The sequence below is a fragment of the Streptomyces sp. BA2 genome (assembly GCF_009769735.1).
GTDB lineage: Bacteria > Actinomycetota > Actinomycetes > Streptomycetales > Streptomycetaceae > Streptomyces.
The window spans coordinates 6,975,687-7,033,357 of record NZ_WSRO01000002.1 but is presented as its reverse complement, the minus strand read 5'-3'; the positions used below and the strand labels follow the sequence as shown (position 1 = coordinate 7,033,357).

The following is a 57,671-nucleotide window of genomic DNA, read 5'->3' as shown; positions in this document are numbered from 1 at the left end:
TCGTCTCCGCACCCGGCAGCGGCGACGACCGCATCGTGGAACTGGCCGCCGAGGCCACGGACCGCCCGTGCGTCGTCGTCACGGCCGACCGCGAACTGCGCCGCAGGGTCGGCGAGTCGGGAGCGGAGTCCGTGGGCCCCCGAACGGTACGAAACGACGCCTGACCCCTTCGCGGCGCGGGGGGGCGCGACCGGGCGGCACGAGATCCCCGCCGGGACACCCGCCCTCGCGGACGCGCGGCGAGAGCGGGCCAGGACACCTGTCACGCCGCTCGGCGCGGCGGCGGACGTCGCGCGCGTGGCACGAAACCCGGGACGGGCGTCGCGCACGTGACGGCGGGTTTCGCGCGCGTGGCGCGAAACGCGAGACGGGCCTCGCGCACGTGCCGACGGCGCCGCGACGGACATCGCGCGCGTGGCACGCAGTTCAAGGCGGGGCATCGCCCGCCGTGGCGCGCAGTGCAAGGTCGGCATTGCGCGCGAGGCCGGTGTCGCGGGCCTTGGAGCTGGGCGGAAGGCCCGCGCTCGCCTCATCGCTGGACTCTTGCGTACACCACCGCTCCCCCCACCCGCGCCACCGGCTCGTACCCGACCGTGAGGAGCCGTCGCAGGGTCGGTAGCCGGTTCGGGGTGAATAGTTTGCCTCGGGAGTCGTCCACGACGATCGTCGGCGGGTGTTCCCTCAGTTCCCGGCGGAAGACCCTCCAGGAGCCCTCTACCGCGTATCTCTCGCCCACCTGCGGGCCGTTCCTGCCTCCGCTGTAGTTGGTCAGGAGTCCTGCCGTGAGGTAGCGGCTCGCGGGGGTTCGGTCGGACAGCCAGTACGTCTCCGGGTGTATCCCCCAGAACAGCACCTTGTCCTGGGGTGCCGTCAGCACGCGAGCGGTCTCCGCGAGGCGCGTGGCGTGCGCCAGTTCGGGGCGCGGTGCCAGCATTCCCCAGGTCAGGAACAGCGCGCAGGTCCCGGCCGATACCGACACCGCCGTCCATGTGCGGACCCTGGGCAGGATCTGGAGTGCCGCTGTGCCCAACAGGGCCAGGGGCGGGGTCAGTTGGAGGAAGTAGTGGCCGAAGAAGTGGAAGCCGACCAGGACCGCTGCCGCCGATGAGGCGAGCCAGAGCCACAGCTCGGCCGAGCCGGTGCGGGCGATGCGCAGGACCCGTACGACAGGCGGGATGATCCCCACGCAGGCCGCCGCGAGGACGGCCGTGTTCGTCAGGCCCCGGAAGAGCACGTGGAGTTCGGAGCCGGTGAAGGAGGCGTACGCCCCCGAGCCCGTGACCGTCCAGAACAGGAACCCCGCGGGATGCGTGAGCGCCGCCGCCGCGAGGACCGGGGCGGACAGGCCAACTCCCAGGCGCAGTACGCCCCTTCGGGCGCCGCCCGACTGCCACAGCAGCCACGCCACCGGCACCAGAACCGCTCCCCCGGTCTGCTTGACCAGGAACGCGCAGGCCACCGCGGCTCCTGCCGCCCCCCAGCGGCGCCGGTCGGCGCACCAGAGGGCGGCCGCCGTGCACGGCAGCATGAAGACCTCGAAGGTGGCCGCCTGGGCGTCCTCGGGGTTCAGGCCGACCGAGATGAGGAGGTAGAGCACGCCCGCCGTGCGGCCCGCGCCGTCGCCCCAGCGGCGCCTGGCGACGCAGACGAGGAGGACGGCCGTCAGGAGCTGGGCCGCCACCGCGAGCACCTTCAGCGGCAGCAGCGTCGCGTCGCCGAAGAGCGCGAACGTCCCCTCGTACAGCCAGGGGACAAGCGGCGGCTTGCGGTCGACGACCGTTTCGTAGAGCTCTCCCCCGTCGGCCAGCATCCTTGCCTGGACGGCGAGATATCCCTCGTCCGGGCTCCAGAGCGGCCACCGGAAGGACGGGATCCGGGTGACGCAGGCCAGGGCGGCGAGCAGGGGGAGCAGGCGCGGCCAGTACGGCGCGGACGTTCGCTCCGTACGCGGGCGCGGCGGCCGGAGCCCGCGTACGGAGCGTAGTGAGGCGGGGGGCTCGGCGAGCATGGTGAGCACGCTATCCGGCCCCGCAGTCCCCATCAGGGTGGGACATACGGGGCCGGTCGATTGACGGCAGGAGACAGCGGCGGCTACAGACTGCCGTCGGCCTTGAGTTCGCCCCCGCGCTTGCCCAACCGGCTGTGCGAGCGCCCGTACACGAAGTAGACGATGAAGCCGAGCACCATCCAGATGCCGAACCGCAGCCACGTCTCGCCCGGCAGATTCAGCATCAGCCACACCGAGGCGGCCACCGAGAGGATGGGCACGAGCGGCACCAGCGGGGTGCGGAAGGCGCGATGCAGTTCGGGGCGGGTCCGGCGCATGACAAGCACGCCGATGGCCACGACGACGAATGCGAAGAGGGTGCCGATGTTCACCAGGGTCGCGAGCTCGTTGATGCTGGTGAAGCCCGCGATGACGGCGATGAGGACGCCAAGGAGGATGGTCGGGCGGTAGGGGGTCTTGAAGCGCGGGTGCGTGATGGAGAAGAAGCGTGGCAGCAGCCCGTCGCGGCTCATCGCGAAGAACACACGCGTCTGCCCGAGCAGCAGGATCAGACACACGGTGGTCAGGCCGACGGCGGCACCGAAGCTGATGGCGCCGGCGTACCAGGGGTGACCGGTGGACTTGAAGGCGTCGGCGAGGGGCGCGCTGACGGACAGTTTGGTGTAGTGCTGCATGCCGGTGACCACGAGCGAGACGGCCACGTACAGGACCGTGCAGATGAGGAGCGAGCCGAGGATGCCGCGCGGCATGTCGCGCTGCGGGTTCTTGGTCTCCTCGGCGGCGGTGGCCACCACGTCGAAGCCGATGAAGGCGAAGAAGACGACGGAGGCCGCGGTGAAGATGCCCATGACACCGAAGTTGGTGGGTTCGTAGCCGAAGAGCAGCTGAGCCATGGGGGCGTCTTCCCAGCCCACCCCGACCTCCGGGGTCACCGCGTCGGGGATGAACGGCGAGTAGTTGTCACCCACGATGAAGAAGAGACCCGCGACGATCACGATCATGACCACCGTCACCTTGATGGCCACGACGACCGCGGTGATGTTGGCGGACAGCTTCATGCCGACCACCAGGATCGCGGTCAGCACCAGGACCAGCACGAAGGCCAGGATGTCGAACGTGCCGCCCGGCACGTCGGGGCCTTCCAGCACACTCGGGAGATGCCAGTTCGCGTTGTCCATCAGGGAGCGCACATATCCCGACCAGCCGACCGCGACGACGGCCGTACCCAGGGCGAATTCGAGGACGAGGTCCCAGCCGATGATCCAGGCGGGCAGCTCACCGATGGAGGCGTAGGCGAAGGTGTACGCCGACCCGGCCACCGGGACGGTCGAGGCGAACTCGGCGTAGCACAGGGCCGCAAGGGCGCAGACGATGCCGGCGGCGACGAACGCCAGCGCGGTCGAAGGTCCCGCGTTCTCCTTGGCCACCTTGCCGGTCAGGACGAAGATGCCGGTGCCGATGATGACGCCGACGCCGAAGACCGTGAGGTCGAGGGCGGAGAGCGACTTCTTGAGCGCATGCTCGGGCTCTTCGGTGTCCTGGATGGACTGCTCGACGGTCTTCGTTCTGAAAAGGGTGCTTGTCACGGGCGTACCTCCACGCTTGTCATCCTGGACATGATCGAGACAGGCGGTACTTCGCAAGCCCAGGCACGGGTGGATTCACGCGAATGGGCCGGTCCCACCACCCGTACAGGGTGCTGGGACCGGCCCACAAGACCGCGTGGTTGACGCCGGTGGTGTGTCAGTCGCGCGCGGGCTCCCCCGCCTCGACGGAGTCCACGGCCGCCGTGCGCTCGAACCGGCCGTCCAGCTTGGCGACGAGGCCGGTCACCTGGCGTGCGATGTCCGGGGCGGTCAGGCCGATCTCGGCCATGATCTCCTTGCGCGACGCGTGGTCCAGGAAGCGCGGCGGGATGCCGAAGTCGCGCAGCGGCACGTCGACGCCCGCGTCGCGCAGGGCCTGGGAGATGGCCGAACCGACGCCGCCCGCGCGGGAGTTGTCCTCGACGGTGACGACGACGCGGTGCTTCTCGGCGAGCGGGGCGAGCGCCTCGTCGACGGGCTTGACCCAGCGGGGGTCGACGACCGTCGTGGTGATGCCCTGCTTGTTCAGGAGGTCCGCGATCTCCAGGCACATGGGAGCGAGGGCGCCCACGGAGACCAGGAGGACGTCGGGGTGGCTGGTGCCCGCCTTGCGCAGGACGTCCATGCCGCCGACCTTGCCGACGGCCTTGACCGCGGGGCCGACCGCGCCCTTCGAGTAGCGCACGACGGTCGGGGCGTCGTCCACCTCGACGGCCTCGCGCAGCTGGAGGCGGACCTGGTCGGCGTCGCGCGGGGCGGCGATCCGCAGGGTCGGCACGCACTGCAGGATCGACATGTCCCACATGCCGTTGTGCGAGGCGCCGTCCGTGCCGGTGACGCCCGCCCGGTCCAGGACGAAGGTGACGCCGCACTTGTGCAGGGCCACGTCCATCAGGAGCTGGTCGAAGGCGCGGTTGAGGAACGTCGCGTACACGGCGAAGACGGGGTGCAGGCCGCCGGTGGCAAGGCCCGCCGCCGAGACGGCCGCGTGCTGCTCGGCGATGCCCACGTCGTACACCCGGTCGGGGAACGCCTTGGCGAACTTCTGCAGGCCGACCGGCTGGAGCATGGCGGCGGTGATCGCGACGATGTCCTCGCGCTCGTGGCCGAGCTTGACCATCTCCTCGCCGAAGACGGACGTCCAGTCCATGCCGCCCGCGGCGATCGGCAGGCCCGTGTCGGGGTGGATCGGGCCGATGCCGTGGAAGTGGTCGGCCTCGTCCTCCTCGGCGGGCTTGTAGCCGCGGCCCTTCTCGGTGATGCAGTGCACGATGACCGGGCCGCCGAAGCGCTTGGCGCGCACCAGGGCGGACTCCAGGGCCTCGATGTCGTGGCCGTCGATCGGGCCGACGTACTTCAGGCCGAGGTCCTCGAACATGCCCTGCGGGGCGATGAAGTCCTTGAGGCCCTTCTTCGCGCCGTGCAGCGTCTCGTAGAGGGGCTTGCCGACGACCGGGGTGCGCTCCAGGAGGTCCTTGCCGCGGGCCAGGAAGCGCTCGTAGCCGTCCGTGGTGCGCAGGGTCGCCAGGTGGTTCGCGAGGCCGCCGATGGTGGGGGCGTACGAACGCTCGTTGTCGTTGACGACGATCACCAGGGGGCGGTCCTTGGCGGCGGCGATGTTGTTCAGCGCCTCCCAGGCCATGCCGCCTGTGAGGGCGCCGTCACCGATGACGGCGACGACGTGGTCGTCCTTGCCCCGCACCTCGTTGGCCTTGGCGAGGCCGTCCGCCCAGCCGAGGACCGTCGAGGCGTGCGAGTTCTCGATCACGTCGTGGTCGGACTCGGCGCGCGAGGGGTAGCCGGAGATGCCGCCCTTGGTGCGCAGCTTGGCGAAGTCCTGGCGGCCGGTGAGCAGCTTGTGCACGTAGCTCTGGTGGCCGGTGTCGAAGAGCACCTTGTCCTGCGGCGAGTCGAAGACGCGGTGCATGGCGATCGTGAGCTCGACCACGCCGAGGTTGGGGCCGAGGTGGCCGCCTGTCTTGGACACTGCGTCGACGAGGAAGGCGCGGATCTCGCCGGCCAGCTGGTTCAGCTCCTCCGGGCTGAGCCGGTCCAGATCGCGCGGTCCCCTGATGCGGGTCAGCAGCGGCACCCGTGCCTCCTTGCAGTAGAGCTGTTCGAGCGTTGACCGGAATGTTGCCGGGCCTGTTGAGTCTAATGTTCCGCCGTTGACGACGGCGTCCGGGCCGTGAGTTCCGCGTCACGCGATCGGCGGTACACAGGCCGTCGACAGGCGCCGGACAGAGAGCTGCCCGGCACCGCGCCATTGCGGTGCCGGGCAGCCCTGCTCGGGGTTCTGGCAGGTCAGGCGCGGCCTGCCGTCTTCTGCGTCTTGCGCGTCACGGAGTCGATGACGACCGTGGCGAGCAGTACGCCACCGGTGATCATGTACTGGACCGGCGTGGCGATGCCTTCGAGCGCCAGGCCGTACTGGATCGACGTGATGACCATGACACCCAGGAGGGCGTTCCAGGTGCGGCCCCGGCCGCCGAAGAGGCTGGTGCCGCCGATGACGGCCGCCGCGATGGCGTTCATCAGGAGGTCACCGGTGCCGGCGCCCTGGTTGGCGGCGGCGATCTTGGAGGCCATGAAGAGGCCGCCCGCCGCCGCGAACGTACCGGCGATCGCGTAGACCGACGTACGGATCAGGGTGACGTTGATGCCGGCTCGGCGGGACGCCTCGACGCTGCCGCCGAGGGCGAAGACCTTGCGGCCGTAGCCGGTGCGGCGAAGGACGAAGTCGGTGCCGACCAGGACCACCAGGAAGATCACCAGGGCCAGGGGCAGGCCCTTGTACTGGTTGAACATGATCGCGGCGGCGAAGGCCACCACGGCGAGGACCGCGGTGCGCACGATGATCTCGCTCAGCGGCCTTGACGGGACACCGGCGGCCTCGCGGCGGCGGCTGTCCAGGAAGGAGGAGAGGAAGAAGGCCGCGACCGCCACGATCGCCAGGCCGTAGGCCGCGGCGACGTCCGTGAAGTAGTACGAGGTCAGCTTGGCGATCAGGCCCTCGGAGTCGAGGTTGATGGTGCCGTTGTCGCCCAGGATCTGGAGCATGAAGCCCTGCCAGAACAGCAGGCCTGCCAGGGTGACGGCGAACGCCGGTGCGCCGATGCGCGCGAAGAAGAAGCCGTGGATGGTGCCGATCACCGTGCCGGAGAGGACGGCGACGATCAGGGCGATCCACTCGGGCGCGCCGTGCGTGACGGCGAGCACGGCGGCGACCGCGCCCGCGACACCGCTGACCGAGCCGACCGACAGGTCGATCTCGCCGAGCAGCAGCACGAAGACGATGCCGACGGCGATCATGCCGGTGCCGACCATGGCGACGGAGATGTTGCTGAGGTTCTCCGCGGTCATGAAGCGCGAGTTCATCGAGGCGAAGATCGCCCAGATGATGATGAGGCCCGCGACGACCGGGATGGAGCCGAGGTCACCGGCGCGCATCTTCCGCTTGAACTCGGTGATGTAGCCCGCGAAGCCCTGCTCGCGCACGAGCAGGCGCGGGTCGACCGCGGTGACGGCGTCGGCGGCGGCCGCGGGGGCGTCGACGGGCGCGTCGCCGGGCGTGGAGGTCTTGTCGATGCTGCTCACTTCTGGGCCTCCACGTTGCGCGCCGCGCGACGGGTCACGGCGTTGTCCGTGGCGCCCGTGATGGCGGAGATGATCTCTTCCTGCGAGGTGGCCTTCACGTCGAAGACTCCGTTGTTCCGGCCGAGCCGGAGCACCGCCACCTTGTCCGCGACGGCCTTGACGTCCGCCATGTTGTGGCTGATGAGAATGACCGCGTGGCCACGCTCGCGCAGCCGCTCCACCAGGTCGAGGACCTGGGCGGTCTGCTCGACGCCGAGTGCGGCGGTGGGCTCGTCGAGGATGACGAGCTTGGGCTCGCCGAGCATCGAGCGGGCGATCGCCACGGTCTGGCGCTGACCGCCGGAGAGCGAGGCGATCGGGATGCGGACGCTGGGTATGCGGATCGACAGCGTGGTGAGGAGCTCGCGGGCGCGGCGCTCCATCTCGACCTCGTTGAGCACGCCGCGCCTGCGCAGCTCACGACCGAGGTAGAGATTGCCTACGACGTCGATGTTGTCGCACAGCGCGAGGTCCTGGTAGACGGTCGCGATGCCCAGGTTCTGGGCGTCGTGCGGCTTGTTGATCGATACGGTCTTGCCGTCCCACTCGATGACGCCGTCATCGATGGGATGCACGCCGGCGATCGTTTTGACCAGCGTGGACTTTCCTGCGCCGTTGTCGCCGACCAGGGCGACCACCTCACCGGCGTGGACCTCAAGCTCGACGTCGGTGAGCGCCTGGACGGCACCGAATCGCTTGGAGACCCCGCGCAACGCCAACACGGGCGTAGCGGACACGTGAACCATCTCCTTCGCCGCCTGACCGGCGGGAGGTTGAACAGAAGAGAACGAGAAGAACCAGAAGCCAGAAGAACGAGAGCTCGCCGCGGAGCGACCGGAGCGCGTTTCTGTCCGGCGCCTCGCCTAGAGCTGCGGGGCTGTTGGAACGGGGCGCCGGACAGGGCTCAATGGTGGTGAAGTCCCGTAGAGAAAGGGGGACTTACTTCAGGCCGACCTTGCCGCAGTCGGCCTTGTACTTGGCCGTGCAGATCTCGTCGACCGTGTAGATGCCGTCCTTGATGACGGTCTCCTTGATGTTCTTGTCGGTCAGCGAGACGACCGGCACGAGCACGGTGGGAACGTCCTTGGCGGTGGGGCTGTCGACGGTCGTCTTGGCGATCGAGTCGAGCTTCTCGCCCTTGCCGAGCGCGACGGCCATCTGCGCGGCGATCTCGGCTTCCTGCGGGTAGGACTTGTAGACGCTCATGAACTGCTCGCCCGCGACGATGCGCTGCACACCGGCGAGTTCGGCGTCCTGTCCGGTGACCGGGGGAAGCTTGCTGACGCCCGCGGCCTTGAGGGCGGTGATGATGCCGCCCGCCATGCCGTCGTTCGCGGAGTAGACGCCGTCGATCTTGTCCTTGCCGAGCGCCGAGATCGCGCCCTCCATGTTGGCGTTGGCGTTCTCCGGCTTCCACTCCTTGGTGTCGTACGACTTGCCGATCTTGACCTTGCCCTTGAGCTCGCCCTCGGCGCCCTTCTTGAAGAGCTTGGCGTTCGGGTCGGTGATCGCGCCGTTCATCATCACGATCGTGCCGCCCTTGGCCTTGTCGCCGAGGGCCTCGAGGAGGGCCTTGCCCTGGACGCGGCCGACCTCTTCGTTGTCGAAGGAGGTGTACGCGTCGATGGGGCCCTCGGCAAGGCGGTCGTACGCCACGACAGGGATACCCGCGTCCTTGGCCTTCTTGACCGAACCGGCGATGGCCTTGGAGTCCACCGCGTCCACGATCAGCACGTCCACCTTGTTGGTGATCATGGTGTCGGCCTGCTGGTTCTGGGTGTTCGCGTCCTGCTTGGCGTTGGCGTAGGTGACCTTGGCCTTGCCGTCGGTCAGCTCCTTGACGTGCTTCTCGATGAGCGGCTTGTCGAACTTCTCGTAACGCGCGGTCTGGTTCTCCGGCAGGAGCAGACCTATGTTCAGCGCGTTGCCCTTCTTCGAGCCCGAGCCCGCTTCATCCTTGTCACCGCCGGACTCCTTGGCACTGCCACATGCGGCAAGGGTGACGGCCATGGTGGTGGCGGCAACGGCAACGGCGGCACGACGCATACGCGTGTTCATTTGGGAACCTCCCTGACGTGGCCGCGTCGTTGCGGCCGAGGTGGCTCGAAGTCAACTCGGCCGCCACACCAGCGTCAAGGAGTAAATCCTTAACGAGATGACAACGGTGCCATGCGTTATCTAAGTGAAGGCAGGTGCGGACGCAGGGAGCGAGCCGTCCAAAAGGGTCGAATCGCCCATTTCGCTGAGTGCGAGAGCCAGGGCGCCGAGGACCTCGGCACGGCCGCCCAGCGCCCCGGGAAGGACCGACAGCTGACGCGCCGCGCTGGGGATCGCATAGCGCCCCACGGACTCCCTGATGGGCCCGAGGACCAGCTCACCGGCCTCCGCGAGGTCACCGCCGAGGACGACCCGGCTGGGGTTCAGGAGGTTGCAGAGGTTGGCCACACCGCTGCCGATGTGCCGGCCGACGTCGGCGATCACGCGGCGGCAGCCGGGGTCCCCGTCGCGCGCGAGGGCGACCACGCGCTCCATGGTCAGCTCGGTGCCGTGGCTCGACTGGAGCAGGGGCAGTACGTAGCGGGCCGCCGTGAAGGTCTCCAGGCAGCCGCGGTTGCCGCAGCGGCAGACCGGGCCCGACTCGTCCAGGGTGATGTGCCCGATCTCGCCCGCGGTGCCGCCGGGCCCGCGGTAGATCCGCCCGTCGATCACGAGCCCGGCGCCGACACCGCTCGCGACCTTGATGTACGCGAGGTCCTTGACCCCGCGGCCGCTCCCCCAGACCAGCTCGCCGAGCGCGCCGAGGTTGGCGTCGTTGTCGACGTGCACGGGGACGCCGAGGCGGCCCCCCAGCTCCTCGGCGGGCTTGGTGCCGGTCCAGCCCGGCAGGATCGAGGTCGAGCCGAGCGTCCCGGACTCCACGTCGATGGGCCCGGGCACGCCGAGGCCGACGCCCGCGATCTTCGCGCGGTCCACGCCGGTCGCCGCGATCAGCCTGCTGACCAGCTGCTCGGCCCGGTCGAAGCCCTGCGCGGCCGACGCGTCCACGTCCAGCGGCTCGGACTCCTCGGCGAGCACCTGGTGGGCGAGGTTGCCCACCGCCACGCGCAGGTGCGTATGGCCGAAGTCCACGCCGATGACGATGCCCGCGTCGCCGCTGAGCGAGACGCTGCGGGCCCTGCGCCCGCCTGCCGAGGTGGGCGTGACCTCGACCGTTCCGCCGTCCTTGAGCTCCCGGACGATGTTGGAGACCGTGGCCGCGGACAGACCCGTCGTCCTGGCGATCTCCGCCTGAGTGAGCGATCCGGCGAGCCGTACGGCACGTACGACCCGCTCGAGATTGGCCCGGTGCAGCGACGACTGCGACCCCGGAGTCTCCATTGACTCAGCCACCCTTTTTTCGTATGACGTAAATGAACAAGCAGCGACTTCGCCGCCCGTACAAGTTGTGAACTCCAAGCTCTGCTGAACGGGTTGGCGCAGTCAAGTCCTTGACGGAAATCCACGCTCCCGAACAGCGGGACAGGCCGGGTCCAAGCGGCGAGGATGCACCCCAAACCACCCAGACCCGGCCTGTGAGGGCCGATCCGTTACTTGACCGATCCCGCGGTGAGACCCGAGACCACGTGCCGCTCGATGAAGGCGAAGAGCACGATGACCGGCACGATCGCCACCACGGAGGCCGCGAAGAGGTAGTTCCACTCCACGGTGTAGGCGCCGATGAAGTTGTTGATGCCGACGGTCAGCGGCTGCTTGTCGGGCTCGGTGGTGAGCGTGAGGCCCATCACGAACTCGTTCCACGAGGTGATGAAGGTGAAGATCACCGCGGTGACCACGCCCGGCAGCGCAAGGGGCAGGGTCACCTTCACCATGGCGCCGAAGCGGCTGGTGCCGTCCACCATGGCGGCCTCCTCCAGCTCCGGCGGGATGGAGCTGATGTAGGCCGTCAGGATCCACACGGCGAACGCGAGGTTGAACGCCGCGTTCGTGATGATCAGCGTCCAGACCGAGTTGAGCATGTCCAGCTGGTGGAACTCGCGGTAGAGGCCGACGAGCAGTGCGGTGGGCTGGAACATCTGGGTGACCAGGACGAGGAGCAGGAAGATCTTGCGTCCGCGGTAGCGCATGCGCGCCGTGTAGTACGCGGCGGGCAGCGAGACCAGGAGCACCAGGAGCGTCGCCCCGCCCGCGACGAGGAGGGTCACCTGCAAGTTCTGGCCGAGCTCCGACTCCCTCCACACCTCGATGAAGTTCGACCACTCCAGGTTCTGCGGCAGATACGTCCGGTCCCGCAGCTCGTCCTTGGGACGCAGCGCGGTGATCACCATCTCCAGGTACGGAGCCAGGAAGATCGCCGCGAGCGCCCAGGCGACCACCGTGATGACCAGCGTGCGCGGCCGGAACGTGCGCTTGGGCTTGCGCTGGGGCGCGGGCCCCTTCGGGGACCCCGTGCGGGGCGCCGTCGCGGTGGCCATCAGTCCTCCTCGTTCCACCGGCTGACCTTCAGGAAGATCAGCACGAGCACGACGACCATCGCGAAGTTGACCACGGACATGGCGGCGGATTCGCCGATGTCGGTCTCCTTCAGCTTGTACATGAACACCATGGTCGTGGAGGTGTCATAGCCGGGACCGCCCTGCGTCATGGCCCAGATGATCGGGAAGGAGTTGAAGACGTTGATGAGGTTGATGACGACGCCGACGAGGAACGCGGGCCGCAGCATCGGCAGCGTGATGTGCCGGTACGTCTGCCAGGGACTCGCCCCGTCGATGCGCGACGCCTCGTAGACCTCGCCGGGGATGGTCTGCAGACCGGCGAGCAGCGTGTACGTGGTGAAGGGCAGCGACACGAAGATCGCGACGGCCATCATCCAGGGCCAGGCCGTCTCCGGTTTGCCCAGCCAGTCCTTGGAGTTGTCGATCAGGCCGAGGTCCAGCATCACGGTGTTGAGCACGCCCGCGGTCTGGTTGAGCATCCACTTGAAGCCGATGGCGGTCATCAGGACGGACGCCGCCCAGGGCGCGATGAGCGCCCAGCGGGTGACGGTGCGGCCGGGGAACTTCTGGTTGAAGAGCTGGGCGAGGGCCAGCGAGAGCAGCATCGTCACGGACACGACGACGACGGTCCACACGACCGTCCAGAGCAGGACCGCCCCGAAGTCGGTCTCCTCGAAGAGCTTCTTGTACTTGTCGGTCCCCGCGCTGCCGCGCACGATGCCGGCGATGGAGATGTTGAGGAACGAGGTGCGGATCAGCTCGACGACCGGCCAGATGACCACGGCGAGGATCAGCAGGATGACGGGCGCTATCCAGGGCAGCGGGCCGAGCCGGGCGATGCCGCTGCGGCGGCTCACCGGCCTGGGTGCGCGCCCGCTCCGTCCCCGGCCGGTGTCGGCCGGGGGCGGAGGGGCCTTCAGTGACACAAGGACTCCTTGCGTACGGGCGTACGGGGCGTACGGGGGCGAACTGGCGAGGGCTGCCCGCTACTTGGCCTCGGCTGCCGCCGCTTCCGCCTTCTTCTGCAGGTCACCGAGGACCGTCTTCGGGTCGTCGCTGACGGCCTTGCCACCGGTCTTCTTCATCTCGGCGGAGATGACGTCCCAGGCGGTGTCGCCAAGGGGGTAGAACTTGGCGTTCGGCAGGACCTCGAAGAACGGCTCCAGGTCCTTGTGCTTGCCGTTGGTCTGCATCTCCTTGAGCGCGTCCTGGGTGACGGGCATCAGGTTGTACATCTCGTCGAACTCCAGCATCTTCTTGGAGTACGTGAAGTCCAGGAACTTCTTGACGCCTTCCTTCTCGGCGCCGCCGTCCTTGAACGCCATCATCCAGTCGGCCACGCCGAGGGTGGACTCCAGCGGGCCGTCCTTGCCGGGGATCGGCGCGACGCCGTAGTCGACCTTGCCGTCCTTGGCCATCTGGATGAGGCTCGGGTGGCCGTTGAGCATGCCGACCTTGCCGGCCGCGAAGTCCGCGAAGGCCGTCTTGCGGTCGGTGGAGGCCGGGTTGGAGTACGTGAGGCCGGGCTTGACGAGGTTCTTCTGCAGCCAGTCGAACGTCTCGACGTTCTGGGCGCTGTCGAGCGTGTACTTGCCGCTCGTTTCGGTGTAGCCACCGCCGTTGCCGAGCTCCCACATCATCGTCTCGCCCTGGGTCTCCTCGGGGCCGAGCGGCAGGGCGTACGGGGTCTCGGCGGCCTTGGAGGACTTGATCTTCTTGGCGGCCGCGGCGATGTCGTCCCAGGTCTTGGGCGGCGTCTTCACGCCCGCCTTCTTCAGGACGTCCTTGTTGTAGAACATGACGCGGCTCGATGAGACCCACGGGATGCCGTACTGGGTGCCCTTGACCTCGCCGGCCTTGGCGAAGGTCGGTATGAGGTTCTCCTGCGTCTTGGGCGAGAGGACCTCGTCGGCCTTGTAGAGCAGGTCGTCGGCGACCTTGTCGGCGTAGCCGCCGGTCTGCAGGAGGTCGGGCTGGTTGCCCGCCTGGATCATGTTCTTGACGGACTTGTCGATCTCGTTCCAGTTGATGACCTGGACCTCGACCTTGTAGCCCTTGTTCTCCTTCTCGAACTCCTTCTTCACGCCGTCCCAGTACTTCTTGGAGGCGTTGGAGGCCTTGTCGCCGTAGTCGGCGGCGACGAGCTTGATGGTCTTGCCGTCGCCGCTGTCGCTGTCACCGCCGCACGCGGTGAGCCCCATGGCCATCGCGAGCGTTGCCGCACCGGTGGCGATTACTCGGTTCCTCATGCTGTTCAACCCTTCGACATCGGTGTCGACTTGAACGCGGGCAAAGGTTCCCCCCGCGGCGCCGTGGGGCCGACATTACTCACGGCCGGAATTGGCACAACAGGCCTAGACCACTTTCGTGGCCAAGCTGAAATCACCGGCGGACAGGGTCACTTGAGAGCTCCCGCGGTGAGACCGGCCTGCACCTGACGCTGGAAGACCGCGTACACGACGAGCACCGGAAGCATCGCGATCGTCAGGCCCGCGAAGAGCGCTCCCCAGTCGCCCCGGTAGCCCTGCGAGACCGCGAGCGACGCGAGTCCCTGCGGCAGCACGTACCGGCTCTCCTCCTCGTTGTTGAGCAGCAGCGGAAGCAGGTACTGGTTCCACTGCCCGAGGAAGTTGAAGATGCCGATGCTCACCAGGCCCGGCTTGGCCATCGGCATCATGATCTGGAAGAACGTGCGGGTGTGCGAGGCCCCGTCGACCATCGCCGCCTCCTGGACGCCGGTGGGCAGCGTACGGAAGAAGGAGGTGAGGAAGAAGACGGTGAAGGGCAGCGAGTACGCGATGTAGGCGATCATCAGGCCTGGACGGGTGTCCAGGAGACCGAAGTTCTCCATGACCGCGAAGAGCGGGACGAGGGCGAGGATGACGGGGAACATCATTCCGCCCGCGAAGAGCATGAAGATCAGCCGGTTGCCCGGGAAGGTGAAGCGGGCGATCACGTACGCCGCCATCGAACCGAGCAGCATCGTGCCGGTCAGCGAACCCGCCAGGATGATCAGCGAGTTGAGGGCGTACTGCCCGATGTTGGCCGTCGTCCACGCGTTGGTGAAGTTCTCCCAGTGGAAGGAGGCCGGCCAGCCCATCGGATCGCTGAGGATCTCGGTCGAGGGACGGAACGCGGTGAGCGCGACCCAGACGAGGGGCCCCGCCGCGAGGATCACCCACAGGACGAGGAAGGCGTGCGAGAAGACGTTCAGGGTCGCTCCGCCCACCGATTCGGACTCACGGCGGGGTGCGTCGGCGGCATCGGTGCGGGGCGCGGTGGTCGTGGTCATGATGCAGTGGCTCCCGCGGTCTCAGTATTCGATCCGGTCGCGATTCCCGATCCTCATGACGATCAGCGAGAACGCCATGCTGAGGACGAGGAGGACGACGCCGATGGAGGTGGCATAGCCGTATTGACCGTCACGGAATCGTTCGTAGAGGAAGACCGGAGTGACCTTCAGGACGTGCTCGGGCACCATGACGAGCACGATCGCGAACGAGTCGAGCGCCTGGATGCCCATGTAGATCCAGCCGGTCCGTACGGTGTCCCAGATCAGCGGGAGCGTCACGCTGAAGAAGGTCCGCCCCCGGCCCGCGCCGTCGAGCAGCGCGGCCTCGTAGATGTCCCTGGGGATCGCGCCCATCGCGGCGGAGAACAGCACCACGTAGAAGCCGACGAAGCTCCAGGAGAGCACGGCCATCACCGCGATGAGGGCGAGACCGCGGTCGCCGCCCAGCCAGGCGGGGCCGTCGATGCCCACCTTGTCGAGCCCGCCGTTGATCAGGCCGCTGTTGGTGTTGAAGACGCGGCCCCAGACGACGGCGATGATCGCGACGGACAGGACCTGGGGGAAGAAGTAGACGACCTTGTAGAACGACGAGCCCGCGACACCGGCGATGGCCTGGCCCTTACGGTGCCGGCCGCCCGAGGTGATCATGTACGCGAAGAACATGCCGAGCACGAGCGTGATCAGTGGGGCGACGACCGCGAGGACGACGCTCACTTCCAGGGACTCCCAGAAGCGCTCGTCGTTCCACATCTTCGTGAAGTTGCCGAAGCCGATGAAGTTCGCCACCGGCCCGCCGGACCAGTCGGTGAACGAGTAGTAGATCGCCTGGACGAAGGGTGAGATGACGAACAGGGCGTAGAACGCGAGCGGCAGCGCCAGGAACCCCGCGATGAAGCGGTACTTGTCGAGGGTCCGGTAGCGCCGGTCGTAGCGCACGCTCTGCGGGGTGAAGCGGGGCGGCAGCAGCACCGCCAGGAGGAACAACAGCCGGTTCGGCGCCTTGCGTGGGCCTGGCCGGTCCGGTGCCTTCTTCGAAGGTGGGGAATCGTCCACCCGGGTGTCACTCTTCACGCCACTCCGCCCCGCCTCGCTCACGTGCCCGCGTTCTCGGTTCCGGTGCTGATTCCGGTGGTACTCAAGACTTCTTGATCTTGCTGATGTCGGGGTCCTTCAGAATGCGGTCGGACGCCTTCTGCATCGTGTCCATCGCCTGCTTGGTGCCGATCTGGCCCAGCATGAACTTGGCGATCATGTTGTTGAAGTCCTCGCGGAACAGCTCGTTGTACCAGTCGAAGAACTTCGGGATGACGACGTTCTCGCCGGCCGCCTCGATGGCCGCCTGTGCGCTCGCCGTGCCGGACGGCAGCTTCTGGCCGTCGATGGCGCCCTTGACCACGGGCATCGAGCCGACCTCCTTGAACAGGTTCAGGGCGGCCTCCTTGCTGTACATCATCCGCAGCCACTCCATGCCGCCCTGCACGTTCTGCGCCTTGGCGGGGACGATGAACGGCTCACCTGCCGGGGCGTAGAGCGTGCCGAACGGCATCTTGTCGCTGGAGTCCAGGGAGGGGGTCGCGCCGACCGTCATCTGGAAGTCCTTGGGCGTGGTGTCCTTGGCCTCGTTCTCCACCCAGGAGCCGTTGGGCACGAAGAGGCACTTGCCGCCCTTGGTCCAGGCGGTCTGCATCTCCGTGTGGGCCTCGGTGCCGTCGAAGCCGGTGAGGACGTACTTCTTGGCGACGAGCTCTTCCCAGGCCTCGAAGACGTCCTTGACCGCCTCGTGCTTCCAGGCGTCCGGCTCCAGGTAGTCCATGGCGGTGATGACGTCGCGCCCGCCGCGCTGGGCGAACATCGCGTACATGCTGAAGAACATGTAGCGGGGGTGGCCGCCCGGGTAGCTCCAGCCGTGGATGCCCTTGTCCTTGGCCTTCTTGCAGACCGCGAGCATCTCGTCCCACGTCTTCGGGTACTCGGAGTCGAGGCCCTCTTCGAGCAGCTTCTTGGAGTACCAGTTGCCGTACACCGTCAGCGCGATGTTGAGCTGGTAGACCTCTTTGCCGCCGAAGGTGCCCATCTGCTCGACCACCGGCACGAGGGTCTCGCGCACCGTGACGCTCGGGTCGTCCCACGAGGGGGCGTCGAGCAGCTCCGAGAGGTCGGCGACCTGCTTGTTGTGCACGAGCTTGCCGGGGTTCATCTGGTCGGCACCGGAGTTGTTGACCACGTCCGCCGTCGGCTTGCCGCGCACGATCTTCGGCTGAAGCTGGGTGGCGATCTTCGCCGTGGCCTTCTGGTCGGCGTCGGCCTTGGGGTACTTCTCCTTGTACATGTCGGTGACGAACTGGGCGTACTTGTCGCCGTATCCGCCGTTGAAGATGTAGACCCCGAGACCGGCGTCCGTCTTCACGCCGAGCGGGTTCTTCTTGGACTTCTCGCCCTTCTCCGCCTTGTTCTCGTCCCCGCCGCCGCTCGCGCAGGAGCTCAGGGCGCCCACGGCCGGCACTGCGAGAAGGCTGGTGGCCGCGGCCCTCTTCATCACGTCACGACGGTTGATGCTGGTGGATCCCATGCTCAAGTCCTCGCCTTCCAGGACTCAGGCGGCGTACGGGGCTCCCGACAGCTCGCCAGTGGCGAAGGGCCCGACACCGCGGGTCAGTTGAAGCTTCAGTGGTGCGTTACGTGCGACAACTACATGGCAAGGGCTCGCACCCGCCACTCAGGGTGCCGATAGGTATAGTCCACTTCTCGGCAGCAGAGCAAGATCGAACGCAGCTTGGGCCAGCAGTCTTTCCCGAGTTGAGACCTCGCGGAGATACGGCCTGGTTCGTTCACGGCGTGAGCAAATTCAGCCGAACGAATCGACCGCAACGTGTACGCGCCTTCACTCCCCTCCATTGATCTTCCCTGGCGCTCACTTGCACCTCATTGGACTTTCTCCTGGATCCCCTTGGACTTTCCCCCGGCCGCCGTCGCCCCTCTCGTCCCCTCCGACGCTTCCAACAGCCTTGACACCACCCACCACTTGCCGCCCTACTGGACCCTGCGCAGCGATGTGACAACGTTGTCCAACTCGCAGGGAGGGGCTCGGGGATGCCGCACAGATCACGCAGACCTCGCTTCAGACACCATCGTTCGGCCGCGGTCCTGGGAGCGGCCGCGTTCACGCTCGTCGCGACAGGGCAGGGCGCCGCCGTCGCCAAACCGGAGGAACCGCCCAGGGCGGCCAAGGAGTTCGTCTCCTCGTTCGAGGAGGGCGAGGCCCAGCCCGACTGGCTGAACACCGTGGAGACCGGCCCCGACGGCAAGAAGCGGACCGCCGGTGTCAACGGCGCGTTCAGTTCGGGGATCCCCGGCAGTGTGAACGACCACGTCACGGAGGTCCGCGCCAGCGGCGAGAACTCCGGGAGCGGCGAGGTCAAGGAGAACCTGATCGACGGGGAGCCCACCAGCAAGTGGCTCACCTTCGCGCCCACCGGGTGGGTCGAGTTCGACCTCGACGAGCCCGCCAAGGCCGTGACGTACGCGCTGACGTCGGCGAACGACCACGCCGAGCGCGACCCCAAGGACTGGGCCCTCCAGGGCTCCACGGACGGCAAGGACTGGAAGGTCCTCGACACCCGGAAGGGTGAGGCGTTCGACAAGCGCCACCAGACCAAGAAGTACGACTTCCAGAACTCCACCGCGTACGCCCACTACCGCCTGGAGGTCACCGCCAACAACGGCGCGTCCGACGCCCTCCAGCTCTCCGACGTCCAGCTCTCCGTCGGCGGCAGCGAGGCGCCCGTCCCCGAGGACATGCTCTCCCTCGTGGACCGCGGGCCCAGCGGCTCCCCGACCGCGAAGTCGGGCGCCGGGTTCACCGGCAAGCGCGCGCTGCGCTATGCGGGCACCCACAAGGTGGACGGGCGCGGCTACTCGTACAACAAGGTCTTCGACGTGAACGTCTCGGTGCGGCGTGACACGGAGCTTTCGTACCGGATCTTCCCCTCCATGGCCGAGGGTGACCTCGACTACGACGCCACGAACGTGTCCGTGGACCTGGCCTTCACCGACGGCACCTATCTGAGTGACCTCAAGGCCATGGACCAGCACGGCTTCCCGCTGGACCCGCAGGGGCAGGGCGCCGCGAAGGGCCTCTACGTCAACCAGTGGAACAACGTGGAGGCGCGGATCGGGCAGGTCGCGCGCGGTAAGACCGTCGACCGGGTGCTCGTCGCGTACGACTCCCCCAAGGGCCCGGCGAAGTTCCGCGGCTGGGTGGACGACGTCTCCCTGAAGGAGAAGGCCCCGGCGAAGCCGAAGGCCCATCCTTCGGACTACGCGGACACCACGCGCGGCACCAACTCCAGCGGCGCCTTCTCGCGCGGCAACACCTTCCCCGCGACGGCCGTCCCGCACGGCTTCAACTTCTGGACGCCCGTGACCAACGCGGGCTCGCTGAGCTGGCTCTACGACTACGCGCGCGGCAACAACGCGGACAACCTGCCGACGATCCAGGCGTTCAGCGCGAGCCACGAGCCGAGCCCCTGGATGGGTGACCGGCAGACGTTCCAGATGATGCCGTCGGTCGACAAGGACACCCCGTCCGCGTCCCGCACCAAGCGCGCGCTGCCCTTCAAGCACGAGAAGGAGACGGCACGCCCGCACTACTACGGCGTGACCTTCGAGAACGGCCTCAAGGCCGAGATGGCCCCGACCGATCACGCGGCGATGATGAAGTTCACCTATCCCGGTGACGACGCGAGCGTCATCTTCGACAACGTCTCCGAGAAGGGCGGCCTCACCCTCGACGAGGAGAACGGCGTCGTGAGCGGCTTCTCGGACGTCAAGTCGGGTCTTTCGACGGGTGCGACGCGCCTGTTCGTGTACGGGACCTTCGACGCGCCCGTCACCGCGGGCGGCAAGCTCGACGGCGGGGGCGGCGGTGATGTCACCGGCTATCTGCGCTTCAAGGCCGGCAAGGACCGCACGGTCAACCTGCGCCTCGCGACCTCGCTCATCAGCCTCGACCAGGCCAAGGCCAACCTGAACAGCGAGATCCCGTCCGGCACCTCCTTCGACCGCGTGAAGAACCGCGCGCAGAAGAGCTGGGACGACATCCTCGGCAAGGTGGAGGTCGAGGGTGCGAGCGAGGGGCAGCGGACCTCGCTCTACTCCAGCCTGTACCGCTTGTACCTCTACCCCAACTCGGGCTTCGAGAAGGTCACTTCGGCGGACGGCAAGTCGAAGTACCAGTACGCGTCGCCCTTCTCGCCGCAGACCGGGCCGGACACCCCGACCCACACCGGCGCGAAGATCGTCGACGGCAAGCCGTACGTCAACAACGGCTTCTGGGACACGTATCGCACGACCTGGCCCGCCTATTCGCTCCTCACGCCGAAGAAGGCGGGTGAGCTGGTCGACGGCTTCGTACAGCAGTACAAGGACGGTGGCTGGACGTCCCGTTGGTCGTCGCCCGGCTACGCGGACCTGATGACGGGCACTTCGTCGGACGTGGCGTTCGCCGACGCGTACGTCAAGGGCGTGGACTTCGACGCCAAGGGCGCGTACGACGCGGCGCTGAAGAACGCGACCGTGGTGCCGCCGAGTTCGGGCGTCGGCCGCAAGGGCATGAAGACCTCCCCCTTCCTCGGCTACACCCCCAGCGAGACCCACGAGGGCCTGTCCTGGGCACTGGAGGGCTACCTCAACGACTACGGCATCTCGCGCATGGGCGAGGCCCTCTACAAGAAGACGGGCGAGAAGCGCTACAAGGAGGAGTCGGAGTACTTCCTCAACCGCGCCCGTGACTACGTGAAGCTCTTCGACGACAAGGCCGGGTTCTTCCAGGGCAAGGACACGAAGGGCGAGTGGCGGGTCCCGTCCGACAAGTTCGACCCGCGCGTGTGGGGTTACGACTACACGGAGACGAACGCCTGGGGCTACGCCTTCACCGCCCCGCAGGACTCGCGCGGTCTGGCGAACCTGTACGGCGGCCGCAAGGGCCTCGGCGACAAGCTGGACACCTACTTCGCCACTCCGGAGACCGGCTCGGCGGAGTTCGCGGGCTCCTACGGAGGCGTCATCCATGAGATGACCGAGGCACGCGACGTACGCATGGGCATGTACGGGCACTCCAACCAGGTCGCCCATCACGCCGCCTACATGTACGACGCGGCCGGTGAGCCGTCCAAGACGCAGGAGAAGGTCCGCGAGGTCCTCTCCCGCCTCTACACGGGCAGCGAGATCGGGCAGGGCTACCACGGCGACGAGGACAACGGCGAGCAGTCGGCCTGGTACCTCTTCTCCTCGCTCGGCTTCTACCCGCTGGTCATGGGAAGCGGCGAATACGCCATCGGCTCCCCGCAGTTCACCAAGATGACCGTGCATCTGGACGGCGGGCGCGACCTGGTCGTCAAGGCGCCGAAGAACAGCGCGAAGAACGTGTACGTCCAGGGGCTGAAGGTCAACGGCAAGAAGTGGACCTCAACGGCCCTCCCCCACAAGGAGATCGCTCGCGGAGGCGTCCTGGAGTTCGACATGGGCCCGAAGCCTTCGGCGTGGGGCACGGGCAAGAACGCCCAGCCCACGTCGGTCACGCAGGACGACAAGGTGCCGTCGCCGCGCGGTGACGCGATCAAGGGTGACGGCGCGCTCTTCGACAACACATCGGCTACGGACGCGACTTCGGGGTCTGCGGTGGACCTGCCGGTCGCCAAGGAGACGAAGGCCGTGCAGTACACGCTGACGTCGTCCTCCGACAAGGCGAAGGCGCCGCGCGGCTGGGTGCTCCAGGGCTCCGCCGACGGCGAGAAGTGGAAGGATCTTGACAAGCGGTCCGGCGAGTCCTTCGCCTGGGACCAGCAGACCCGGGTGTTCACGGTCGACGACCCGGGGACGTACCGGCACTACCGGCTCGTGCCGGACGGGTCGGCGACGCTCGCGGAGGTCGAGCTCCTGAGCTGATCCATCGGGAGGCACGGTGCAACACGGGGGCGGGAGTGGCGAGTTCACTCCCGCCCCCGCTTCGTGTTCGCCACTGGAGCCGCCGGGGCCGTCGGGGCCGTTGGCCGGAACACCCCTGGCCTCACTCTCCACAGGGATGCAGACTCACCTCGTAACACACCTTTTGTCATGATCACGCCACTGATTGGGGATCGTTCGTGTTACGAAGATCAGCCAGCCCGTCGGCCTTACGGCGAAGAAGACCCGGCACCCGCTCCAAGGCCATCGCCGTCATCGGCGCCCTCGCCATCGGCGCACCGCTCACCCTCCTCGGCCCCGCCTCCGCGGCGGACCACTCGCCCACCGCGTCCGGCAAGGCACCGAAGGGCAGTTGTACGGCGCCCAAGGACTGGTCGAGCTGTGTACAGGTGACCACCCGCCTCGACCGGGCCCCTTCAGTGGGACAGCGGGCCCGCCTCGACATCACCGTCGACACCCGCGTCGACCTCTCCGGCGCCCGCGTCCAGGCCGATCTGCCCGCCGCCGTCGACTGGGCCTCCGCGCCCGCAGGATGGCAGTTCAAGGACATCGGCCAGCTGCTGCCGGAGGACGGCGGCACGGTGCACCGCGCCCAGCGCACCATCGACCTGGCGGCCGGGAAGACCCTGCGCTTCTCGCTCCCGGTCAAGGGAGTCAAGGCCGCCGCCACCTCCGTGCGCGCCCGCGTCGACGGCACATCGGCCGAGCCCACCGACCGCGACGAGCACATGCAGCTCCTCACGGTCGGCGCCACGCCCACCGCCTCGCACCTGGGCCTCGACCAGCGCCGCAACTCCACCGCGCTGCACCAGCTCCCGGACGGCGTCGAGCTCACCCCCGCCAAGCCCGAGCGGCCGTTCGAGCCGGTGGCCGCAAGGACGAAGCTCCCCAAGCCGCACAGCGACGACGCCCCCTCCACCGAACCGTCGGCGAAGGCACTCTCCTGTGTCACCGGCACGGTCGGCTACACGGAGCCGGGCGGCGCGCACCCCTCGCCGAACATCCAGGTCGAGGCCTGGGACGACGACTCCTTCGGCGGCGACGACCGGCTCGACTCCGCGCTGACCGACGGCAGCGGCGGCTTCCGGATGTGCTTCGACAACAACGACACCTCCGGCGGCCAGGACGTGTACGTCAAGGTCCGCACCGAGAGCGGTCTGTGGCGAATCGTCGAGGACAACTTCTTCGGCCGTGACGTCTATGAGTTCCGCTCCGGCCAGCGCGACGACATCGGCGACGGCCGCACGGTGGACTTCGGCCGCATCGCCCCCGGCGACCAGACGATGAACCGGGTCTTCCACGCGTACGACCTGGCGAACCAGGCCAAGAACTGGACGCCGGGCGAGTGCTGGGACTCCCGGGACAGCGGCGACTGCCGCCGCATGGAGATCGTCTACCCCGATGACGACGACGGCGACGGCAGCCGCTACCAGTGGGGCGACAAGAGCGTCTGGCTGGAAGCCGCCGCGCCGGACGACCGTACCGACACCGTGCACGAGTACGGCCACGCGGTGATGGCCGACGTGTACGAGGACAACAGGCCCCCCGCCATCGACAACTGCAGCCCGCACGCGATGGACACCCGCAGTTCGAAGGGCTGCGCCTGGGTCGAGGGCTTCGCCAACTTCTACCCGATGGCGATCTTCAACAACGACGAGTACCGGGGCTGGCACGTCGAGGACACCACGTCGTACGACAGCGGTGACGACACCGAGGGCCGGGTCACCGGATCCCTGTGGGACCTCATGGACCCGTCCGGCGAGCGCTACTGGGACTACCACCAGGAGTCCGCGAAGAACGCCATCTGGGACACCCTGCTCGACCGCCGGTCGAACACCTTCCAGGAGTTCTGGACCCACCGCGGCCAGGAGGGCCACGACGTGGGCTCGGGTCCCGGCGGCGCGCTCTACCAGAACGGCATCGACTACGGCTTCCGCAACCAGCTCACCGACGGACAGTCCAAGACGCTGCCCACACCGGACCCGCAGCACAACTACCGCTACGACACCACCTTCCGATTCTGGTCGGTCGTGGCGCTGCGGCCACCGGCGGGCGTCGACTACGACCTCGACCTGTACGACGACCAGGCGTTGCAGCAGCGGCTCGACGTCAGCCTTGCCACCGGGGACACCGTCGACTTCATCGCCGTCGACTCCAACGCGCGGGGCCCCGGCGACTACTACCCCGTCGTCAAGCGGCCGCTCGGCGGCACGGGCACCGGCGACTACCGCATCGAGGTCGCCGACAGCGGCAAGCTGCTCAGCGGCTCCGACACCAAGGTGATGAACGGCGCCGACGACGTGACCGCCGTCTGGGACACCTGCCCGGCCGCCGGCACCGAGGTCACCATCACCGCGACGCCGTCCGACGCGAGCCAGGACGCGGAGCTGTTCCTGATGGACTCCGACCCGGCCGACGCCAAGACCGCGGTCCGCGGCCGCTACGCGGCGACCGCATCGGGGACCGCGAACGGCCCCGGCCAGGCCGAGTCGTTCAAGTTCACCTCGCAGGGCGGCTGTTACGGAGTCGTCCTCGTCAACAAGGCCGGGACCGGCACGTACACCGTGACCGAGTCCTGACGCCACGGCACGACGTCTGACGCCACGGCCTGAAGGGAGCCGCTCGTGCGGGTGGAACCGGCGGGGACACCACCTCGTCCCACCCGCATGCGCGTCCTCCTGCTCCCGCTCCTGCTGGTGACGGTGACCGCCTGCGGCACGGGGACGGCCACCCCACCGGCACCCGCCCCACCCCAGGACCCCAAGACCCTCGTCCTGCGCGTCCAGGAGCTCCACAGCGCCCCACGCCCCTGGGAGCGCGGCGACCTGCCCCGCTTCTCCCTCTACGGCGGCGGCCACGTGATCGCCCCGGCCCGGACCTCGGGCGCGCTGCGCACAGCCGTCAAGTACCGCATGACGCCCACCCGTTACCGCGAACTCACCGACGCGGCCCACGCGGCAGGGCTCGCCCGCGCCCGCCGCCACGAGGACTCCACGTCCACGGACGCCTCCCTCCTGACGGTCACCTACCGCACGCCGGGCGGCCTGCGCGGCACGCGCGTCACCGCGCCCGAAGCCGGGGGCGACGGCGATCGGGGCCGCGTCCTGGACTTCGTACGCACTCGGGTCCCGCCCGCGCCTTCGGACACTCCCCCGCCGGGTTCCACCGCCTACCGCCCGACCGCCCTTGCGATTCTCGCCACCGGCGGGGTCGGCGCCGACGACAGCACGGCGCGACCGTGGCCACTGCGGCCGATTGCAGGCCGCTGCGAGGTGGTGACGGGCGAGGATCTCGTACGCGCCCGTCAACTCGCCCTGGGGGCACGGCAGAACACCCGCTGGAGCAGCGGAGGAACGCTCTACGCGGTCGCGTTCAGGCCCCTGCTCCCCGACGAGCACACGTGCCGGGACCTCGACCGCCCCTAGGGCTTGTCCGCCGAGAAGAGCCACGTATCGAACAGGTCCGAGAGGTCCTGCCCCGACTCCTTCTCGCACAGCGCGATGAACTGCTCGGTGTCGGCGTTCTTGTGCCGGTGCTCGCGCGTCCAGGTGCGCAGGACGGCGAAGAAGGTGTCGTCGCCCACCGCCTTGCGCAGCTGATGCAGCGTCATGGCGCCCCTGCCGTACACCGGTGAGTCGGAGACCCGCGTCGCGTTCGGCGGGTCGGCGGCCGGGAAGTCCCAGATGCCCTCGCTCTCCGGATGCGTGCCGTCGTAGAAGGAGTCAAAGGTCTCCTGGGCGCTGCGGCGGCCGTGCTCCTCGTCCCACAGCCACTCGGCGTAGGTGGCGAAGCCCTCGTTCAGCCACATGTCCTGCCAGGCGCGGGGCGTGACGGAGTTGCCGAACCACTGGTGGGCCAGTTCGTGGACGACAAGGCGTGCGTCCGGCGCTTCCTCGAAGTAGGGCTTGGTCTGCGTCTCCAGGGCGTAGCCGAGGTCGGGGAGGTGGTCGACGACGGCGCCGGTGGAGGAGAAGGGGTAGGGGCCGAAGCGGTCACTGGCCCAGTCGACGACCTCGGGCACCAGGTCGGGGACGTCGACGGGGCCGTCCGCCTCGTCGGGGTCGACGGCCGTGTAGACGGGCAGGCCGTCGTCCGTCGTGCTGGTGGAGACGTCGAAGACGCCGGTGACGACGGTCGCGGCGTAGCTCGCCATGGGCTCGGGGTTGTGCCAGCGGAAGGTGGTGCGCTTGCCGCGCTGCCGGGTCTCGCGCAGGGTTCCGTTGCTGACCGCGGTGTAGTCGGACGGCACGGTGACGTCGATGTCGTACGTCGCCTTGTCTGACGGGTGGTGGTTGCCGGGGAACCAGGTCATGGAGCCCGTTGGCTGGCCGAGCGCCGCCACGCCGTCGTCCGTCTCGATCCAGCCCTCGTCGCCGCCGTCGCTCGCCGTGAGCATCCGGGGCGTACCGGCGTACCGGACGGTGGTCTTGAAGGTCTTCCCCTTGCCGATGGGACGGGCGGGCGTGAGCGTCAGCTTGTTCTTCCGCTCCCTGCTGACGCGTGCCTCGGAGCCGTCGGTTTCGGCATGGCGCACGCGCAGGCCCGCGAGGTCGAGGCTGAAGCGGGAGAGGTCCCGGGTGGCCCGTGCGGTGATCACCGCGGTGCCGGTCAGGTGGTTGCTGTCCGGGGTGTAGTCGAGGGTCAGGCCGTAGTGCGCCACGTCGTAGCCGCTGTTGCCGAGGGTCGGGAACAGGTGGTCGTCGACGCGATTCCCGCGTGCGTCGCGCAGGACGAAGTCCCGCACGGTGCCGTCGCCGTCGTCGCCGTCCCACCAGGTGCGGAAGAGATCGGCGAACTGCTCGGCCTCGGCGGACCTCGCGGAAAGGTCGGTCCGCACCTCTACGTCGTAGGAAGAATCGGTGACTTCGACCGTGTCCAGGGCCTGCGCGTGGCGTGCGGTGCGGGACTCACCGGAATCACGGGCCCAGGAGCGGAACTGCTCCAGGAGGCGATGGTGGGTCTCGCGTACGGGGGCGTCCGGGCCCGGGGGCTTCGTGTCGCACGCCGACAGGGCGAGGCAGACAGCTGCCGCGGCCAGGAGCGTGGCGGGGCGGTTCATGGTGTGGTCTTCCGTCACGGTGGTGTTCCCCCACAAAAAACGGACCCCGGTCATCCGGGGCCCGATTGGTACAGATCAATCGAGAAGGTACGTTACGCATAGATCGAATGATGTGTCGATTGGGGCGGAAATTGCTGCAGAACGTCGATGCCATCAGCGAGGACCAGGGCAGCCACGCCGAGAGGAAGCTGTGAGCGGGGCACCGGCGGCGGCCTGAACGAACTCGCACCAGACGGTCTTTCCGGGATCGCGCTCCACGACCCCCCACTTGTCGGCCAGGGTCGCCACGAGCAGAAGACCCCGCCCTGACTCGTCGGCGTCGCCGTCACCGCCGCCGTCGCCCGGCCGGGGCCACCCGCCGCCGCTGTCGTGCACTTCCACGCGCAGTACGTCGCCCTCGTAACGGAGGTGGAGCCGGAACCCCCGCCCGGGTGGGACCCCGTGCAGCAGGGCGTTTGTCGTCAACTCGCTGACGCAGAGGGCGATGTCGTACGCGCGTTCACCGACCCCCCAGTCAGTCAGCGCGGCGCTCACGAAGGCGCGGGCGGCGGGGACGGACTGGCGTTCACGCCGGTAGAAGCGTTCGCGTGGAGTTTCGTCGTTCACGTGACGAGAGTCACGCTCCGTGGTCATCATGAAGCAGTACGTGAACCCGTACGGCTGGGCTGTACGGGTTCACTGCGTGAATGCGGGGCTTCTGATGGGGAGTTGGACGGCATGAGCAGTCCCAAGCGACGGTCACGAAGGAACGCCTCAGCCATGCGGATGGTGGGAGCGTTGCTCGCCGTCCACCGCGAGGCGGCGGGGTACACGCAGAGGTCGCTGGCCGAGCGGTTCGTCGTCGGCGAGGAGGCCATCGCTTCTATTGAGCAGGGGCGGCGGCCTCTCAAGATGGACCTGGCGATCCAGCTGGACGAACTCCTGGGGACCAACCGGACGTTGGAGACGGCCGTCGACAATATGCCGGAGGTGGATCTGGTTCCTCGGTGGGCCGAGGAGTACATGGACCTGGAGCGCGAGGCGCTCGCACTGTCCTGGTACGACAACCAGGTCCTGCCTGGGCTGCTTCAGACGCCGGACTACGCGCGGGGCGTGTTCCATAACGAGGTTCCTGCGCTCACCGAGGATGAGATCGAATTGCGTGTGGCAGCCCGGATGGAGCGTCGGGAGATCCTCAGCCGCCGGGAACCGCCGACGATCAGCTTCGTCGTCTCCGAGGTGACCCTGCTGGACCATCTCGGCGGCGATGAGGTGTACATCGAGCAGTTGCGCTGCCTGCGAGAGTCGGCTGCTCTGCCGGGTGTTGCCCTTCAGGTCATGCCGGTCGGCCGCAGCTTTCACGCGGGGCTTTCGGGGCCGTTCACCTTGATCGAGACCCCGGACCACCAGCGACTCGGCTACACCGAAGCCCAGCGAGGCAGCCAGCTCATCGCCGACCCCGATGAGGTGTCCATTCTGGAGCGCAAGTATGCGATGCTGCGGTCACAGGCCCTCAACCCCGAGGAAACGAGGGCCCTGTTGGACCGTTTGCTAGGAGAGCAATGAACACGGCATTGCAGTGGTTCAAGTCCAGCTACAGCAGCGAACAAGGCGGCCAATGCCTCGAAGTCGCCTACGCCTGGCGCAAGTCCAGCTACAGCGGCAGCGAAGGCGGCGAATGCCTAGAAATCGCCGCCCACCCCACCGCCGTACACATCCGCGACTCCAAGAACCCGGAAGACGCCCCGCAGCTCACCGTGGCGCCGGACGCCTGGAGCGCCTTCCTGGCCCTCCCCCAGGCCCCAGCCTGACCGGCACGTGCGCTACTACCTCTACGTGTCCGGCTCCAAGCTGGACATGCTGTACGAGCAGATCCCGCCCAAGCTGCTCAAGCGGCTCGCCGTCGAGGCGAAGGTCGACCTGAAGGTGCTGAGCGTCGCCGTGCAGTCGTCGCCGCGCGCGGAGGCCGGCACGTACGACCGGCTCGACATCGTCGAGAAGTATCTGGAGCGGGAGTTCGACGTCAGCTGGATGACGGAGCCGAGGCCCTGGTTCCGGGGTGATCTGGGGCTGCGGATCGCGGGGTACGGGGCGGCCGACCGGCCGACGTTCATGACGGGACGCGAGGGTGACACCGTCATCGCGCTCATCGGGTCGGCGCACCATCTGATCGGGCAGCGGACGGCTGTCGACACGATCCAGGCGGCCTACTCGAACCTGCCGTCGCTGTTTCAGCTCCTGCACGACGCTCCGGACGGCCGCCCCCAGGCGAACAGGCAGTCCCCGCTGCGCCAAGTCCTGGACTTCTCCAAGTCGTTGACGGTACCGCCGGTCTACAGCGAGTTCCTCGCGCGGCGCCTGCTGCACGGCACCGTCACCGGGGAGGACGGGCGCGAACTGGAGGTCGTCATCGGCACGCCGCTGTACGTGGCGATGGCGGACGAGGACCAGGAGCAGGGGGCCTGAGTGGAGCAGGGAGCGGCACGCGCCGACCTGGGCCGGATGCGGCTGGCCGGGGATGTCGAGGGCCTGTGCCGGGTCCTGCGGTCCGGCGAGTTCCCCATGGCACGGCAGGCTGCCGCGCTGCTCGGTGACATCGGTGGCCCGACGGCAGCCGACGCACTCCTCGACTGTCTGGAGCGGCCTGACAGCTACCCGCGCTATCTCCACCTGCGGGCCCTCGCCTCGCTGGGGAAGCTGCGTGAGCGCCGCGCGGTCCCGCTGTTGCTGCGGCTGCTGCACGACGGGCGGCTGGAGAACCACGGCCAGGAAGAAGCGGTGTTCCGGGCCCTGGCCGCCATCGGCGGGCCCGAGGTCGTCAGTGAACTGATCGGCAGGCTGGCCGAGCCGCGCCCTTCGAAGCTGGTGGTCGACGCGGTGGCCGCGCTGCGCCCGCCGGAGGCCGTGCCCGCGTTGCTGGCCGCGCTCTGGACGCTGCTGCCCGGTGACGAGGTGCACGCGGTGCGGGCGCTCGGTGCGATGCGCGATCCCCGTACGGGAGCGGCGCTGCTGTTCCTCGTGGCCTCGGAAGGAACCTCTGCCGAACTGCGCAGGGCGGCGGTCCGGGCGCTCACCGAACTCCCGGAGGAGTCCTGGCCCCCGCCGGCAGGCTGGACCCCCGAGATCATGCTGCGGCGCGCGCTGCGTGATCCGGATGCCGCGACCGCACGGCCCGCGGCGGAGCTCCTCTCCAGGACCAAGACAGGCCGGGACGAACTGCGGGGCCATCTCAGGGATGCCTCGCCGGGGCGCCGGGCGCCCTACCGAGCTCCGAGCTGTTCCGGCGTCACGGTCTGCGCCCTCATCCAGGACCGGCCCGAACTCTTCGGCGAGGCACACGACTACCGGGACGTTCCGGCGCTGGTCAAGCTCCTTGACGAGGCGAACCCGACCCTGCGCAGGGCCGCGGCCTCCGCGCTCGGCGCCGTGGGAGGCACGGCGGCGGGCGGCGCGCTCCTCGCCGCGCTCGGCGACGAACGGATCGGGGAGGCGGTCGCGCGGGCTATGACCCGCCTGCCGGAGCCACCCGTACAGGAGCTGTTCGCGCTGCTGTCCGGAGGCGGCGATGCGGCCCAACGGGGGTGTGTGGCGCGGGCGTTGGGGCTTCTGGGCTGCACGGAGGCCGCTCCTGCGCTCCTTGCCGCCCTGGACGACACCGGTACGCCGGGGCTGCGGACCGCCGCCGTCGACGCGCTCGCCGCGCTGCGCCACCGCCCGGCGGCCGAACGCCTCGCGGCCCTGGCGGGGGACGAGGAGCAGCCCGGCACGCTCCGGGCCCGCGCCGTGCGCGCACTGGGGCTGATCGGGGCGCGGGAGTCGCTGCCGGTGGTGCTGGCCGCTGTGCGGGACCCGTCGGAGCCGGTGCGGCTACAGGCGGTGCGGGCTCTGGGCGAGTTCCCCGTGACCGAGACGGCCGGGGCGGCAGAGGCGGCCGAGGCGCTCGGGGTGGTCGCCGCTTTGGACGTGAACCTCGATGTCGCACGGGCCGCCGTCGAAGCCCTGGGCCGGGTCGGCGCCCCGGCAGGACCCGTCCTCGTATCCCTGGCGCGGCCGCTCCGGGGGGACGTCGCCGATGAACTGATCGCCGCGCTCACGCACTGCCCCGGGGCCGAAGCGGTCGCGGGGCTCTGCCAGTTGACCGGGGCGATCCTGCCGGAGGACGCCCATGTGGCGGTGGCCGAGGCGCTGGGTGTGCGACGCGCGCCGGAGAGTGCCGGGCCCCTGGCGGCGCTGCTGGCCGACGACCGGCGGTACTCCAGCCGTGACGCCGCCGTGCGGGCCCTCGCCGAGCTGGGCACCGAGGAGGCCGACGAGTACGTGCTGGCCTACTGCCGCAGGACCGGCCACGACGGCGAGGCGCAGCGTGCGGCCCTCACCGTCATCGCGGACCGCCAGGAAATCGAGTACGCCCAGGCCTCCGGCCGACTACAGTCGCCGCCGTGTCCGTGACCAAGTAACTCCAGGTGCCCCACCCGCCCCGCGGGTCCGAGGCACGGAAGCGTCCTGTTCTCCCCCCGCCCCCGCCGGTCGACGGGAAGTAGCGCGGCATCGCGTGAAAGGGCCCCCTCCCCGCTCCCTGCGCGAACGCCGCCGCGTAGGCCCGGAACCGCCGTCGGGTGAGTCGCACTCGGCGTGACCGTCACGGTGCGGGCATGGCGAAGGCCGTACGCAGGAAGTAGCGCGGCGTCGCGTGGCAGTCACCGGGTGGGTGGCGCCTGGGTGGACCCGCCCAGTGCCAGCCGCAAAGGGTCCCGGGTCTGCGCTCCCTCCGCGAACGCCGTCGCGTAGGCCCGCTCGCCGAGGGTGTGGCGCACCACGCGTTCGGTCTCGATGTGGGCCTCGTGGAGCGGGCGCAGGCCCGTCAGCGCGACGCCCGTCGTGCGCAGGAGCCGGGCCGCCGCCCCTATCAGCCGGGCGGCTCGGCCGTGATCACCTGTGGCGGCGACCGCCCAGGCCAGGGCCTCCACTCCCCACACGGGCCCCCAGCGGTCACCGATGGCCCGCTGCCGGCGCAGGGAGTCACGCAACAGATCCGCCGCCCGGTGCGGGTCGCCGTGCCGGAGCTCCGCGAGTGCCATGCCCCAGAGGCTCCAGGAGTGTGCCCAGCCCGCGCCGTGGGTGTCGGCCTCGGTCACGTACTCGCGCCCGGCCGCCAAGGCGGGCTCCCGCTCACCGAAGAAGGCCATCGCCATGGCCCAGAGCATGGTCGCCATATGGGCATCGCCCACTTGGCCGTCGGCCCGGAAGCGCTCCCTGGCCCGCGCCAGGAGCTCGATGGCCCGTGCGTCGGCGTCGACGAGGAAGGCGAAGGCTCCCTCCATGTACGAGAGCACGCACAGCGATTCACCGTCCGGGGTGGCGTCACCGAGCCGCACGGCCTCCGCCAGGAACCGCTCGCCTGCCGACTGGTCCCCCTGGCACAGCGCGATCCAGGCGGCGAGTGCCAGACAGCCGACGCGCAGCGGGGCGGGCGCGTGAGGGGCGAGGTCGAGCGCGCGGGTCAGCCAGTGCCGGCCCTCCCCGAGCGAGCTGCTGAAGAACCAGTACCGGGTGCGGGTGAGGCTGGCCGCGATCGCGAGGCCGGCCGTGGCGTCGCCCTCTCCGCTGACGCAGAAGTCCAGGGCCGCCCGCAGGTTCGGTGACTCCAGGCGCAGCCGGGAGAGCCACGCGACCTCGTCAGGACCGAACCACCGCTCCGCCGCCCGCGCGGTCATGTCCGTGTAGTGAACGCAGTGGCGCCGCCGCGTCGAGGTGTCCAGGCCGAGTTCCCGGAGTCTGCACTGCCCGTACTGGCGCAGGGTCTCCAGCATTCTGTACCGGGCCCGGGGTCCGGTCGTGTCGACGGTGAGCACCGACTTGTGGGCCAGAGCGGCAAGGACGTCCACGATGTCCTCACGGGTGGTGTCCTCGCCCGGGCACACCGCCTCGGCCGCCGCGAGGTCGAAGCCGCCGGCGAACACCGACACCCCTGCCCACAGCCTCTTCTCGCGCTCGTCGCACAGGTCGTGGCTCCAGTCGACGACGCCGCGCAGGGTGCGCTGGTGCCGGGGGCCGGTGCGCGCCCCGGTGTCGGAGAGGAGCCGGAACCGGTCGTCGAGGCGCTCCAGGATCTCCTCGGCCGAGAGCGTGCCGAGACGCACGGCGGCCAGTTCGATCGCCAGGGGGATACCGTCCAGGCGACGGCACAGGCGGCCCACGGCTTCTTCGTTGTGTGCGGTGATCCGGAAGTGCGGGGCACAGGCCTCGGCGCGGTCGGCAAGCAGCCGCACGGCTTCACAGCGCGTCAGCGCCGATGGCGCGCCCCGGTCCTGGGGGACGGCCAGCGGCGGTACGGGCAGCAGGTACTCCCCCGGGACGCGCAGTCCCTGGCGGCTCGTGGCCAGGACACGCAGGCCGGGGGCCGCGGCGAGCAGCGTGCTCAGGAGGTGGCCTGCCGCCTCGGCGACGTGCTCGCAGTTGTCGAGCACCAGCAGCAACTGCCGTTCCCGCAAGTGCTCGACGAGCACCGCCGTACCGGGTCGCAGGGACTGGTCGGGGATGCCGAGCGCCTCGGCGACCGCACGGTCCAGGAGCCGCGGCTCGGTCAGCGGCGCGAGATCGGCGAGCCATGCTCCGTGCGGGAACGCCCAGGAGGCCTCGGCGGCGGCGCGCAATCCGAGGCGCGTCTTGCCGACTCCGCCAGGCCCGGTGAGCGTGACGAGCCGGGCGCTCTCAAGCAGCTTCCGCGTCTTGCGGAGCATGCTCTCCCGGCCGATGAATGTCGTCGTCTCGGCGGGCAGGTTTCCCGCGGCCCGTGGGCCGTCCGGTGACGCCGGTGCGGTCAGGGAGGGGTCAGCGGTGAGCACCCGCTGATGGAGCTGCCACAGCTCCGCTCCCGGGTCGACGCCCAACTCGTCGAGCAGCAGGGCGCTGATGGTGCGGTAGCAGTCCAGGGCCTCGCCCTGGCGGCCCGAGCGGTAGAGGGCCAGCATGCGCTGTGCCCAGAAGCGCTCCTGCAGAGGGTGGGCGGCGGTGAGTTCGCGCAGGCGTGGCAGTACGTCCGTGTGCCGTCCCAGCTGGAAGTCCGCGTCGGTACGCAACTCCAGCGCGCCGAGGCGGCGTTCGTTCAGGGCGGGGGCGATCTCAAGGCGCAGCCGCTCCGACGGCACGTCCGAGAACGGCTCTCCTCGCCACAGGGCGAGCGCCTCCCCCAGCAGGGCCGAAGCCCGCTCCGTCGACCGCGCCGCCCCCGCGGTCCGGGCCCGGGAGACCAGGGCGTCGAATCGGTGCAGGTCCAGGGCGTCTTCGGGCACGTCGATGAGATAGCCGTGCGGGCAGGTGCGGATCGGTCCGCCGGACGGACCGCTCAGGGTGCGGCGCAGCCGCAGGACGTAGTTCTGCAGGGCGTTGCGGGCGCCGTCCGGTGGTTCGTCCCACAGTCTGTCGATCAGCGTGTCGGTGGGGACGACCTTGTTCGCGTCCACCAGGAGCGATGCCAGAAGGGCTCGCTGTTTGGCTGCCCGCATCGCCACGGGCCTGCCGTCGAACAGCACTTCAAGCGGCCCCAGAAGCCTGTACTCGAACTCCGTGATCCTCACCCCCGTTACCTAGCGTCATCTTTCCAGTACGCGGGGTGAGTGTCGAGTGACTATCGAGTGACCGGCGAGAGAGGGCCGCTCGGAAACATCAGAGCAGTGGGACGGCGGTGCACATCCGGTGCACCGCGACAGAGATCCAAGAGATTCAGAGGAGACCTACGCATGAACAAGCCTCGCGGTTTTTCCGGCCTCGCCCTCAAGCTCGCCGGATTGGCGGTCGCCACCCTGCCGGTGCTCGCCGTCACGACGGGCGCGACGGCGGCGGAGCAGGCACCGGCCGGCGCCGCCGCCGCACTCAGCTGCACCACGGACACCGACGGTTACTGGGGTCACGCACACTGCACCAACAACACCGGGGTCGTGACGGCCTTCCGTGTCACGGTGGTCTGCGGGGAGTGGCCGGACACCGCCGGAGACTGGAAGACCCTGAAGCCCGGCGCCTCCGACGTGTCGAGCGCCCGCTGCTTCGGCGGCACGGGCGTCGGCAGTGTGGGCTGGGAAGAAGGGTAATAGCGGTAAGCGGTAATGACTCGACAGCGTGATGTCGCCGTGCCTAAGATCCACGGCGACATCGCGTGCCGGTCACCGGCTGGGTGAGGCATGGAGGTGTCGGGAGATGCCTTCTGGAGGCATTCCTTGTCAGTCGAGCTGAACCACACGATCATCCACGCCCGGGACAACCGGGAGTCCGCCGAGTTCTTCTCGGAGCTTCTGGGGCTCGAAATCGCCTCGGAGTGGGGCCCGTTCATCGCGGTGCAACTGAGCAACTCCGTCACCCTGGACTTCGCCGGCATCCCCGCGGACAAGATCACCCCGCAGCACTACGCCTTTCTGATCTCCGAGGCGGAGTTCGACGCGGCGTACGAGAAGATCAAGGCGCGCGGCATCGAGCACTGGGCCGATCCGCAGCAGAAGCTGCCGGGTGAGTTCAACACGAACGACGGCGGCCGGGGCGTCTACTTCCTGGATCCGGCGGGCCACGCCATGGAGATCATCACCGTGCCGTACGGCGGATTCCCGGCGTCGTAGCCGGGAGTCGTACGGCCGGTGTACGGCCTCAAGGGGCGAGGGTCTCGACGAAGCGGTAGCGCGTTCCGTCGGCACCCCCGTCCTGACCCGGCGGGCGGAGTTCCACCAGCGCCATCGGGCGCCCCACCGGCTCCCCGGTATCCGGGTCGAAGGCGATCTCGCCGCTGACGCCACGGACCCGGTAGGAGTCATTGGTCTGGCCGAGCAGGGCGAGCACTTTCGGTGCCGTCACCTGCCGGCCGCCGTAGGTGTCGACCGCCCTGCGGGCCGCGATGCCCGCCGCGTAGAGCGCGTCGTGCCCGACCATCGCCTGGCCGTTGGTGAGCGCGCCCGGTGCGCCACCGTTCACCTCCAGGAAGCGGCGCTCGAAGTCGGTGTAGGGGTTGTTCCTGGGGCCGCCGTAGATCTCCTTCGACGCCTCGGGGTGCGTATAGGCGGTGTACGAGACCTTCATGCCGCTCGCCTTCCAGCGCCGGTCGAGTTCGGCGAGCTCCTCCCCGCTGCCGCCGTGGCTGGTGTCGAAGTACACGCCCACAGCGCTCGATCCGGACAGGACGGTGACCGGGCAGCTGCGCCTGGTCTCGCCGACGGCCTCGATGAAGCTGCGCAGCTCCCGGCGGCGTCCCGCGAAGTACACGGCGTCCGGACGCTCGCCCGCGTCGCAGACCTTCTGGGCCGCGACGCGCAGGGCGTTGCCCTCGCCCGAAGCGGCGCCGGAGGTGAACGGGATGACGTGGCGGACCTTGAGGCCGGTGCGTGCCGCGGCCGCCCGGAAGCCGGTGTAGAGCGAGGCGTCGTAGATGTCGCCCGACTTGCTGTCCCGGACCACGTCCACCCGGTAGTCGTCCTTCGCGTCCTGCTGCTTCTTCAAGTGCCGTGCCGCCGCCGCGGATTGGGCCTTCGCGGGGTACGAGACCCGGAAGAATCCCGGCTTCCCGACGGAGCTCATCTCATCGGCTGCGACCGTCGCGCCGACGGTGGCCACGCCCGCCTCGCGCAGCTTCTTCACCGCCGCGAGGGTGTTCTCGTTGCTCTGTCCGATGCCCGTGACCGCGACCAGGTGCTGTTCGTCCTTCAACTCCAGGAGCTGGTCGACGACTTGGTCGGCGTACTTGTCGCCCTTCCCGGTGTTGGCAAGGAGCAGGCGCACGCGCGGGACGGTGCCGCGCTCGGAGTTGAGGGAGAGCTGGGCGATGTGCGCTCCGGTGATGGCCTGCCGGATGCCCTCCGGGCCGCGGTCCTCGGTACCGCCGGACATCGATTCGAGGTGGGCGACGGTCACGGTGTGCTCGCCGGACTCGTCGACCCGGCTGTTCGCCTCACGGAGCTTGCCGGTGATGTCGTCGAGGCCCGGGAAGGCGAAGTGGCCGTCGGTCACTCCGACACACTCGCCTCCGGCCTCCTTGGAAATGCCGTCCGCGCACTCGGTCACCTCGATGAAGACCCGATGACCCGCGTATCCGAGCGCGGCCAGCACGACAAGGGTCACCAGACCGACGAGCACCTTGTTGACCGGGGGCCGGGGAACGGTGAGCGTCGGTCGGGTCATCGCCAGGGCTCCATCTCGTACTGTTGGGCCTTGTCCAGGAGGACGGGCGGCCACGCGACGCGTGCGGCGTGGGCGGCGGCCAGGGTGTGGAAGCGTGCGTTGATCTCCCGGTAGAGGGTGGCGTGCGGATCGCCGAGGGGTTCGCGGTACGGATCGCCGACCAGGTCGGTGGTGAGAGCCGCGCGGGGCTCCGGGGCGATCCAACTGGCCGCGAGGAGCCGGGTGATGGTCCGCAGCCGGGGCCCGACGGCGTCGTCCCGCAGGTGGGTGACGAGCTGCTCGTAGTGTCCCCACTGGGAGGAGCCGACGCTGCCGTCCCCGGGCGGAGGCAGCGGGGCACGGCGCAGCCGGCACAGCTCCGTGCACCATTCCTCGGGTGACGTCTGCTCGAAGATGCCCTCCAAGTAGGCGGCGGCGGTGGGCAGATCCCCTCGGGCGAGCGCGTGGTAGGCGGCCGTGCCGGGCTCGCCGCGGCTCTCGGCTTCCGCCTGGAGCGTGGCGTGCAGCGCGTCCGGATCGGGGAGTTCGCACAGCAGGAGGCGCCGCAGGAGTGGGTGCGGGGTCTCCGGGCGCCCGTCGGCGTGCGGGTCGCCGGTGTCCACGTGCATGGAGGACATGCGGTCGCGGGAGAAGTCGTAGAACTGGGTGCGCAGATAGTCAGGGATCTCGTCCTGCACCCGGCGCGTGATCAGGGCCTGGGCGAGGTCCGGCGCGGCGGCGGCCGAGGCGAGCAGCTCGCGCAGTCCCTCCGGGGTGTCGATCGGCAGCAGCCTGTCGAGCAGCCCCCGGACCAGTTCCCCGGAGGGGTCCCAGATGCGGGCGAGCCGCTCTTCCCACGGCACCGTGGCGTCGAACCCGTAGAGCGCGGCGAGCACCCGTGCCGTGCCCGCGGGCTGCCCGCGGGTGAGTTCGTGCACCGCCCAGCTGAGCCAGCGTACGCCCGAGTCGTCGCGGGGCGGGGGTGGCGATGCGGACTTCAGGACCTCCGCGACCTGCTGCTCCACCTCGCCGCGGGTGAGGTCGCGCAGCTGCCCGACGCGCAGCCCCTCGTACGCCTGGGTCGGGGTGAAGGCGGTGGTGCCGGGCGGCCACACGCCCGGATAGGCGCCGCCGGGCTGATGCTGCCAGCCGTACTCGACGTTCTGCAGCGTTTCGGGGTAGCTGCCCGCTGTGGCAAGGACGACGAGCGGGTCGGGGGTGGCGGCGTGCCGCTTCTCCAGGAGCAGCCGCAGGACCTCGCCGCCGAGCGCGTTGTCCGCGTTGTCGAGGAGGATCAGGCAGCGGACCGCCCAGGCCCGCTTGGCGTAGCGGCGCCGCAGATCGTGCAGGAAGACCTCGCAGGCGATGCGCTCGGTGCGGGCCCGGTCCTCGTCGGCGCCGCTGTTGTAGGCGAGATTGAGCTCGATGAGGAAGTCGAGGGCCGAGCTGATGGCGGTGGAACGCCGCCGGATGCTCGCCAGCTTCCAGCGCACCCGGCCCCACAGCCAGCCCTGTTCACCGAGCGGCAGGAGTTGCAGGGCATTGCTCACCCCGGACGGCAGGCCGAGGAACGAGGCGACGATCTGGGCGACCTGGTTGACGATGTCCAGCCACCGGCGGGGCGTTCCGGCGAGCTCCTGGCCGAGCTGACGTCGGCCGGCGGCGCGGTTGGCGGGGTCGACGTCGATGCCGAGTGCGGTGCGCACCAGCGTGAAAGCGGGGAAGGAGAGGCGGGGCACGTTCTGCTTGCGGGGCTCCAGCTTGAAGGCGAGCTCACTGAGTACGTCGATGGGGTTCTTCTCGTCCCGAGCGAGATCGGCCAGGTCGAGGCGGGCCACCGGAGCGGAATCCGCCCACGCGGCCATGGCCCGCAGCAGGGTCGTCTTTCCGCTGCCGCGCGGGCCGAGCAGGAGCGTGACGGGATGGTGGGCGGCTGTGCGGGCGCCCCGGTCCGGCACGATCAGTGATTCCACATAGGCCTGGACCGACCGGTCACGATCGGACTCCCCCGCCCACTCCCTCGGCATCAGCCGGCCTCCTCCGTGCGGGCACCACACCGTTGTGGCACTCCGGACGGCGGCCAATATCCCCGCAACACACGGACGTTCACAGTGATTCGGGGAAACTTCCCCTTACAGCGAACGACTGAGGGCCGCACCCCGAACAGGGGTGCGGCCCTCAACTACTGGCTGCTGAGGCCTACTTGCGGATCAGCGAGCGCAGCACGTACTGCATGATGCCGCCGTTGCGGTAGTAGTCCGCCTCACCGGGGGTGTCGATGCGGACGACCGCGTCGAACTCCACGCCCGTGTCGGTCGTGACCTTGACCGTGCTCGGCGTACGGCCCTCGTTCAGCTCGGTCACGCCGGTGAAGGAGAAGGACTCCTCGCCGGTCAGGCCGAGGGACTCGGCGGACAGGCCCTCCGGGAACTGGAGCGGCAGGACGCCCATGCCGATGAGGTTCGAGCGGTGGATGCGCTCGTACGACTCGGCGATGACGGCCTTGACGCCGAGGAGCGCGGTGCCCTTGGCGGCCCAGTCGCGGGACGAGCCCGAGCCGTACTCCTTGCCCGCGAGGATCGCGAGCGGGGTGCCGGCCGCCTGGTAGTTCTGCGAGGCGTCGTAGATGAAGGAGACCGGGCCGTCCTCCTTCGTGAAGTCACGCGTGAAGCCGCCCTCGGTGCCCGGCGCGATCTGGTTGCGCAGGCGGATGTTGGCGAACGTGCCGCGGATCATGACCTCGTGGTTGCCTCGGCGCGAGCCGTAGGAGTTGAAGTCACGGCGCTCGACGCCGTGCTCCGTGAGGTACTTGCCGGCCGGGGTGTCGGCCTTGATCGCACCGGCCGGGGAGATGTGGTCGGTGGTGACCGAGTCGCCCAGCTTGGCCAGGACGCGGGCGCCCGTGATGTCGGAGACCGGGCTGGTCTCCATCGTCATGCCCTCGAAGTAAGGGGGCTTGCGGACGTACGTCGACTGCGGGTCCCACTCGAAGGTGTTGCCGGTCGGGATCGACAGGGCCTGCCACTGGGCGTCGCCCGCGAAGACGTCCTGGTAGGACTTGTTGAACATGTCCTCGCCGATGGAGTTGGCGACGACGTCGTTCACCTCGGCCTCGGAGGGCCAGATGTCCTTCAGGAAGACGGGGTTGCCGTCCTGGTCCGCGCCGAGCGCGTCCTTGGTGATGTCCACCTTCATCGACCCCGCGATGGCGTACGCGACGACCAGCGGCGGGGAGGCCAGGTAGTTCATCTTGACGTCGGGGTTGATGCGGCCCTCGAAGTTACGGTTGCCGGAGAGCACCGAAGTCACGGCCAGGTCGTGGTCGTTGACCGCCTTGGAGACCTCCTCGGGCAGCGGGCCCGAGTTGCCGATGCAGGTGGTGCAGCCGTAGCCGACGAGGTTGAAGCCGACCTTGTCGAGGTAGGGGGTGAGCCCCGCCTTGTCGAAGTAGTCGGTGACGACCTTCGAGCCGGGCGCCAGAGTGGTCTTGACCCACGGCTTGCGGGTCAGGCCCTTCTCGACGGCCTTCTTCGCGACGAGCGCGGCGGCGACCATCACGTACGGGTTCGAGGTGTTGGTGCAGGAGGTGATCGCGGCGACGGTAACGGCGCCGTGATCGATCTCGTACGTCGAGCCGTCGGGGGCCGTGACGGTGGTCGGACGCGTGGGAACGCCGTTCGTGGAGGCCGGGGCGTCGGAGGCCGGGAAGGACTCCTTGCCCGCCTCGTCGTCGTCCTCGACGTAGTTGCGTACGTCGAGCGCGAACTGCTGCGCGGCGTTGGCGAGGACGATGCGGTCCTGCGGACGCTTGGGACCTGCGATCGACGGGACGACCGTCGAGAGGTCCAGCTCCAGCTTCTCGGAGAAGTCGGGCTCGGCGGCCGGGTCGAGCCAGAGGCCCTGCTCCTTGGCGTACGCCTCGACGAGCGCGACCTGCTGCTCGTCGCGGCCGGTCAGGCGCAGGTACTTCAGCGTCTCTTCGTCGATCGGGAAGATCGCGGCGGTGGAGCCGAACTCCGGCGACATGTTGCCGATGGTGGCGCGGTTGGCGAGGCTCGTGGCCGCCACACCCTCGCCGTAGAACTCGACGAACTTGCCGACGACGCCGTGCTTGCGCAGCATCTCGGTGATCGTGAGCACGAGGTCGGTGGCGGTGGTGCCCGCGGGCAGCTCACCGGTCAGCTTGAAGCCGACGACGCGCGGGATGAGCATCGAGACCGGCTGGCCGAGCATCGCGGCCTCGGCCTCGATGCCGCCGACGCCCCAGCCGAGCACGCCGAGGCCGTTGACCATGGTGGTGTGCGAGTCGGTGCCGACCAGGGTGTCGGGGTAGGCCTGGCCGTTACGGACCATGACCGTACGGGCCAGCTTCTCGATGTTCACCTGGTGGACGATGCCGGTGCCCGGCGGGACGACCTTGAAGTCGTCGAAGGCGGTCTGGCCCCAGCGCAGGAACTGGTAGCGCTCCTTGTTGCGGCCGTACTCCAGCTCGACGTTCTGGCCGAAGGCCTCCGCCGTGCCGAACTTGTCGGCGATGACGGAGTGGTCGATGACCAGCTCGGCCGGGGAGAGCGGGTTGACCTTGTCCGCGTCGCCGCCGAGCTCCTTGACGGCCTCACGCATGGTGGCGAGGTCGACGACACAGGGCACACCGGTGAAGTCCTGCATGATCACGCGGGCCGGCGTGAACTGGATCTCCTGCGAGGGCTGGGCCTGGGAGTCCCAGCCGCCGATCGCGCGGATGTGGTCGGCGGTGATGTTCGCGCCGTCCTCGGTACGGAGCAGGTTCTCAAGGAGGACCTTCAGGCTGTAGGGCAGCCGCGCGGAGCCCTCTACCTTGTCCAGCTTGAAGATCTCGTACGACTCGTCGCCCACGCGCAGCGTGCTGCGGGCGTCGAAGCTGTTCGCCGACACGACAGTCTCCTTCATATATGTGCGCGTTTCCGTCACATCCTGCCGCCACGACTCCTCGTCGATCCGCTAAGGTAAGGCTTAGTTAGGTAACCCTTACCGGGGGGCGGCTTCTGGTGCGCCTCGGCAGATATCTCGATGTCGAGATAACTCTAGTACATGCCCCGGCGTGACGACGAAGTGCGCCCGCTCACAGTCCGGCATGCCCTCCTTCGGGCGTGCCGGGCACGTCGTCGAGCACGGCCACATCGAGCGCCCGCAGCCGCGCGGGATCGGCGACGACCTCGTACGCGGCCACGCGCCCGTCCTCGACCCTGATGACCAGAGCGAGGAGCAGCCTGCCCAGTGGCGCCACGACAAGGCCCACCGCGCCGTCGACGAGCGCGGCCTCCGCGAAGCGGGCGTTGCGCTTGAGCAGGACCGTCTCGTCCGCCACGGCCCGTGCCCCGCGCATCACCGCGGCGCGGCCCGCCGGCAGCGCGGAGAGGTCGGCCGTGCGGACGACGTCGGGGGCGAGGACCGTGAGCAGCGCCTCCAGATCGCCGGTGCGGGCGGCCGCGAGAAAGGTCTCCACGACACGCCGGTGCTCCGCGAGCACCGGGGCGGCGAGGACCTCGGGCGGAGCCTGCACCTTGTGGCGCGCGCGGCTCGCGAGCTTCTTCGTGGCCACCGGGGTGCGCTCCACTACGGGCGCGATCTGGTCGAACGGCACGGCGAACAGATCGTGCAGCACGAAGGCCACCCGCTCGGCGGGCCCCAGCGTGTCGAGGACCACGAGCAGCGCGCGGCCCACCGAGTCGGCCAGGAGCACTTCCTCCTCCGGGTCCCCGCCGTCGCCGGGTTCCGGGATCCGGTCGGGCAGATGCTCGCCCGCCGGTTGCTCGTGGCGCGTCGCGGCCGACCGCAGCATGTCCAGGCAGAGGCGGGAGACGACCGTGCGGAGCCAGCCGGTGAGGTTCTCGATCTCGTCGGCGTCGGCGTCGGCATCGGTGCGGCTCAGGCGCAGCCAGGCCTCCTGCACGACGTCGTCGGCGTCGCTGAGCGAGCCGAGCATGCGGTAGGCGACACCGCGCAGATGGCCCCGGTGTGCCTCGAAGCGTTCCGCGAGGATCTCCTGCCCGTCCATCGGGTCCATCGGGTCCATCGGTCACCTTTCCCGGTCGTACGTCGTCACCTTCGTGTCCCCGGCGCCAAAGCCGCCGTGACAGTAACGCCACGAAGGAGAACCGCCATGACCGCCACCCTGCCCACCACCCTCGGCCAGCCGCTCCTGCACCCCGTGGACCTGGGCGAACTGCGCCTGCCCAACCGCGTGGTGATGGCCCCGCTCACCCGGGCCCGCGCCGACAACCCCGGCCTCGTCCCCACCGAACTGCACGCCGCCTACTACGGGCAGCGGGCCTGCGCCGGGCTCATCATCACCGAGGGGACCTGGGTCAGCGAACGGGCCGTCGGGTTCGTCAACGTCCCCGGTGTCTACAGCGAGGCCCAGGTCGCGGGATGGCGCCGGGTCACCGACGTCGTCCACGCGCTCGGCGGCCGCATCGTGCAGCAGCTCTGGCACACCGGAGCCGCCTCGCACCCCGACCACCTGGGCGGCGAGCTGCCCGCGGGGCCCTCGGCGATCGACCCCCGCGCCTGGACCTTCACGCCCGGCGGGTTCAAGGAGACGCTCACGCCGCGTGCGATGACCGCGGGCGACATCGCGGCCGTCATCGCCGATTTCCGCGCGGCGGCGGCCAACGCGCGGCGTGCCGGGTTCGACGGGGTCGAGATCGGCGCCCTCGGCGCGTTCCTCTTCGCCCAGTTCCTCAACCCCCGTCTCAACCACCGCGCCGACGCCTACGGCGGTGACCGCGCCGGACGACGGCGCCTGCTGCTCGACGTCGTCGACGCGGTCACCGCCGAGTGGGACGGACGGCGGGTGGGCGTACGGCTCTCCCCGTACATGGAAGCTACCGAGCGCTTCGTCGTCGACGAGGAGCTGCTCGCCGACCACGACGAACTGGTGACGGCGCTGAACGACCGCCCCCTGGCCTACCTCCACCTGCGCGGCCCTGACCTCGCGGGGCCCGGCGAGGCCCCCGGCTTCGAGGCGTTCGCGCGCTACCGGAAGCGGTTCGAAGGACCGCTGATCGCGAACAACGGCTTCGGCAGGGAATCCGCGAACGCCCTTGTGGCCGCGGGAGGCGCCGACGCCGTGTCCTTCGCCACGCACTTCATCGCCAACCCCGACCTGGTCGGCCGGTTCGCCCTCGGCCGGGAACTGGCGGCCGGTGACCCCGCCACGTACTACCAGGGCGGCGCGGAGGGGTACGTCGACTATCCGGCCGCGGGCTGAGCGCGCGAGGAGGCGCGTACGAGGAGGGCGGCCGGTACGACGACCGGGCCCGGCGCCGCCGCGCCGCCGCCCTCGATCAGGTCGACGAGGAGACCGACGGCGGCGCGTGCCGTCCGCTCCGGGTCGAGGGTCACCGTGGTCACGGGCGGCCGCGTCGCCGCGTACGCGGGATCCTCGCTCGCGCACACCACACGCAGATCCTCCGGGACCCGCAGACCGAGCCGGGCCGCGGCGGCCAGGAGCTGGCGGCCGCCCGGGTCGTACGCCGCGTAGACGGCGTCGGCGCGTCCTGGACCCCGCAACAACGCGTCGAACGACCGCCCTTGAGCGTCCGCCACGTCGAAGGGCACCACCAGCGGATCGGCGCCGCGCTCCGCGCACCACGCGGCGTACGCCTCCGTCACGGCGCGCGCGTAGTGCTCGTCGCCGTCGCCGGACTGCAGGGCGACGCGGCGGGCGCCGGAGGCGGCGAGGTGGTCGAGGACCTCGCGGGTGGCCGCATCGTGGTCGTTGTCGACCCAGTGGTCGCCGGGGCGCGGGTCGCCGGGCACGCCGTCGAAGACGAGCGGGATGCCGCGGGCGCGCAGCGCGTGGACCATCGGGTCGCCGCGCGGGCTGTCCATGATCAGCATGCCGTCGACGGCGAGGCTGTGCCACGCGTCGTCCGCGGCGCGGTCGGCGGGCAGCGTGGTGAGGGCGTAGCCGCGGGTGTGCGCGACGGCGGTGGCGGCGGTGATCGCTCGGGAGAAGTAGGCGACCTCGGTGTAGCTCCAGGCTCTGGGGTACGTGGTGACGGCGATGCCTATGGTTCTTGTTCCGGCAGCCGCGCCGTACCCCAGGGCGGTGGCGGTTTCCCGTACCCGGCGACGCGTCGATTCGCCCACGCGGCCTGTGCCGTTCAGGGCGTGCGAGACCGTCGCGGTCGACACCTCCGCTGCGCGGGCTATGTCGGCGAGGGTTGGCCTTGGCACGGGACTCATCGTACGGATGCGGATTCCGTCGAAGCGGGTGGCTTCTGGTTAACGCCTTACTCGGCCAGCGTTCGTGCCGCCGCTGCGCGGCGGATCTTTCCCGCCCTCCCCCAAGCTCTTAAGGAGCAGGGGGGACCCCCATCCCGATTACCCCGCGGCACATCGTCAGTGTCCGGGGTCGGCCGCACCCTGGAGCGCCCATGCCCTCTCCGCACCCCTCCCCCCTCTCCCGCCGTGGCCTCATCGCCTCCGCCGGTGCCGCCGGGCTGCTCGCAGCCGTGGGTGCGCCCGGCGCGACCGCTGTGCCCGCCGCACGGCGCCGGTCCGCCTCCCTCGTCGTGCACAACGCCCGTGTCTTCACCGGCACTCGTAAGCACGACCACGCGCGGGCCGTCGCCGTCGGGCGGGGCGGGAAGATCCTTGCCGTCGGGAGCGACTCCTCGCTGAAGCGGTTCATCGGGCGCGACACCGACGTCGTGGACGCGCGGGGCGGCACCCTCATGAGCGGGATTCACGACGGGCACGCCCACCCGATGGGCGCCGCCGACCGTTCACTGAAGCCGTCGCTCGCGCATGCCGAGCAGACCGTCGAGGAGCTGCAGAAGACACTCACCGGGTTCCTGAAGGACTCCAACGACGAGGAGCCCGACGGGTGGCTCGTGGTGGAGGACTGGAATCCGGTGGGACTCCTGCCGCACGGGACGGCGCCGCACCACTCGATGCTCGATGCCCTGCCGACCCGGCGGCCCGTCGCCCTGGTCGGCGGCGACGGGCACAACATCTGGGTCAACCAGCGCGCCCTCGACATCGCGGGCATCACCGCGTCCACCCCGGACCCGGCCGGCGGAAAGATCGTCAAAGACGCCGACGGCAAGCCCAGCGGTGTACTCAAGGACGACGCACAGCCCCTGGTGACCCGGCACATCCCCGCGCCGGATCGCGAGCAGCTCGTCGCCGCCGCAGCGAAGACCTTCGCCGAGGCCGCCGCGTCCGGGATCACCACCTTCATGGAAGCGATCGTCGGCAGGAGCGAGCTGAGCGTCTATCAGGCGCTCGCCGAACGCGGCGCTCTGCCTCAGCGCATCGTGCCCGCGCTGCGGATCGACTCGGATCTGGCGAAGGACCCGGCGGCGGCCCTCGCCTACGCGCGCGGGCTGCGTGCCGACTTCGGCGGCGTACGAGGACTCCGCTTCGGCACCGTCAAGGTCTTCCTCGACGGAGTCATCGAGTACCCGGCGCAGACCGCCGCGCTCCTGAAGCCTTATCTCGACAAGGACGGCAGGCCCACCGACCACCGCGGCGACCTGTACGTGTCGGCGGCGGACTACGGCCGGCTGACCGCCGCCTTCAACAAGGCCGGCTGGCAGATGCACGCGCACGCCATCGGCGACCGCGCCGTCCGCACCTCCCTCGACGGGTACGCGTACGCCCTGCGTGCGACGGGAGCGCGCGGCCTGCGCAACACGACCGCCCATCTCCAACTCGTCGACCCCGCCGACCTGCCCCGCTTCGCCCGGCTCGGCGTCATCCCCTGCATGCAGCTCCAGTGGGCCACCCGCAACACCTGGACGATGGACGCCCTGCTGCCCTACATCGGTGCGGGGCGCCACCGTTGGCAGTACCCGGCGCGCAGTCTGGAGCGGCACGGGGCGCGGCTCGCAGGTGGCTCGGACTGGCCTGTCGATCCGCTCCAGGTGTGGAATCAGGTGCGTACCGCCGTCGACCGGTTCGGGTTCGAGGGCGAGGGCGATCTGTACCGCGACGAGGAAGGTCTCAGCCGCTCGTCCGCCCTGCTCATGCACACCCTCGGGACGGCACGTCAACTCCGTATGGACCATCTCACCGGGACCGTCGAAACGGGAAAGTCGGCCGATCTGGTGCTGCTCGACCGCGATGTGACGCGGTGTCCGGTGGCTGATATCAGCTCCTCCGAAGTGCGTCTGACGTTGAGCGGAGGCACAGTGGTGCATGACGCCGACTCGTCGGCCGGACGCGCGGCCGCCGCCCGGGTGACGCGCGCGGCGGCCGGGCCGCGGCCCACGGCGCAGGCCGCGGTGCACGGTGGGCGGCACGCCTCGTGCGGATGCGGCTGACCGGGTACGGGCACATGGCGTACGGAAACGACGTACAGGAACGATGTACGGGAACTTCCGTACCGAATCGGTCATTTCCCGTATGGCCTACCCCAGCGCATGCGTCATCTCATATCTGAGATAACCTGCGGAACATGGCAGACGATTACCTCGTACGTATCGGCAAGCTCATCCGCGACGCCCGTCAGCACAGGGGCTGGACGCAGTCGCAGCTTGCCGAGGCGCTCAGCACAAGTCAGAGCGCCGTGAACCGCATCGAGCGCGGCAACCAGAACATCAGCCTTGAGATGATCGCCCGTATTGGCGAGGCTCTCGACAGTGAAATCGTCTCGCTCGGGTACGCGGGACCCATGCATCTGCGAGTGGTCGGCAACCGCCGGCTCTCCGGCTCCATCGACGTCAAGACGAGCAAGAACGCCTGCGTGGCGCTGCTCTGCGCCTCCCTCCTCAACAAGGGACGCACGGTGCTGCGCCGCGTGGCGCGCATCGAGGAGGTCTACCGCCTCCTCGAAGTGCTCGGCTCGATCGGCGTCCGCACCCGTTGGATCAACGACGGGGTCGACCTGGAGATCGTGCCGCCGGCCAAGCTCGACATGGAGGCGATCGACGCGGAGGCCGCGATCCGGACCCGCTCGATCATCATGTTCCTGGGGCCGCTGCTTCACCGCATGGACCGCTTCAAGCTGCCGTACGCGGGCGGTTGCGACCTCGGCACCCGCACGATCGAGCCGCACATGATCGCGCTGCGCCGCTTCGGGCTCGACATCGCCGCGACCGAGGGGCTCTACCACGCGGAGGTCGCGCGTGACGTCGTCCCCGACCGCCCCATCGTGCTGACCGAGCGCGGCGACACCGTGACCGAGAACGCCCTGCTCGCCGCGGCGCGCAGCGACTGCACGACCGTCATCCGCAACGCCTCGTCGAACTACATGGTCCAGGACCTGTGCTTCTTCCTGGAGGCGCTCGGCGTCAAGGTCGAGGGCATCGGCACGACAACCCTCACGGTGCACGGCGTCCCGAACATCGACGTCGACGTGGACTACTCGCCCTCCGAGGACCCGGTCGAGGCGATGAGCCTGCTCGCCGCGGCGGTCGTCACGGAGTCCGAACTGACCGTGAACCGCGTCCCGATCGAGTTCCTGGAGATCGAGCTCGCGGTCCTGGAGGAGATGGGGCTCGATCACGACCGCACGGCGGAGTACTTCGCCGACAACGGCCGTACGCGCCTGATCGACCTCACCGTCCGGCCCTCCAAGCTGGAGGCGCCGATCGACAAGATCCACCCGATGCCGTTCCCCGGCCTCAACATCGACAACGTCCCCTTCTTCGCGGCCATCGCGGCGGCGGCGCAGGGCAAGACGCTGATCCACGACTGGGTCTACGACAACCGCGCGATCTATCTGACCGACCTGAACCGCCTCGGCGGGCGCCTCCAACTCCTCGACCCGCACCGCGTGTTGGTGGAGGGGCCGACCCGCTGGCGCGCCGCCGAGATGATGTGCCCGCCGGCGCTGCGGCCCGCCGTGGTCGTGCTGCTCGCGATGATGGCCGCCGAGGGCACGTCCGTCCTGCGCAACGTGTACGTGATCAACCGTGGCTACGAGGAGCTGGCCGAGCGGCTCAACTCCGTGGGCGCGCAGATCGAGACGTTCCGGGACATCTAGAGCGAGTCCGGCTGCCCGGCTGTCCCGCTACGACTGGGCAACGATCACCGGTCGCCCCTGGAGGTGGGCGAGGGCGCGGTGTTGGGGTGGGCGCATGGCAGATCGCACCCCCGTCCCCGGCACGCGCGCCCTCGTCGTGTTCTGTGCCTCGCTGACCCTGCTCGCGGCGGGTTGCGGTGAGCGGGCCGACCGCGGGAAGCCGTCGCCGTCCACGTCCAAGGGCGGCGGCAACCCCGTGTCGACCCCGGCCGCTTCCCGTCCCGTGCCCTCGGACGGCAAGGGATCCAAGGACCCGGACGACATCAACGGCGACGGACACCGCGATCTGCTCGTCCCGCTGGCCTCCCGCAGCCAGGCCGAAGACGGTCGCACCGGCGTCGTCTTCGGCTCCGCGAAGGGGCTCGACCCGTCGACGCACGCCGTGTACGACTACGCCGCGGGCACCGTCACCACCGCCGACCTGGACGGCGACGGCTATCCCGACTTCGTCACCATGACCACCGAGAAGGTGCCGGAGGAGGAGTCCCGGTCCGGCTGGTACGAGGAGCGGCAGCGGCCGATCGTGGACTGGGGTGGCCCGAGCGGTCCGAAGACCGACGCGGAGGCGACCCGGATCCGGATACCGGCAGGCGGTCCGGGCGTGGATCTGACCGCCCCCGAGCGGGGCGACTTCGACGGGGACGGGCACCACGACATCGCGGCGCTCCGGCAGGACGGATCCGTGGTCCTCCTGTACGGCCCGTTCACCCGCTCCGGTGCCGCGGCCCGCACCGACACCCGGCCCGGCAGGGGCAGCCGGCTCGCCGCGGACGACATCGATCCGTCGGGCGAGCCGCACGCGACCGGTCTCCTCGTCCATGAGGGCGACGACGGCGAGCAGACGGGCGCGGTCCTCTACCCTGCGCGCGACGGCAGCGGCCTCTCCCGCACCTCCATCAAGCTGCGCGAGGGCAACGCGGTGGCGTTCGGCGACTACGACGGTGACGGCATCGGCCATGTGGCCATCGGCGACAACGGCAGCCGCAACAACGAGCCGGACGCGAGCGTGGAGGGGCCAAAGGTGGTGGCCTCGCTCGCGGTCTACCCCGGCAAGGGCGGTGAGCCGATCACGTACAAGATCCCGAAGAGCCGCGGGAACTCCTACTACGGCCCCGGCGATTACACATCCGCGGACCCGGACGGCGACGGCAAGGACGGCATCCTCGTCGCCACGGACGACGGCGCGCTGCTGATCGACGGCGAGAAGCGGACGAAGATTCTCCGAGGGCGGCAGGCGCGTCCGTACGCCGCCGCCGATTTCGACGCCGACGGCAAGGAGGAGCTGATCCTGGGCTGGAGCCGGGACGGGCAGGACCCCACGCACTGGTGGATCACGGACGGCACGTCGCGGCGGGACAAGACGGCGTTCGCCACGACGAGATTCGCGGGGCGCGACTGAGTCAGTCGAGCACCGCCACCCCGTCCAGCTCCACCAGGCACTGCTCGTCCCACAGGCGGACCGCGCCGATCACGGCCATGGCGGGGTAGTCACGGCCGGCCAACTTCCGCCAAATGCGCCCGAGTTGCGGGGCCTGCTCGCGGTAGTCGGCGACGTCCGTGGCGTAGACGGTGACGCGGGCGAGGTCGGCGGGGGTGCCTCCTGCGTGGCGCAGGGCCGTGAGGAGGTTGGTCAGCGCCTGCTCGAACTGCTCGGGGAGGCTGGTGCCGGTGACTTTGCCTTCGGCGTCGAGCGCGGTCTGGCCCGCGAGGAAGACGAGGCGGCTGCCGGTCGCGGTGACGGCGTGGGAGAAGCCGGTGGGTGGGGAGAGGTCGACGGGGTTGAGGCGGTTGAGGGGCATGGGGGTTCTCCTTCGTGTGCGGGTTCGTTGCGCCTGCGGCGGGCTTTTCCCCAACCCCGCCCCTTCCCGAAAACTCGCTGCGCGAGGGCCTCCTCAAACGCCGGAGGGGCTGAAAGATTCAGCCCCTCCGGCGTTTGAGGAGCGGGGGTCTGGGGGCGGAGCCCCCAGGTAGGCCCCCGCGCCGAGCGGGTTTTCGGGAAGGGGCGGGGTTGGGGAAAGAATCACCCGCTCGGACCCGAGTACAACTCCTTGGCGATGATGGACCGTTGCACCTCGCTAGCCCCCTCATAGATTCGCGGCGCCCGCACCTCCCGGTAGAGGTGCTCAAGCAGATGCCCCCGCTGCAACGCGCACGCCCCATGCAGCTGAACCGCCGCGTCCACGACATACTGCGCCGCCTCCGTCGCCAACAGCTTCGCCATGGCCGCGCGTTGGGCGATGTCCGGTTCGCCGCGGTCGTACGCCGCGGCCGCCGCATGCACCATGAGGCGGGCCGCCTCGGTCCGGGTGGCCATCTCCGCGACCTGGTGGGCCACCGCCTGGAGATCCTTCAACTTGCCGCCGAACGCGTCCCGTTGAGCGGTATGCGCGAGCGTGGCGTCGAGCGCCGCCGCCGCCATGCCGACCGCGAAGGCGCCGACGCTGGGGCGGAAGCGGTTGAGGGTGGTCATGGCGACGCGGAAGCCGCGGTCGGGCTCGCCGAGCACGTCCTCGCCGGTGACGGTCACGCCGTCGAAGGCGAGGGCGCCGATCGGGTGCGGGGAGAGCATGTCCAGGGGCGTGCCCGTGAGGCCCGCCCGGTCGGCGGGCACGAGGAAGGCGGTGACGCCCCGGGCGCCCGCGCCAGGTGTCGTACGGGCGAAGACGGTGTAGAAGTCGGCTTCGGGGGCGTTCGAGATCCAGCACTTCTCGCCGGTGAGCCGCCAGGCGGATGGGCCGTCCGGCGCGGCGCGCAGGGCCAGCGCGGCGGCGTCCGAGCCCGCCCCGGGTTCGGAGAGCGCGAAGGCGGCGACGGAGTGCCCCGCGCGGGCGGGCGCGAGCCACTGTTCGCGCTGCCGCGCGGAGCCGTACGCGGCGACGGGGTGCGCCCCGAGGCCTTGCAGGGCGAGCGCGGTCTCGGCCTCCGTACAGGCGTAGGCGAGGGACTCGCGCAGGAGGCAGAGGCCCAGGGCGCCCGATGTGGCGCCGCCGGCCCTGTCGCCCGGCCCCTCCCCCGCGAACAGGCGGTCAAGGAGCCCCAGTTCCCCCAGCGCCTCCACCAGCGGGCGGTTCACGCGGCCCGGCTCACCCTTCTCCGCCAGCGGGCGCAGCCGCTCGTCGCCGAGGGTCCGTAGCTCCGCACACCAGGCAATTTGTTCTGGATTGAGCGAGAATGCCGTCATGTCGGGCCCCTCCTCTATCGCGCACCGTTGACTGTCGTCACCATCACGATACGCTCGTTGCGCGAGCTCACCACAAGCCCGAACGGCAAGGGGGCGACCCGCTGTGGACGCCAAGAGTGCACTGCGACTCCACCCATCGGCTCACGTGGACACCTTCGCCCGGGATCATCTCCCGCCGCCGGAGCAGTGGCCCGCGTTCGTCCACGACCGGCCCGAGCTGCATTACGCCGATCGACTCAACTGCGGCGCCGAGCTCCTGGACAGGACGGTGGAGCGGCTCGGCGGCGACCGGCCCGCGTTCCGCGCGGGCTCCGGCGACGTGTGGACGTACGGCGAGCTGCAGCGGCACGTCGACCGGATCGCGCACGTCCTGACCGGCGAACTCGGCGTACGGCCCGGTCAGCGCGTCCTGCTGCGCGGTCCTACCACCCCCTGGCTCGCGGCCTGCTGGCTCGCGGTGATGAAGGCGGGCGCCGTCGCGGTCACCGTCCTGGCCCAGCAGCGCCCGAACGAACTGGCCACGATCTGCGAGATCGCCGAGGTCGGCCACGCGCTGTGTGACGCCCGCGCCGTGGACGACCTGGTCAAGGCCGGGATCCCCGGGCTCGACGTGACCACCTTCGGCGGGGAAGCGGACGACGACCTGCTGGCGCGCGCCGCCCGGCAGCCAGAGGTCTACGAACCCGTCGACACCTCCGCCGACGACGTCGCCCTCATCGCGTTCACGTCCGGCACCACGGGCCGCCCCAAGGGCTGCATGCACTTCCACCGTGACGTGCTCGCCATCGCCGACACCTTCGCGCGCCACGTCCTGAAGCCGGGGCCCGACGACGTGTTCGCGGGCAGCCCTCCGCTCGGTTTCACCTTCGGACTCGGCGGGCTCGTCATCTTCCCGCTGCGGGTCGGCGCCTCCTCGCTCCTGCTCGAACAGGCGGGCCCCAAGCAGCTGTTGCCCGCGATCGCCGAGCACGGCGTGACGGTGCTCTTCACTGCGCCGACCGCCTACCGCGCCATGCTCGACGAGCTGAGCAAGCCGGACGCGCACGACGTCTCCACGCTGCGGCGGTGCGTCTCCGCGGGCGAGAACCTGCCCGCCGCCACCTGGCAGGCCTGGCACGAGCGCACCGGCCACCGCATCATCAACGGCATCGGTGCGACCGAGCTGCTCCATATCTTCATCTCCGCCGCCGATGAGGCGATCAGGCCCGGCACCACGGGCCGCCCCGTTCCGGGGTGGCACGCGCGCGTGGTCGACGACTCGGGTGCTCCGGTGCCGGACGGCGAGCCGGGCCTGCTCGCCGTGCGCGGCCCTGTCGGCTGCCGGTATCTGGGGGACGAGCGGCAGCTTCAGTACGTACGCCACGGCTGGAACGTCACCGGTGACACCTACGTGCGCGACGCCGACGGCTATTTCACCTACGTGGCCCGCGCGGACGACATGATCATCTCGGCCGGGTACAACATCGCGGGCCCGGAGGTCGAGGAAGCCCTCATGCGCCACCCCGACGTCCTGGAGACCGCCGTCGTGGGGCGCCCCGACGAGCTGCGCGGGCAGACAGTCGTCGCGTACGTCGTCCAGCGGCCGGGAACACGGCGGGACCCCGACCGGCTGCGCGAGTTCGTGAAGGGTGAGCTGGTGCCGTACAAGTGCCCGCGCGAGATCGTCTATCTGGACGCACTGCCGCGCACCGCGACAGGCAAGCTGCAACGGTTCCGGCTGCGGGAGCCCGGGCCCGTAGAGTGATCACGTGTCCGAGCAGCACACTCCACGGTCCCTGATCGTCACCTTCTACGGCGCCTACGGGCGCGCGGCCCCCGGCCCTGTGCCCGTCGCCGAACTGGTCAGGCTCCTCGCCCCGGTCGGCGTGGACGCCCCGTCCGTGCGCTCGTCCGTGTCCCGGCTCAAGCGGCGCGGGCTGCTCGTCCCGGCGCGGACAGCTGCGGGCGCGGCGGGGTACGCCCTGTCGCCGGACGCGCGCCAGCTCCTGGAGGACGGCGACCGGCGCATCTACGCGTCTCCCCCGGCGGCCCGGCGCGACAGCGGCTGGGTGCTCGCCGTCTTCTCCGTGCCGGAGTCGGAGCGCCAGAAGCGGCACGTGCTGCGCTCCCGCCTCGCCGGACTGGGTTTCGGCACGGCCGCTCCGGGGGTGTGGATCGCTCCGGCGCACCTCTACGAAGAGACAAGGCACACCCTGGAGCGCCTCCAACTCGCCTCGTACGTCGACCTGTTCCGGGGCGAGCACCTGGGCTTCGCGGCGACGGCGGACGCGGTGGCCCGCTGGTGGGACCTGTCCTCCATCGCCAAGGAGCACGAGGCGTTCCTCGACCGGCACGAGCCGGTGCTCAGGGCCTGGCAGGGGCGGACGCAGACCCCGCCGGAGGAGGCGTACCGCGACTATCTCCTCGCCCTGGACTCCTGGCGCCGGCTGCCGTACGCGGACCCGGGGCTGCCGGGGGAACTCCTCCCCGACGGGTGGCCCGGCGACCGGTCCGCCGAGGTGTTCACGGCCCTCGACGGACGGCTGCGGGACGCGGGTGCGCACTTTGTGACGCCGGACAGCGCCTGAAGCGTCAACTCCCCAGCTTGAGGCGGGGCTTGGGCGCGTCCGTACGCCCCGTCTGCGGGCGGCGGCTTCCCGCCCCGTACTGCAACGGCCAGCTGATGCCCGGCCCCGCGTACCCCTGCTCGGCCGCCGCGTGCAGCGTCCAGTGCGGGTCGTACAGGTGCGGGCGGGCGAGCGCGCACAGGTCCGTACGGCCCGCCAGGATCAGCGAGTTGACGTCGTCCCAGGAGGAGATGGCGCCGACCGTGAGGACGGGGACGCCGGTTTCGTTGCGGATGCGGTCGGCGAACGGCGTCTGGTAGGAACGGCCGTACGCGGGGCGCTCGTCGGAGACGACCTGGCCCGTCGAGACGTCGATCGCGTCGGCTCCGTGCGCGGCGAAGGCTCGGGCGATGTCGACGGCGTCGTCCGCGGTGGTACCGCCGTCGGCCCAGTCGGTGGCGGAGATGCGGACGGTCATGGGTTTGCCGTCCGGCCACAACTCCCGTACGGCGTCGAAGACTTCGAGGGGGAAGCGCAGACGGTTCGTCAGTGAGCCGCCGTACTCGTCCGTCCTGCGGTTCGTCAGCGGCGAGAGGAAACCGGAGAGCAGATAGCCGTGCGCGCAGTGCAGTTCGAGGAGGTCGAATCCGCTGCGCTCGGCCCGGCGGGCCGCCGAGACGAACTGCTCGCGGATCTCGTCGAGCCCGGCCCTGTCCAGCTCGTGCGGGCGCTGGCTGTTCTCCTTGTACGGGAGGGGCGAGGGGGCCACCAGCGGCCAGTTGCCGTCGTCGAGGGGTTCGTCGATGCCCTCCCACATCAGCTTCGTCGAGCCTTTGCGGCCCGAGTGGCCGAGCTGGACGCCGATCGCGGTACCCGGCGCCTGCGCGTGCGCGAAGTCGGTGATCCGGCGCCAGGCGTCGGCCTGTCCGTCGGTGTAGAGCCCGGCGCAGCCCGGCGTGATGCGGCCCCGCTCGCTGACGCACACCATCTCGGTCATGACCAGGCCCGCGCCGCCGAGCGCCCGCGCGCCCAGGTGGACGAGGTGGAAGTCGCCGGGGACGCCGTCCACCGCGGAGTACATGTCCATGGGGGACACGACCACGCGGTTGCGCAGGGTGAGTTCGCGGAGCCGGAAGGGCGTGAACATCGGCGGCGTACCGTCCGGGCAGCCGAAGTCGCGCTCGACGGACTCGGTGAAGTGGGCGTCGCGCAGGCGGAGGTTGTCGTGGGTGACTCGGCGGCTGCGGGTGAGGAGGTTGAACGCGAACTGGCGCGGCGGCTGGTCAAGGTAGTCCGGGAGCCGCTCGAACCACTCCAGGCTCGCGCGGGCCGCGCGCTGCGTGGACTCGACGACGGGACGGCGCTCCGTCTCGTACGCGGCGAGTGCTTCGGGGATGCCGGGCTGCTCCTCCAGGCAGGCGGCGAGCGCGAGGGCGTCCTCGACGGCGAGCTTGGTGCCGGAACCGATGGAGAAGTGGGCGGTGTGGGCCGCGTCGCCGAGAAGCACCGTATTGCCGTGCGACCAGCGCTTGTTGACGACCGTGCGGAAGTTGATCCAGGCGGATTTGTTGCCGCGCAGGGTCCGGCCGCCGAGGGCGTCGGCGAAGATCTTGGCGCAGCGCTCGGTCGCGTCGCGCTCGTCGAGCTCCGCGAATCCGGCCGCCTCCCAGACCTCTTCGCGCATCTCGACGATGACGGTGGACTCGCCCGTTCCCGCCGTGGAGAACGGATAGCCGTGCAGCTGCATCACGCCGTGCTCGGTCTCGGCGATCTCGAAGCGGAAGGCCTCGAAGGCGAAGTCGGCGGCGAGCCAGATGTAGCGGCAGCGGTGCGTCTCGACGCTCGGCCCGAAAGCTTCGGCGTGCGCCTCGCGCGTGAGACTGTGCACGCCGTCCGCCGCGATCACCAGGTCGTACGCGGTGGAGAGCTCGGCGGCGGGGGGCGCCTCGGCGCGGAAGCGCAGGTCGACGCCGAGCTCCCGGCACCGCTCGTGCAGGATGCCGAGCAGCCTGCGCCGCCCGAGTGCCGCGAAGCCGTGCCCGCCGGAGGTGTGCCGGCTCCCCCGGTGCACGATGTCGATGTCGTCCCAGCGCACGAACTCCGCCTGGAGCGCGGCATAGACGACGGGGTCGGCGTGCTCGATGCCGCCGAGCGTCTCGTCCGAGAGGACGACTCCGAAGCCGAAGGTGTCGTCCGGGGCGTTGCGCTCCCAGACGGTGATCTCACGCTCCGGGTCGAGCCGCTTGAGCAGGGCCGCGGCGTAGAGCCCGCCGGGGCCACCGCCGATGACGGCGATGCGGTGCGCCTCGGGCGGCGTGGGCGGCATGGGCATCCGGGCGGCCCCGGCCACCTCGGCGGAGCTGCCCGGCCCGCCGGGCGGCGGTGCCTCGCCCCGCATCGGCAGCCCGCTCCCTTGCGTCTCACCCATGCTCATCGCCCCTGCCACTTGGGCGGGCGCTTTTCCGTGAACGCCGCGTGGAATTCCTTGTAGTCCTCGCCGGTCATCAGGAGTGCCTGCGTCGCCGCGTCCAGCTCCACCGAGGCGGCGAGCGGCATGTCGAGTTCGGATGTGAGCAGCGCCTTGGTCTGCGCGTACGCGAGAGCGGGTCCTTCGGCGAGGCGGCGGGCCAGCGACTGTGCGGCCTCGGGGGCCTTGCCCTCGTCCGTCAACTCGCTGATGAGGCCGATCCGTTCGGCCTCGGGGGCGCGCACCGGGTCGCCCAGCATGAGGATGCTGGTGGCGTGGCCGAGGCCTACGACGCGGGGCAGGAGGTA

Annotated in this window: 41 protein-coding genes (2 of these 41 cut by a window edge); 16 read left to right on the top strand and 25 right to left on the bottom strand. The window is 69.8% G+C overall.

The features are described 5' to 3' along the window. A protein-coding gene (locus E5671_RS34390; protein WP_160507750.1) for an NTP pyrophosphohydrolase crosses the window boundary here: on the top strand, window positions 1-164 show its end. 211 nt of this gene lie to the left of the window's left edge; 164 of the gene's 375 nt are visible here — the last part of the coding sequence; the start codon falls outside the window, past its left edge; the stop codon is at window positions 162-164. A gap of 365 nt (window positions 165-529) precedes the next feature. Here the strand turns inward: E5671_RS34390 and E5671_RS34385 are convergent, their stop codons facing one another. The 13 genes from E5671_RS34385 to ngcE form a co-directional block, all read right to left on the bottom strand. Beyond that, on the bottom strand, window positions 530-2,008 hold the full coding sequence (locus E5671_RS34385; protein ID WP_237330291.1) for an ArnT family glycosyltransferase: 1,479 nt from the start codon (window positions 2,006-2,008) through the stop codon (window positions 530-532). An 83-nt stretch (window positions 2,009-2,091) separates the two neighbouring features. Further along, window positions 2,092-3,594, bottom strand: a complete 1,503-nt coding sequence (locus E5671_RS34380) for an amino acid permease (RefSeq protein WP_160507748.1) — start codon at window positions 3,592-3,594, stop codon at window positions 2,092-2,094. Window positions 3,595-3,751: 157 nt separating this feature from the next. Further along, window positions 3,752-5,686 (bottom strand): 1-deoxy-D-xylulose-5-phosphate synthase, encoded by a 1,935-nt coding sequence (dxs, locus tag E5671_RS34375; protein ID WP_160507747.1) that lies wholly within the window; start codon window positions 5,684-5,686, stop codon window positions 3,752-3,754. 212 nt (window positions 5,687-5,898) lie between these two features. Beyond that, window positions 5,899-7,191: an ABC transporter permease subunit gene (locus tag E5671_RS34370; protein WP_160507746.1), complete on the bottom strand. Its 1,293-nt coding sequence runs from the start codon at window positions 7,189-7,191 to the stop codon at window positions 5,899-5,901. Then, on the bottom strand, window positions 7,188-7,976 hold the full coding sequence (locus E5671_RS34365) for an ATP-binding cassette domain-containing protein (protein ID WP_160507745.1): 789 nt from the start codon (window positions 7,974-7,976) through the stop codon (window positions 7,188-7,190). The genes E5671_RS34370 and E5671_RS34365 overlap by 4 nt, the downstream gene beginning before the upstream one ends. A gap of 193 nt (window positions 7,977-8,169) precedes the next feature. Further along, complete coding sequence (locus tag E5671_RS34360; protein WP_160507744.1) at window positions 8,170-9,288, bottom strand: sugar ABC transporter substrate-binding protein; 1,119 nt, start codon at window positions 9,286-9,288, stop codon at window positions 8,170-8,172. Window positions 9,289-9,408: 120 nt separating this feature from the next. Then, window positions 9,409-10,608, bottom strand: coding sequence for an ROK family transcriptional regulator (locus E5671_RS34355; protein WP_160507743.1), 1,200 nt, complete (start codon window positions 10,606-10,608; stop codon window positions 9,409-9,411). A gap of 209 nt (window positions 10,609-10,817) precedes the next feature. After that, window positions 10,818-11,702, bottom strand: a complete 885-nt coding sequence (locus E5671_RS34350) for a carbohydrate ABC transporter permease (RefSeq protein ID WP_160507742.1) — start codon at window positions 11,700-11,702, stop codon at window positions 10,818-10,820. Further along, the gene (locus tag E5671_RS34345) at window positions 11,702-12,649 is read right to left on the bottom strand and encodes a carbohydrate ABC transporter permease (RefSeq protein WP_336605923.1); all 948 of its coding nucleotides are present in this window, start codon (window positions 12,647-12,649) and stop codon (window positions 11,702-11,704) included. The genes E5671_RS34350 and E5671_RS34345 overlap by 1 nt, the downstream gene beginning before the upstream one ends. 60 nt (window positions 12,650-12,709) lie before the next feature. Continuing rightward, complete coding sequence (locus E5671_RS34340; protein ID WP_237330290.1) at window positions 12,710-13,972, bottom strand: extracellular solute-binding protein; 1,263 nt, start codon at window positions 13,970-13,972, stop codon at window positions 12,710-12,712. Between the two features lie 149 nt (window positions 13,973-14,121). Then, entirely contained in the window at window positions 14,122-15,015 is an 894-nt protein-coding gene (locus E5671_RS34335) for a carbohydrate ABC transporter permease (RefSeq protein WP_160507741.1), read from the bottom strand. A 21-nt stretch (window positions 15,016-15,036) separates the two neighbouring features. After that, window positions 15,037-15,951: an ABC transporter permease subunit gene (locus E5671_RS34330; RefSeq protein ID WP_160510583.1), complete on the bottom strand. Its 915-nt coding sequence runs from the start codon at window positions 15,949-15,951 to the stop codon at window positions 15,037-15,039. 199 nt (window positions 15,952-16,150) lie between these two features. Then, window positions 16,151-17,584 (bottom strand): N-acetylglucosamine/diacetylchitobiose ABC transporter substrate-binding protein, encoded by a 1,434-nt coding sequence (gene ngcE / locus E5671_RS34325; protein ID WP_160507740.1) that lies wholly within the window; start codon window positions 17,582-17,584, stop codon window positions 16,151-16,153. A gap of 521 nt (window positions 17,585-18,105) precedes the next feature. Between ngcE and E5671_RS34320 the strand changes: the two genes are divergently transcribed. The 3 genes from E5671_RS34320 to E5671_RS34310 all read left to right on the top strand — a co-directional run bounded on the left by E5671_RS34320 (window position 18,106) and on the right by E5671_RS34310 (window position 25,403). Continuing rightward, complete coding sequence (locus E5671_RS34320) at window positions 18,106-21,960, top strand: GH92 family glycosyl hydrolase (protein WP_160507739.1); 3,855 nt, start codon at window positions 18,106-18,108, stop codon at window positions 21,958-21,960. A gap of 197 nt (window positions 21,961-22,157) precedes the next feature. Beyond that, the gene (locus tag E5671_RS34315; RefSeq protein ID WP_160507738.1) at window positions 22,158-24,557 is read left to right on the top strand and encodes a hypothetical protein; all 2,400 of its coding nucleotides are present in this window, start codon (window positions 22,158-22,160) and stop codon (window positions 24,555-24,557) included. A 45-nt stretch (window positions 24,558-24,602) separates the two neighbouring features. Next, window positions 24,603-25,403, top strand: a complete 801-nt coding sequence (locus E5671_RS34310) for a hypothetical protein (RefSeq protein WP_160507737.1) — start codon at window positions 24,603-24,605, stop codon at window positions 25,401-25,403. Here the strand turns inward: E5671_RS34310 and E5671_RS34305 are convergent. Together E5671_RS34305 and E5671_RS34300 are read right to left on the bottom strand one after the other, a co-directional pair. Then, window positions 25,400-27,055 carry a M1 family metallopeptidase gene (locus tag E5671_RS34305; RefSeq protein ID WP_336605922.1) on the bottom strand — a complete coding sequence of 552 codons (1,656 nt, stop codon included), beginning with the start codon at window positions 27,053-27,055 and terminating at the stop codon, window positions 25,400-25,402. The genes E5671_RS34310 and E5671_RS34305 overlap by 4 nt on opposite strands. A gap of 135 nt (window positions 27,056-27,190) precedes the next feature. Next, window positions 27,191-27,670: an ATP-binding protein gene (locus tag E5671_RS34300; RefSeq protein WP_160507736.1), complete on the bottom strand. Its 480-nt coding sequence runs from the start codon at window positions 27,668-27,670 to the stop codon at window positions 27,191-27,193. Window positions 27,671-27,796: 126 nt separating this feature from the next. On the opposite strand from E5671_RS34300, the gene E5671_RS34295 reads away from it, so the two are divergent. From E5671_RS34295 to E5671_RS34280, 4 genes are read left to right on the top strand one after another with little or no spacing between them, the layout of a single operon-like run. After that, window positions 27,797-28,582, top strand: a complete 786-nt coding sequence (locus E5671_RS34295; RefSeq protein WP_237330289.1) for a helix-turn-helix domain-containing protein — start codon at window positions 27,797-27,799, stop codon at window positions 28,580-28,582. Next, window positions 28,579-28,827 (top strand): DUF397 domain-containing protein, encoded by a 249-nt coding sequence (locus E5671_RS34290; RefSeq protein WP_160507734.1) that lies wholly within the window; start codon window positions 28,579-28,581, stop codon window positions 28,825-28,827. The genes E5671_RS34295 and E5671_RS34290 overlap by 4 nt, the downstream gene beginning before the upstream one ends. Before the next feature lie 7 nt (window positions 28,828-28,834). Continuing rightward, window positions 28,835-29,482, top strand: a complete 648-nt coding sequence (locus E5671_RS34285) for a DUF7019 family protein (RefSeq protein WP_160507733.1) — start codon at window positions 28,835-28,837, stop codon at window positions 29,480-29,482. Further along, window positions 29,483-31,465, top strand: a complete 1,983-nt coding sequence (locus E5671_RS34280) for a HEAT repeat domain-containing protein (protein ID WP_160507732.1) — start codon at window positions 29,483-29,485, stop codon at window positions 31,463-31,465. Window positions 31,466-31,713: 248 nt separating this feature from the next. Here the strand turns inward: E5671_RS34280 and E5671_RS34275 are convergent, their stop codons facing one another. Next, window positions 31,714-34,593: a BTAD domain-containing putative transcriptional regulator gene (locus E5671_RS34275; RefSeq protein WP_202121372.1), complete on the bottom strand. Its 2,880-nt coding sequence runs from the start codon at window positions 34,591-34,593 to the stop codon at window positions 31,714-31,716. Window positions 34,594-34,755: 162 nt separating this feature from the next. Between E5671_RS34275 and E5671_RS34270 the strand changes: the two genes are divergently transcribed. Further along, window positions 34,756-35,103, top strand: coding sequence for a hypothetical protein (locus E5671_RS34270; protein ID WP_160507731.1), 348 nt, complete (start codon window positions 34,756-34,758; stop codon window positions 35,101-35,103). 126 nt (window positions 35,104-35,229) lie between these two features. Continuing rightward, window positions 35,230-35,622 carry a VOC family protein gene (locus E5671_RS34265; RefSeq protein WP_160507730.1) on the top strand — a complete coding sequence of 131 codons (393 nt, stop codon included), beginning with the start codon at window positions 35,230-35,232 and terminating at the stop codon, window positions 35,620-35,622. Window positions 35,623-35,650: 28 nt separating this feature from the next. Here the strand turns inward: E5671_RS34265 and E5671_RS34260 are convergent, their stop codons facing one another. The 4 genes from E5671_RS34260 to E5671_RS34245 all read right to left on the bottom strand — a co-directional run bounded on the left by E5671_RS34260 (window position 35,651) and on the right by E5671_RS34245 (window position 43,187). Then, window positions 35,651-37,171, bottom strand: a complete 1,521-nt coding sequence (locus E5671_RS34260; RefSeq protein WP_160507729.1) for an ABC transporter substrate-binding protein — start codon at window positions 37,169-37,171, stop codon at window positions 35,651-35,653. Further along, window positions 37,168-39,177 carry an ATP-binding protein gene (locus tag E5671_RS34255; protein ID WP_160507728.1) on the bottom strand — a complete coding sequence of 670 codons (2,010 nt, stop codon included), beginning with the start codon at window positions 39,175-39,177 and terminating at the stop codon, window positions 37,168-37,170. The genes E5671_RS34260 and E5671_RS34255 overlap by 4 nt, the downstream gene beginning before the upstream one ends. 172 nt (window positions 39,178-39,349) lie before the next feature. Next, window positions 39,350-42,064, bottom strand: coding sequence for an aconitate hydratase AcnA (acnA, locus tag E5671_RS34250; RefSeq protein ID WP_160507727.1), 2,715 nt, complete (start codon window positions 42,062-42,064; stop codon window positions 39,350-39,352). Window positions 42,065-42,251: 187 nt separating this feature from the next. Next, the gene (locus E5671_RS34245) at window positions 42,252-43,187 is read right to left on the bottom strand and encodes a sigma-70 family RNA polymerase sigma factor (RefSeq protein WP_160510580.1); all 936 of its coding nucleotides are present in this window, start codon (window positions 43,185-43,187) and stop codon (window positions 42,252-42,254) included. Between the two features lie 105 nt (window positions 43,188-43,292). Between E5671_RS34245 and E5671_RS34240 the strand changes: the two genes are divergently transcribed. Next, entirely contained in the window at window positions 43,293-44,402 is a 1,110-nt protein-coding gene (locus tag E5671_RS34240) for an alkene reductase (RefSeq protein ID WP_160507726.1), read from the top strand. Here E5671_RS34240 and E5671_RS34235 read toward each other — a convergent pair. Next, a complete protein-coding gene (locus tag E5671_RS34235) occupies window positions 44,384-45,382 on the bottom strand; it encodes a LacI family DNA-binding transcriptional regulator (RefSeq protein WP_160507725.1) in 999 nt (332 codons plus the stop codon). The genes E5671_RS34240 and E5671_RS34235 overlap by 19 nt on opposite strands. 191 nt (window positions 45,383-45,573) lie before the next feature. On the opposite strand from E5671_RS34235, the gene E5671_RS34230 reads away from it, so the two are divergent. From E5671_RS34230 to E5671_RS34220, 3 genes are all read left to right on the top strand, one after another. Next, window positions 45,574-47,466: an amidohydrolase gene (locus E5671_RS34230; RefSeq protein WP_160507724.1), complete on the top strand. Its 1,893-nt coding sequence runs from the start codon at window positions 45,574-45,576 to the stop codon at window positions 47,464-47,466. Window positions 47,467-47,600: 134 nt separating this feature from the next. Next, window positions 47,601-49,130 carry a helix-turn-helix domain-containing protein gene (locus tag E5671_RS34225; RefSeq protein ID WP_160507723.1) on the top strand — a complete coding sequence of 510 codons (1,530 nt, stop codon included), beginning with the start codon at window positions 47,601-47,603 and terminating at the stop codon, window positions 49,128-49,130. 94 nt (window positions 49,131-49,224) lie between these two features. Continuing rightward, a complete protein-coding gene (locus E5671_RS34220; RefSeq protein ID WP_160507722.1) occupies window positions 49,225-50,568 on the top strand; it encodes an FG-GAP repeat domain-containing protein in 1,344 nt (447 codons plus the stop codon). A 1-nt stretch (window position 50,569) separates the two neighbouring features. Here E5671_RS34220 and E5671_RS34215 read toward each other — a convergent pair whose 3' ends face one another. Both E5671_RS34215 and E5671_RS34210 read right to left on the bottom strand, forming a co-directional pair. Next, window positions 50,570-50,968: a RidA family protein gene (locus tag E5671_RS34215; RefSeq protein WP_160507721.1), complete on the bottom strand. Its 399-nt coding sequence runs from the start codon at window positions 50,966-50,968 to the stop codon at window positions 50,570-50,572. A gap of 221 nt (window positions 50,969-51,189) precedes the next feature. Continuing rightward, a complete protein-coding gene (locus E5671_RS34210) occupies window positions 51,190-52,350 on the bottom strand; it encodes an acyl-CoA dehydrogenase family protein (RefSeq protein ID WP_160507720.1) in 1,161 nt (386 codons plus the stop codon). 103 nt (window positions 52,351-52,453) lie between these two features. On the opposite strand from E5671_RS34210, the gene E5671_RS34205 reads away from it, so the two are divergent. Further along, complete coding sequence (locus tag E5671_RS34205) at window positions 52,454-54,094, top strand: AMP-binding protein (protein WP_336605921.1); 1,641 nt, start codon at window positions 52,454-52,456, stop codon at window positions 54,092-54,094. 4 nt (window positions 54,095-54,098) lie between these two features. Then, complete coding sequence (locus E5671_RS34200) at window positions 54,099-54,917, top strand: PaaX family transcriptional regulator C-terminal domain-containing protein (protein WP_160507719.1); 819 nt, start codon at window positions 54,099-54,101, stop codon at window positions 54,915-54,917. 4 nt (window positions 54,918-54,921) lie between these two features. On the opposite strand, the gene E5671_RS34195 is transcribed toward E5671_RS34200, so the two are convergent. Both E5671_RS34195 and E5671_RS34190 read right to left on the bottom strand, forming a co-directional pair. Further along, window positions 54,922-57,294: a bifunctional salicylyl-CoA 5-hydroxylase/oxidoreductase gene (locus E5671_RS34195; RefSeq protein WP_160510578.1), complete on the bottom strand. Its 2,373-nt coding sequence runs from the start codon at window positions 57,292-57,294 to the stop codon at window positions 54,922-54,924. Between the two features lie 32 nt (window positions 57,295-57,326). Further along, window positions 57,327-57,671, bottom strand: partial view of an enoyl-CoA hydratase family protein gene (locus E5671_RS34190; protein ID WP_160507718.1) — the end only. 483 nt of this gene lie beyond the right edge of the window; the window shows 345 of its 828 coding nt (coding positions 484-828); the start codon falls outside the window, past its right edge — the gene reads right to left on this strand; it ends in the stop codon at window positions 57,327-57,329.

What these genes read in the sequence shown, in the direction of transcription:
- E5671_RS34385 (WP_237330291.1), bottom strand. Translation starts at nt 2,008, where the DNA reads ATGCTCGCCGAGCCCCCCGCCTCACTACGCTCCGTACGCGGGCTCCGG.
- E5671_RS34365 (WP_160507745.1), bottom strand. Translation starts at nt 7,976, where the DNA reads ATGGTTCACGTGTCCGCTACGCCCGTGTTGGCGTTGCGCGGGGTCTCC.
- E5671_RS34360 (WP_160507744.1), bottom strand. Translation starts at nt 9,288, where the DNA reads ATGAACACGCGTATGCGTCGTGCCGCCGTTGCCGTTGCCGCCACCACC.
- E5671_RS34355 (WP_160507743.1), bottom strand. Translation starts at nt 10,608, where the DNA reads ATGGAGACTCCGGGGTCGCAGTCGTCGCTGCACCGGGCCAATCTCGAG.
- E5671_RS34350 (WP_160507742.1), bottom strand. Translation starts at nt 11,702, where the DNA reads ATGGCCACCGCGACGGCGCCCCGCACGGGGTCCCCGAAGGGGCCCGCG.
- E5671_RS34340 (WP_237330290.1), bottom strand. Translation starts at nt 13,972, where the DNA reads ATGAGGAACCGAGTAATCGCCACCGGTGCGGCAACGCTCGCGATGGCC.
- E5671_RS34335 (WP_160507741.1), bottom strand. Translation starts at nt 15,015, where the DNA reads ATGACCACGACCACCGCGCCCCGCACCGATGCCGCCGACGCACCCCGC.
- ngcE (WP_160507740.1), bottom strand. Translation starts at nt 17,584, where the DNA reads ATGGGATCCACCAGCATCAACCGTCGTGACGTGATGAAGAGGGCCGCG.
- E5671_RS34320 (WP_160507739.1), top strand. Translation starts at nt 18,106, where the DNA reads ATGCCGCACAGATCACGCAGACCTCGCTTCAGACACCATCGTTCGGCC.
- E5671_RS34300 (WP_160507736.1), bottom strand. Translation starts at nt 27,670, where the DNA reads ATGACCACGGAGCGTGACTCTCGTCACGTGAACGACGAAACTCCACGC.
- E5671_RS34295 (WP_237330289.1), top strand. Translation starts at nt 27,797, where the DNA reads ATGCGGATGGTGGGAGCGTTGCTCGCCGTCCACCGCGAGGCGGCGGGG.
- E5671_RS34290 (WP_160507734.1), top strand. Translation starts at nt 28,579, where the DNA reads ATGAACACGGCATTGCAGTGGTTCAAGTCCAGCTACAGCAGCGAACAA.
- E5671_RS34270 (WP_160507731.1), top strand. Translation starts at nt 34,756, where the DNA reads ATGAACAAGCCTCGCGGTTTTTCCGGCCTCGCCCTCAAGCTCGCCGGA.
- E5671_RS34260 (WP_160507729.1), bottom strand. Translation starts at nt 37,171, where the DNA reads ATGACCCGACCGACGCTCACCGTTCCCCGGCCCCCGGTCAACAAGGTG.
- E5671_RS34255 (WP_160507728.1), bottom strand. Translation starts at nt 39,177, where the DNA reads ATGCCGAGGGAGTGGGCGGGGGAGTCCGATCGTGACCGGTCGGTCCAG.
- E5671_RS34245 (WP_160510580.1), bottom strand. Translation starts at nt 43,187, where the DNA reads ATGGACGGGCAGGAGATCCTCGCGGAACGCTTCGAGGCACACCGGGGC.
- E5671_RS34240 (WP_160507726.1), top strand. Translation starts at nt 43,293, where the DNA reads ATGACCGCCACCCTGCCCACCACCCTCGGCCAGCCGCTCCTGCACCCC.
- E5671_RS34235 (WP_160507725.1), bottom strand. Translation starts at nt 45,382, where the DNA reads ATGAGTCCCGTGCCAAGGCCAACCCTCGCCGACATAGCCCGCGCAGCG.
- E5671_RS34230 (WP_160507724.1), top strand. Translation starts at nt 45,574, where the DNA reads ATGCCCTCTCCGCACCCCTCCCCCCTCTCCCGCCGTGGCCTCATCGCC.
- E5671_RS34225 (WP_160507723.1), top strand. Translation starts at nt 47,601, where the DNA reads ATGGCAGACGATTACCTCGTACGTATCGGCAAGCTCATCCGCGACGCC.
- E5671_RS34220 (WP_160507722.1), top strand. Translation starts at nt 49,225, where the DNA reads ATGGCAGATCGCACCCCCGTCCCCGGCACGCGCGCCCTCGTCGTGTTC.
- E5671_RS34215 (WP_160507721.1), bottom strand. Translation starts at nt 50,968, where the DNA reads ATGCCCCTCAACCGCCTCAACCCCGTCGACCTCTCCCCACCCACCGGC.
- E5671_RS34210 (WP_160507720.1), bottom strand. Translation starts at nt 52,350, where the DNA reads ATGACGGCATTCTCGCTCAATCCAGAACAAATTGCCTGGTGTGCGGAG.
- E5671_RS34195 (WP_160510578.1), bottom strand. Translation starts at nt 57,294, where the DNA reads ATGCGGGGCGAGGCACCGCCGCCCGGCGGGCCGGGCAGCTCCGCCGAG.